Origin of the sequence: Proteiniclasticum ruminis DSM 24773, from assembly GCF_000701905.1 — a bacterium.
GTDB lineage: Bacteria > Bacillota > Clostridia > Clostridiales > Clostridiaceae > Proteiniclasticum > Proteiniclasticum ruminis.
Genome location: NZ_JNKC01000001.1, coordinates 634,230 through 691,900, shown reverse-complemented (window position 1 = coordinate 691,900; position 57,671 = coordinate 634,230). Strand labels below are relative to the sequence as shown.

55 protein-coding genes, 1 pseudogene and 1 riboswitch (2 of these 57 cut by a window edge) are annotated in these 57,671 nt (G+C 44.0%); of the genes and pseudogenes, 44 read left to right on the top strand and 12 right to left on the bottom strand.

Annotation, left to right across the window (positions count from 1 at the left end):
* The 5 genes in view from T487_RS0103350 to T487_RS0103330 are tightly spaced (at most 14 nt apart) and all read left to right on the top strand, a layout consistent with a single transcriptional unit that may run on beyond the window.
* Positions 1-309: the 3' portion of an acyl-CoA dehydrogenase family protein gene (locus tag T487_RS0103350; RefSeq protein WP_031574034.1), read on the top strand. The gene continues 831 nt to the left of window position 1, outside the view; 309 of the gene's 1,140 nt are visible here — the last part of the coding sequence; the start codon falls outside the window, past its left edge; its stop codon occupies positions 307-309.
* A 10-nt stretch (positions 310-319) separates the two neighbouring features.
* Positions 320-1,108, top strand: a complete 789-nt coding sequence (etfB, locus tag T487_RS0103345; RefSeq protein WP_031574031.1) for an electron transfer flavoprotein subunit beta — start codon at positions 320-322, stop codon at positions 1,106-1,108.
* Positions 1,109-1,122: 14 nt separating this feature from the next.
* Entirely contained in the window at positions 1,123-2,313 is a 1,191-nt protein-coding gene (locus T487_RS0103340; protein ID WP_031574030.1) for an electron transfer flavoprotein subunit alpha, read from the top strand.
* Between the two features lie 12 nt (positions 2,314-2,325).
* Positions 2,326-3,003, top strand: coding sequence for a YczE/YyaS/YitT family protein (locus tag T487_RS0103335; protein WP_051651461.1), 678 nt, complete (start codon positions 2,326-2,328; stop codon positions 3,001-3,003).
* Positions 2,996-4,243, top strand: a complete 1,248-nt coding sequence (locus tag T487_RS0103330; RefSeq protein ID WP_031574024.1) for a CaiB/BaiF CoA transferase family protein — start codon at positions 2,996-2,998, stop codon at positions 4,241-4,243. The genes T487_RS0103335 and T487_RS0103330 overlap by 8 nt, the downstream gene beginning before the upstream one ends.
* Before the next feature lie 279 nt (positions 4,244-4,522).
* Here T487_RS0103330 and T487_RS0103325 read toward each other — a convergent pair whose 3' ends face one another.
* Positions 4,523-5,194, bottom strand: coding sequence for a GntR family transcriptional regulator (locus tag T487_RS0103325; RefSeq protein WP_031574021.1), 672 nt, complete (start codon positions 5,192-5,194; stop codon positions 4,523-4,525).
* A gap of 175 nt (positions 5,195-5,369) precedes the next feature.
* Between T487_RS0103325 and yiaK the strand changes: the two genes are divergently transcribed.
* From yiaK to T487_RS0103310, 3 genes are all read left to right on the top strand, one after another.
* Positions 5,370-6,374: a 3-dehydro-L-gulonate 2-dehydrogenase gene (gene yiaK, locus T487_RS0103320; protein ID WP_031574018.1), complete on the top strand. Its 1,005-nt coding sequence runs from the start codon at positions 5,370-5,372 to the stop codon at positions 6,372-6,374.
* A 166-nt stretch (positions 6,375-6,540) separates the two neighbouring features.
* Entirely contained in the window at positions 6,541-7,332 is a 792-nt protein-coding gene (gene heR / locus T487_RS0103315) for a heliorhodopsin HeR (protein ID WP_031574015.1), read from the top strand.
* A 253-nt stretch (positions 7,333-7,585) separates the two neighbouring features.
* Positions 7,586-8,041: a nucleoside deaminase gene (locus T487_RS0103310; RefSeq protein ID WP_031574013.1), complete on the top strand. Its 456-nt coding sequence runs from the start codon at positions 7,586-7,588 to the stop codon at positions 8,039-8,041.
* Between the two features lie 311 nt (positions 8,042-8,352).
* On the opposite strand, the gene T487_RS0103305 is transcribed toward T487_RS0103310, so the two are convergent.
* Both T487_RS0103305 and T487_RS16790 read right to left on the bottom strand, forming a co-directional pair.
* Positions 8,353-10,008, bottom strand: a complete 1,656-nt coding sequence (locus tag T487_RS0103305; protein ID WP_242848005.1) for a LysR substrate-binding domain-containing protein — start codon at positions 10,006-10,008, stop codon at positions 8,353-8,355.
* A gap of 69 nt (positions 10,009-10,077) precedes the next feature.
* A pseudogene (locus tag T487_RS16790) lies at positions 10,078-10,251 on the bottom strand (LysR family transcriptional regulator); the annotation flags it as partial.
* Between the two features lie 187 nt (positions 10,252-10,438).
* Between T487_RS16790 and T487_RS0103300 the strand changes: the two are divergent.
* The 10 genes from T487_RS0103300 (at position 10,439) to T487_RS0103255 (ending at position 22,452) form a co-directional block, all read left to right on the top strand.
* Positions 10,439-11,497: a tripartite tricarboxylate transporter substrate binding protein gene (locus T487_RS0103300; RefSeq protein ID WP_031574007.1), complete on the top strand. Its 1,059-nt coding sequence runs from the start codon at positions 10,439-10,441 to the stop codon at positions 11,495-11,497.
* A 58-nt stretch (positions 11,498-11,555) separates the two neighbouring features.
* Positions 11,556-12,020 (top strand): tripartite tricarboxylate transporter TctB family protein, encoded by a 465-nt coding sequence (locus T487_RS0103295; protein ID WP_031574005.1) that lies wholly within the window; start codon positions 11,556-11,558, stop codon positions 12,018-12,020.
* 12 nt (positions 12,021-12,032) lie between these two features.
* Entirely contained in the window at positions 12,033-13,562 is a 1,530-nt protein-coding gene (locus T487_RS0103290) for a tripartite tricarboxylate transporter permease (protein WP_036909050.1), read from the top strand.
* Between the two features lie 172 nt (positions 13,563-13,734).
* Positions 13,735-15,783: a glycoside hydrolase family 28 protein gene (locus T487_RS15725; RefSeq protein WP_051651460.1), complete on the top strand. Its 2,049-nt coding sequence runs from the start codon at positions 13,735-13,737 to the stop codon at positions 15,781-15,783.
* Positions 15,784-15,805: 22 nt separating this feature from the next.
* On the top strand, positions 15,806-16,903 hold the full coding sequence (locus T487_RS0103280) for a glycoside hydrolase family 88 protein (RefSeq protein ID WP_031573998.1): 1,098 nt from the start codon (positions 15,806-15,808) through the stop codon (positions 16,901-16,903).
* An 11-nt stretch (positions 16,904-16,914) separates the two neighbouring features.
* Positions 16,915-17,760, top strand: a complete 846-nt coding sequence (locus tag T487_RS0103275; RefSeq protein WP_031573996.1) for a sugar phosphate isomerase/epimerase family protein — start codon at positions 16,915-16,917, stop codon at positions 17,758-17,760.
* A gap of 39 nt (positions 17,761-17,799) precedes the next feature.
* The gene (garR, locus tag T487_RS0103270; protein ID WP_031573993.1) at positions 17,800-18,684 is read left to right on the top strand and encodes a 2-hydroxy-3-oxopropionate reductase; all 885 of its coding nucleotides are present in this window, start codon (positions 17,800-17,802) and stop codon (positions 18,682-18,684) included.
* Positions 18,685-18,755: 71 nt separating this feature from the next.
* Complete coding sequence (gene garD / locus T487_RS0103265) at positions 18,756-20,273, top strand: galactarate dehydratase (protein ID WP_036909047.1); 1,518 nt, start codon at positions 18,756-18,758, stop codon at positions 20,271-20,273.
* Positions 20,274-20,299: 26 nt separating this feature from the next.
* Positions 20,300-21,196, top strand: coding sequence for a dihydrodipicolinate synthase family protein (locus tag T487_RS0103260; RefSeq protein WP_031573987.1), 897 nt, complete (start codon positions 20,300-20,302; stop codon positions 21,194-21,196).
* Between the two features lie 11 nt (positions 21,197-21,207).
* The gene (locus T487_RS0103255) at positions 21,208-22,452 is read left to right on the top strand and encodes a glycerate kinase type-2 family protein (RefSeq protein WP_031573985.1); all 1,245 of its coding nucleotides are present in this window, start codon (positions 21,208-21,210) and stop codon (positions 22,450-22,452) included.
* Between the two features lie 94 nt (positions 22,453-22,546).
* Here T487_RS0103255 and T487_RS0103250 read toward each other — a convergent pair whose 3' ends face one another.
* A complete protein-coding gene (locus T487_RS0103250) occupies positions 22,547-23,113 on the bottom strand; it encodes a GNAT family N-acetyltransferase (protein WP_031573983.1) in 567 nt (188 codons plus the stop codon).
* A gap of 4 nt (positions 23,114-23,117) precedes the next feature.
* Positions 23,118-24,101 carry an NADH:flavin oxidoreductase gene (locus T487_RS0103245; RefSeq protein ID WP_031573981.1) on the bottom strand — a complete coding sequence of 328 codons (984 nt, stop codon included), beginning with the start codon at positions 24,099-24,101 and terminating at the stop codon, positions 23,118-23,120.
* A gap of 259 nt (positions 24,102-24,360) precedes the next feature.
* Positions 24,361-24,511: riboswitch (Lysine riboswitch) on the top strand.
* A 72-nt stretch (positions 24,512-24,583) separates the two neighbouring features.
* Between T487_RS0103245 and lysA the strand changes: the two genes are divergently transcribed.
* The 19 genes from lysA (at position 24,584) to T487_RS0103145 (ending at position 44,473) form a co-directional block, all read left to right on the top strand.
* Positions 24,584-25,873 (top strand): diaminopimelate decarboxylase, encoded by a 1,290-nt coding sequence (lysA, locus tag T487_RS0103240; RefSeq protein ID WP_031573978.1) that lies wholly within the window; start codon positions 24,584-24,586, stop codon positions 25,871-25,873.
* A 10-nt stretch (positions 25,874-25,883) separates the two neighbouring features.
* A complete protein-coding gene (locus tag T487_RS0103235) occupies positions 25,884-27,086 on the top strand; it encodes an aspartate kinase (protein ID WP_031573974.1) in 1,203 nt (400 codons plus the stop codon).
* A gap of 12 nt (positions 27,087-27,098) precedes the next feature.
* Positions 27,099-27,908 (top strand): diaminopimelate epimerase, encoded by an 810-nt coding sequence (gene dapF, locus T487_RS0103230; RefSeq protein WP_031573971.1) that lies wholly within the window; start codon positions 27,099-27,101, stop codon positions 27,906-27,908.
* Positions 27,898-28,884: an aspartate-semialdehyde dehydrogenase gene (locus T487_RS0103225; protein WP_031573969.1), complete on the top strand. Its 987-nt coding sequence runs from the start codon at positions 27,898-27,900 to the stop codon at positions 28,882-28,884. The genes dapF and T487_RS0103225 overlap by 11 nt, the downstream gene beginning before the upstream one ends.
* On the top strand, positions 28,881-29,759 hold the full coding sequence (gene dapA, locus T487_RS0103220; protein WP_031573967.1) for a 4-hydroxy-tetrahydrodipicolinate synthase: 879 nt from the start codon (positions 28,881-28,883) through the stop codon (positions 29,757-29,759). Before T487_RS0103225 ends, dapA begins: the two co-directional genes overlap by 4 nt.
* Before the next feature lie 15 nt (positions 29,760-29,774).
* Entirely contained in the window at positions 29,775-30,497 is a 723-nt protein-coding gene (gene dapB / locus T487_RS0103215) for a 4-hydroxy-tetrahydrodipicolinate reductase (RefSeq protein ID WP_031573963.1), read from the top strand.
* A complete protein-coding gene (dapD, locus tag T487_RS0103210; RefSeq protein WP_031573960.1) occupies positions 30,494-31,204 on the top strand; it encodes a 2,3,4,5-tetrahydropyridine-2,6-dicarboxylate N-acetyltransferase in 711 nt (236 codons plus the stop codon). Before dapB ends, dapD begins: the two co-directional genes overlap by 4 nt.
* Before the next feature lie 4 nt (positions 31,205-31,208).
* Positions 31,209-32,411 (top strand): aspartate aminotransferase family protein, encoded by a 1,203-nt coding sequence (locus T487_RS0103205; protein WP_031573957.1) that lies wholly within the window; start codon positions 31,209-31,211, stop codon positions 32,409-32,411.
* The gene (locus T487_RS0103200; RefSeq protein ID WP_031573955.1) at positions 32,398-33,525 is read left to right on the top strand and encodes a M20 metallopeptidase family protein; all 1,128 of its coding nucleotides are present in this window, start codon (positions 32,398-32,400) and stop codon (positions 33,523-33,525) included. Before T487_RS0103205 ends, T487_RS0103200 begins: the two co-directional genes overlap by 14 nt.
* A gap of 474 nt (positions 33,526-33,999) precedes the next feature.
* Positions 34,000-36,276, top strand: coding sequence for a putative bifunctional diguanylate cyclase/phosphodiesterase (locus T487_RS0103190; RefSeq protein WP_031573952.1), 2,277 nt, complete (start codon positions 34,000-34,002; stop codon positions 36,274-36,276).
* 147 nt (positions 36,277-36,423) lie between these two features.
* Complete coding sequence (locus T487_RS0103185) at positions 36,424-37,125, top strand: Crp/Fnr family transcriptional regulator (protein WP_031573950.1); 702 nt, start codon at positions 36,424-36,426, stop codon at positions 37,123-37,125.
* Positions 37,126-37,259: 134 nt separating this feature from the next.
* Positions 37,260-38,582 (top strand): L-cysteine desulfidase family protein, encoded by a 1,323-nt coding sequence (locus tag T487_RS0103180; RefSeq protein ID WP_242848004.1) that lies wholly within the window; start codon positions 37,260-37,262, stop codon positions 38,580-38,582.
* Between the two features lie 142 nt (positions 38,583-38,724).
* On the top strand, positions 38,725-40,122 hold the full coding sequence (locus tag T487_RS0103175) for a hypothetical protein (RefSeq protein ID WP_031573945.1): 1,398 nt from the start codon (positions 38,725-38,727) through the stop codon (positions 40,120-40,122).
* A 96-nt stretch (positions 40,123-40,218) separates the two neighbouring features.
* A complete protein-coding gene (locus T487_RS0103170) occupies positions 40,219-40,704 on the top strand; it encodes an LURP-one-related/scramblase family protein (protein ID WP_031573942.1) in 486 nt (161 codons plus the stop codon).
* A gap of 25 nt (positions 40,705-40,729) precedes the next feature.
* Positions 40,730-41,233 carry an immunoglobulin-like domain-containing protein gene (locus T487_RS15720; RefSeq protein ID WP_051651459.1) on the top strand — a complete coding sequence of 168 codons (504 nt, stop codon included), beginning with the start codon at positions 40,730-40,732 and terminating at the stop codon, positions 41,231-41,233.
* Between the two features lie 210 nt (positions 41,234-41,443).
* Positions 41,444-41,899, top strand: a complete 456-nt coding sequence (locus T487_RS0103160; RefSeq protein WP_031573938.1) for a hypothetical protein — start codon at positions 41,444-41,446, stop codon at positions 41,897-41,899.
* 128 nt (positions 41,900-42,027) lie between these two features.
* Positions 42,028-42,264 (top strand): single-stranded DNA-binding protein, encoded by a 237-nt coding sequence (locus T487_RS0103155; protein WP_479725065.1) that lies wholly within the window; start codon positions 42,028-42,030, stop codon positions 42,262-42,264.
* A gap of 57 nt (positions 42,265-42,321) precedes the next feature.
* The gene (locus T487_RS0103150) at positions 42,322-43,821 is read left to right on the top strand and encodes a DUF1538 domain-containing protein (RefSeq protein ID WP_031573932.1); all 1,500 of its coding nucleotides are present in this window, start codon (positions 42,322-42,324) and stop codon (positions 43,819-43,821) included.
* Positions 43,808-44,473: a P-II family nitrogen regulator gene (locus tag T487_RS0103145; protein ID WP_031573929.1), complete on the top strand. Its 666-nt coding sequence runs from the start codon at positions 43,808-43,810 to the stop codon at positions 44,471-44,473. The genes T487_RS0103150 and T487_RS0103145 overlap by 14 nt, the downstream gene beginning before the upstream one ends.
* A gap of 114 nt (positions 44,474-44,587) precedes the next feature.
* Here T487_RS0103145 and T487_RS0103140 read toward each other — a convergent pair whose 3' ends face one another.
* Positions 44,588-45,613, bottom strand: a complete 1,026-nt coding sequence (locus T487_RS0103140; RefSeq protein ID WP_031573927.1) for a YeiH family protein — start codon at positions 45,611-45,613, stop codon at positions 44,588-44,590.
* A gap of 114 nt (positions 45,614-45,727) precedes the next feature.
* Here T487_RS0103140 and T487_RS0103135 point away from each other — a divergent pair, with 114 nt between their 5' ends.
* The gene (locus T487_RS0103135) at positions 45,728-46,618 is read left to right on the top strand and encodes a LysR family transcriptional regulator (RefSeq protein WP_051651458.1); all 891 of its coding nucleotides are present in this window, start codon (positions 45,728-45,730) and stop codon (positions 46,616-46,618) included.
* Between the two features lie 108 nt (positions 46,619-46,726).
* A complete protein-coding gene (gene mgtE, locus T487_RS0103130) occupies positions 46,727-48,067 on the top strand; it encodes a magnesium transporter (protein ID WP_031573922.1) in 1,341 nt (446 codons plus the stop codon).
* 249 nt (positions 48,068-48,316) lie between these two features.
* On the opposite strand, the gene T487_RS0103125 is transcribed toward mgtE, so the two are convergent.
* The 3 genes from T487_RS0103125 to T487_RS0103115 are packed head-to-tail and all read right to left on the bottom strand — an operon-like array spanning position 48,317 to position 50,027.
* The gene (locus tag T487_RS0103125) at positions 48,317-48,553 is read right to left on the bottom strand and encodes a thioredoxin family protein (protein ID WP_031573919.1); all 237 of its coding nucleotides are present in this window, start codon (positions 48,551-48,553) and stop codon (positions 48,317-48,319) included.
* Between the two features lie 53 nt (positions 48,554-48,606).
* Positions 48,607-49,611 carry a permease gene (locus T487_RS0103120; RefSeq protein WP_031573917.1) on the bottom strand — a complete coding sequence of 335 codons (1,005 nt, stop codon included), beginning with the start codon at positions 49,609-49,611 and terminating at the stop codon, positions 48,607-48,609.
* Between the two features lie 17 nt (positions 49,612-49,628).
* Positions 49,629-50,027, bottom strand: coding sequence for an ArsR/SmtB family transcription factor (locus T487_RS0103115; protein ID WP_242848002.1), 399 nt, complete (start codon positions 50,025-50,027; stop codon positions 49,629-49,631).
* A 189-nt stretch (positions 50,028-50,216) separates the two neighbouring features.
* Between T487_RS0103115 and T487_RS0103110 the strand changes: the two genes are divergently transcribed.
* Entirely contained in the window at positions 50,217-51,866 is a 1,650-nt protein-coding gene (locus T487_RS0103110) for an FAD-dependent oxidoreductase (RefSeq protein WP_031573915.1), read from the top strand.
* 125 nt (positions 51,867-51,991) lie between these two features.
* Here T487_RS0103110 and T487_RS0103105 read toward each other — a convergent pair whose 3' ends face one another.
* Genes T487_RS0103105 through T487_RS16785 form a run of 3 tightly spaced genes read right to left on the bottom strand, consistent with a single transcriptional unit; the run spans position 51,992 to position 52,790 of the window.
* Positions 51,992-52,234 carry a hypothetical protein gene (locus T487_RS0103105; RefSeq protein WP_031573913.1) on the bottom strand — a complete coding sequence of 81 codons (243 nt, stop codon included), beginning with the start codon at positions 52,232-52,234 and terminating at the stop codon, positions 51,992-51,994.
* A 32-nt stretch (positions 52,235-52,266) separates the two neighbouring features.
* Complete coding sequence (locus T487_RS0103100) at positions 52,267-52,542, bottom strand: GNAT family N-acetyltransferase (RefSeq protein ID WP_031573911.1); 276 nt, start codon at positions 52,540-52,542, stop codon at positions 52,267-52,269.
* Positions 52,458-52,790, bottom strand: coding sequence for a (4Fe-4S)-binding protein (locus tag T487_RS16785; RefSeq protein ID WP_081827546.1), 333 nt, complete (start codon positions 52,788-52,790; stop codon positions 52,458-52,460). Before T487_RS16785 ends, T487_RS0103100 begins: the two co-directional genes overlap by 85 nt.
* A 217-nt stretch (positions 52,791-53,007) precedes the next feature.
* On the opposite strand from T487_RS16785, the gene T487_RS0103095 reads away from it, so the two are divergent.
* From T487_RS0103095 to T487_RS0103080, 4 genes are all read left to right on the top strand, one after another.
* On the top strand, positions 53,008-53,946 hold the full coding sequence (locus T487_RS0103095; RefSeq protein ID WP_031573908.1) for a DUF4825 domain-containing protein: 939 nt from the start codon (positions 53,008-53,010) through the stop codon (positions 53,944-53,946).
* 281 nt (positions 53,947-54,227) lie between these two features.
* Positions 54,228-54,938 carry an ABC transporter ATP-binding protein gene (locus tag T487_RS0103090; protein WP_031573906.1) on the top strand — a complete coding sequence of 237 codons (711 nt, stop codon included), beginning with the start codon at positions 54,228-54,230 and terminating at the stop codon, positions 54,936-54,938.
* Entirely contained in the window at positions 54,928-56,517 is a 1,590-nt protein-coding gene (locus T487_RS0103085) for a hypothetical protein (protein WP_031573905.1), read from the top strand. Before T487_RS0103090 ends, T487_RS0103085 begins: the two co-directional genes overlap by 11 nt.
* A gap of 61 nt (positions 56,518-56,578) precedes the next feature.
* Positions 56,579-57,671, top strand: the 5' portion of a protein-coding gene (locus T487_RS0103080; RefSeq protein ID WP_031573901.1) for an alpha-amylase. 368 nt of this gene lie beyond the right edge of the window; the window shows 1,093 of its 1,461 coding nt (coding positions 1-1,093); its start codon is at positions 56,579-56,581; the stop codon falls past the right edge of the window.

Sequence of the window (57,671 nt, the reverse complement as noted above, 5' to 3'; positions counted from 1 at the left end):
CAGGCCATATCCTTTATGCTTGCGGAAATGGCGACAAAGCTTGAAGCGGCAAAGCTTCTAACTTATAAAGCTGCGTATCTGATGGATGAAAAGAAACCGGCATCCATGGCCGCATCCATGGCGAAGTTCTATGCGTCCGAAGTCTGTAATGAAATCTGTGCCAAAGCGCTGCAGATTCACGGTGGCTATGGGTACATAAAAGATTACAAGATTGAAAGAATGTATCGAGACTGTCGTGTATTCACCATTTATGAAGGAACTTCCCAAGTTCAGCAGATGGTAATCTCGAATCAGCTGTTAAAACATTAGGAGGGATAGTATGAGACTGATCGTTTGTGTAAAACAAGTGCCAGATACCAATGAAGTTAAAATTGATCCTAAAACAGGGACCATGATTCGAGAAGGAGTCCCAAGTATACTGAATCCAGATGATGTGAGTGCTTTGGAAGAAGCGCTTAGAATCAAAGAAGAACACCATGGATCTGAAGTTGTGGTTATAACCATGGGGCCTCCACAGGCAAAAAATATGTTAAGAGAATGCTTGGCCATGGGAGCAGACAGTGCTTATCTACTTAGTGATAGAGCTTTTGGAGGAGCAGATACCTGTGCCACCAGCACTACTCTTGCCGCCGGAATTAGGAAAATAGGCGGAGGAGATATCATTTTTGCAGGTCGCCAGGCCATCGATGGAGATACGGCACAGGTAGGTCCTCAAGTGGCCCAAAGACTGAATATTCCAGTGGTCACCTATGTGCAGAAGGTGACTGTGGAGGAGAAGCGCTGCATTGTTGAAAGACAGCTTGAAGATGGATATGAACTGATTGAAACAAAGATGCCTTGCTTGCTGACTTGTGTTCAAGAACTCAATAAGCCAAGATATATGAGCATCGGTGGCATTGTAGATGCTTTTGAGAAGGAGATTACGGTACTGACTCATAAAGAATTGAATCTTACTTCAGAAGACTGCGGGCTCTACGCATCCCCAACCAAAGTATATCGATCCTTTACTCCTGAAATGAAAGGAAAAGGAGAGATGATCGCTGGTGGAAGCGTATCTGAAATGTCGAAAATTCTTGTGAACAAATTACAGGAGAAGCATGTGCTTTAGGAGGAGGATTCAATATGGCTGTTAAAGTAATCAATGATCTGTGCAGAGGTTGCACGATCTGTGTGAAAAAATGTCCCTTTGATGCCATTGCTATGGAAGGAAAACTGGCGGTGATTGGTGAAGCTTGCACCAACTGTGGTGTGTGCGTCTCAGCGTGTCCTTTTAAAGCGATTATGCAAGAAGAGATGGAAAAGGAAAAAGAGGATCTGTCATTATATCAGGATGTATGGGTATTTGCAGAGCAAAGAGAGTCAAAGGTCATGCCTGTCGTATATGAACTTCTTGGCGAAGGAAGGAAACTGGCAGACCAGAGGCAATCAAAGCTTTGTGCACTTCTATGTGGATACCAGATGTCACATCAGATTGAGGATCTCATTGCTCATGGCGCAGATGTGGTTTATGTGGCAGATCATGAAGAGCTTAGAACCTATACTACTGACGGATATTCTAAGGTTTTTCATGAAGCCATTAAAAAGTATAAGCCTGAAATCGTACTTTTGGGAGCGACTCATATTGGCCGCGATCTAGGTCCAAGCATTGCAGTGAAATCCAGCACAGGATTAACCGCGGATTGCACAAGTCTTGAGATTGATCCGGAAGATGGAAAACTCAGACAAACAAGACCAGCCTTTGGTGGAAATCTCATGGCTACGATAATTTGCCCAGACACCAGACCCCAAATGTCCACAGTGAGACCCGGTGTGATGGATAAAGCTCTTTTTGATCCTGAGCACAAAGGGGAAGTCGTCCGTCTTGATGTTGCGTTTCAACCGGATGAAATCAGAACCAAGGTCCTTAAGACAGTGAAGAGCTTAGCAAAACAAGTATCTTTAAGTGATGCAGATATTATCGTTGCTGGTGGTATGGGCATAGGAAACAAGGACGGGTTTAAGCTCCTGGAAGAGCTTGCAGAAAAACTGGGAGGAACGGTTGCGGCTTCGAGAGCGTGTGTTGATGCAGGGTGGATTGAGCATCAGTATCAGGTCGGGCAGACCGGTACAACAGTAAAACCCACACTGTATTTTGCTTTTGGGATTTCAGGTGCGATTCAGCATATCGCAGGCATGAAAGATTCTGATTATATCATTGCGGTCAATAAGAACCAGGATGCACCAATTTTTGAAGTGGCTGATTACGGAATCGTTGGTGATCTGTACCAAGTAATCCCTGGATTGATAGATGAAATTGAAAGAATTGCTTTGTAAGGTAGCATGAATATGAGTTATGAAAGCTATTTGATCAGACTTTCACGATATACACTGGGCTTATTCTCACTGGCAATAGGGGTCACTTTATCGATCAAGTCCCAGCTGGGAGTATCCCCGGTAAATTCACTGCCTTATGTAGTCAGTCAAGTAATGAATTTGGAACTTGGACTGGTCACTACACTGGTTTTTACAGTGTACGTGCTGATGCAGATTCTTCTGCTCAGAAAAGACTTTAAAATCTATAATTTAGCACAGATTCTAGTTGCATCAGTCTTTGGCTATTTTGTTACGATTACCAATCACTTGTTTCAATGGATTTCAACTCCACAGTTTTTTCCAGGCAGAATCCTGCTGCTGGTGTTTAGTATTCTCATTGTTGCCTTTGGGCTCTTTCAGTACTTGAAGGCAGAGCTTATGGCGCAACCAGCAGAAGGACTGGTCCTAGGGATATCAAAAATCAGCAGGTATCCTGTTGCAACAGTCAAACTCTATTTTGACTGCACCATTGTACTGCTGTCTACTTTGATATCCTATCTAAGTTTTGGGAAGATTGTAGGAGTAGGGATAGGAACCGTAATTTCTGCATTTATGATAGGAAAGACGCTGCACTTGATGCATGAGCTCAGCGCTCAGTATGAAACAAGAAAACTAAAAACAGTAGAACTTAGGAGGAACAGCAATGGATGAAATGAACAAACCCCTTAAAGGTGTCAAGGTCGTTGAGCTGGCTAATTTTATTGCAGCTGCAACCGCTGGGAGATTTATGGCAGATTTAGGTGCGGATGTGATCAAGATCGAATCATCAAAGGGAGATCCGCTGAGATATACCGCACCATCGGAGGGAAGACCTCTTGATATGTATGAAAATACCACATGGGAACTGGAAAATGCGAATAAGAGATGTATTTCCATCAATATGAAGGACCCAGCAGGTAAAGAGGTGTTTTATAAACTGATGGATGATGCCGATGTTCTCATTACCAACTGGCGAGTTCAAGCGTTGGAAAGAGCCAATTTAGATTATGAAACACTTAAAAAGAAATATCCTAAACTGGTGTATGCCATTTGCACAGGCTATGGAGAGATGGGACCGGATAAGGATCTTCCTGGCTTTGACTTTACAGCATATTTTGCTCGTGGAGGATATCTGGATTCCTTGAGACAAAAGGGAACCATTCCCATGAATGTGGTCCCAGGAATTGGAGATCATAATGTGGGGATGAACTTGGCAGCGGGAATTTTAGCTGCGCTCTATAAGGCCAAGACCACGGGAAAAGGGGAGAAAGTATCCACAAGTCTTTTCCAAAGTGCGGTATTTAATATGGGCATGATGGTTCAGGCGGCTCAGTATAAAGAAATTGGCAAGCCTTATCCGATTTCTGTTAGAGAATCCGCTAACCCATTTAATGCTGCTTGGAGAACGAAAGATGACCGGTTTATCCAGACTTGTATGCCAGATTATAATACGTATTACAACCGATTTATGACGGCACTGGGCAGGGAAGATTTAGTGGATGAAGAAAAATACTATCCAGTTCAGAATCTACAGAGAAATGGCCTGGGTCATGAAGTCTACGATATCTGTATGAAAGCCATGGGAGAGCAGGATGTTCCCAAATGGCGAGAAGTATTGACTGAGGCGGATATTCCCTTCAGTGTCGCTCAGTCTTGGGAAGAAATTCTTGAGGACGAGCAAGCATGGGCGAATGACTGTTTTTATCGGATGAAGTATGAGAATGGAAATGAGCGTACACTGGTGAGACCGCCAGTGAATTTCCATGAAATGGGAAGTGCACCTTATAACAGAGGGCCACTCATTGGTGAGCATGGACACGAAATTCTGGAAGAACTTGGATATTCAGAAGAAGCGATTGCTGAAATGGAGAAAAATAACACACTCTTTGTTTGGCGCAAGAATAAAGCATAATCATAGGACTCTTTCTGTATGATGCAGGGGTTTCAGATAATTTAGAGCCAAGATTATGCAGCATGAAAAAGTCATAGAATATCAGCATAACAAATGCATGATCCCTATGACTTTTTTTGCTTTTCTATAATATATTATGGTTCAATCTTTCTTAACTTGTTGCATTTAATTTTACAATCGGCCAATATATTATTTTCATAGACTAATGTTTGATTCACAAGAATTAGAATAGAAGAGATTCTTAAGGTACAGGTTTATAAAATATAAAAAGTCGAAACCTTAAAAATACTCAGGATACTTCAGCTTCATTTCTTCGATGAACTCTGTCTTTTGTATGCTCATTAAGTGTGTTGTTACGATTTTTTTGCAGGCCGGAAAATCACCATCAAGCAGTGTCTGGAAAATTTCTTTATGCTGGTTCACGATCAGATTGATTTTACTGCAGGCAGTAACTTCGAAGTTACGCCAACGTTGCAAATGGATAGAATGATCTGACAGGACTTCTATTAATGTGCCAAGACCCACGCTGTTTAAAATAAGCTTATGAAAATCATCGTCAATTTTCCGGAAAGTATTCTCATATTCTTGAATATCTATATTCTTCTCTTGTTCTTTTATGTTGTTCTCCAGCTTTTGAATCAGTTCTTCAGATAAGCCCTTGTCGATAAGTTTTTCAAAGGCATCCAGTTCAATCAGGTATCGAATATACATGATCTGATTTATAAGTTCCAAGTTGAAAGGGCTAATAAAGGTTCCAATTTGTGGTAAGCGTGTTACAAGTTTCATCTGTTCAAGTTTAGAAAAGATGGTTCGTATGGTACTTCTTGAAACATTATAATATTCTGCCATTTCATTCTCACTGATCATTGAGCCGGGTTTTAAATCCAGAACTCGAATGCGTCTGCTCAGATCCTGAAGCAAATCTTCTGCTGATATGGATGAGTATCTCATATTAATAGTCTCCTAAAAGGAACCGGATAAGCAGTTCCTATATATATTATTATTGTAATGACAATTATATCATATTTTATGGGATAATGAAGAAGGAAGGGACTTGTAAAAGTTGAACAAGGTCTACAAGTAAGTTTCCTAGATTTAATCAAACATAGTCAGAAGGAGTATGAACATGAGGATTAACTATAACGATATGCTGGAAACCTTCAAGAAGATTTTATTGAAGAGAGGTTTCTCAGAGGAAAGAGCCTACGAAGCCGCAGAGAACTTTGCAAAAACAAGCCTCGATGGAGTCTACAGCCATGGAGTCAACCGTTTTCCAAGGATCATCAGCCAGATTGATGCCGGGATCATTGAGGTGGATAAAGAAGCCCTCTGCGAGATGTCCTTTGGGGCCATGGAGAGGTGGGATGGACAGCTTGGCATTGGAAATCTCAACGCCAAGAGAGCCATGAAAAGAGCCTGTGAACTGGCGGATCAGTTTGGCATTGGACTGGTGGCCTTAAGAAACACCAACCATTGGCTTCGGGGCGGCGCATTCGGATGGCAGGCGGCAGAGGAAGGGTATATCGGTATCTGCTGGACCAATACCATGCCTAATATGCCAGCTTATGGCGGGAAAGATCTGCGCATTGGAAACAATCCATTTATCATGGCAGTCCCTGGTAAAGAGGGCGCTCATATTGTTGTGGATATGGCACTCTCCCAGTTCTCCTACGGGAAGATGGAGACCTTAAAGCTTGCGGGAAAAGAGCTTCCGGTTCCAGGGGGGTATGATAAAGAGGGGAATCTCACAAAGGATCCAGGAAAGATCCTCGAAAGCTCCCAGGTTCTTCCCATAGGCTTCTGGAAAGGCAGCGGATTCTCGCTGGTTCTTGATATGATTGCGTCCATTTTAGCTGGAGGCGACAGTGTTTCTGAGATTCCCAGCGATTCGATGAAAGAAAAAGGACTGTCTCAGATTCTTCTGGCCATAGATCCCAGAAAGTTTTCCAGTGTGGAAGACATTGAAAAAATGACAGAACGTATTATTTCCTTCACCAAGGACTCTGAACCTCTGAAAGAAGGAGGGGCGGTATACTATCCAGGGGAGTCCACCATGAAGCGACGGGAGGAAAACCTCAGGATGGGGATTCCTGTGGAAGAAAAAATCTGGAGAATCATTGAGTCTCTATGATAGAAGGCCAGCTGTGCTTACAGCTGGTCTTTTTTACAGATATAAAAAATCACACAATGTGATTTAGTGGTAGCTAACAACAATAAATATTGCATAATGTGAACATTAGGATTAGGATGATATCAAAGAACACGAAACGTGAATATATCGAGAGGAGAGATTAATTATGAAACCCATCACTTTAAAGAAATTAAGAAATTTCAACCTGATCATGGGGGTGCTTCACTTTGTGCAGGGCGTGGCGATGCTTTTTCTGGCCACCACAGTGATTGAGAAGATTGCAGAGTTTTCACCGGTGATCACGCAGAATTTCCTGGCGTTCAATACAGAAACCATGAGCCTGGAGCTTCAGTCAAAAGAACTCTTCCAGCTGCCCTTCGGAATCCTTGTAGCTTCATTCCTTCTGATTTCTGCTGCTGCGCACTTCCTCATTTCTCTTCCAAAGAAGCTCAATGAGAAGTATGGAAAAGATCTGGAGATGGGCATCAACCAGTTCAGATGGTTTGAGTATTCCTTGAGTTCCTCTATTATGATTGTACTCATCGCAACACTTTTTGGCATTTATGACATTGCTTCCCTGGTGCTGATCTTTATTGTCAATGCATCCATGAACCTCTTTGGACTTGTCATGGAGCAGCTGAACGCAGGACGTAAAAAGGACAAGGTCATCTGGGGACCCTTTATCTGGGGATCCATTGCAGGTATCGCTCCATGGATCGCCATTCTTCTCTATATGTTTGGTACCGGTAACTTCAGCGATGTGCCATGGTTTGTATGGGCCATTATCGGAACCTACTTTGTAGCTTTCAATACATTCCCGGTAAACATGGTGCTTCAGTATAAAGGCATCGGTAAGTGGAAAGACTACATCTATGGAGAAAGAGTCTATATCATTTTAAGCCTGGTGGCAAAATCCATCCTGGCCTGGCTGGTTCTCTTCGGAGCCATGCAGCCATAACGTAATCATCACATCTCTCTCTTTATAGTCCCTGAGGTCAGTTTGACTTCAGGGATATTTTTTGTCATATTTCCAGCAATAACTGAAACGTTATGTTCATATAAACTTTAGAAATAATCAGGACAAAGTATCCCTTAGATAGGATAAACTGAGAGATAAGAAAAACGCTATGTGCCAACAAATATCCATAAGCATTTTGCCGCACAATGAGATGGCATCAAAGCCTAACTATATAAACGAAGGAGACGATATTATGTCAAATCATGAATACTTTATGAAAGAAGCCATAAAACTATCCGCATCGGCCATGGAGCACGGAAATGAGCCCTTTGGGGCAGTTCTTGTAAAAGATGGAGAGATTGTCTGCACCTATGAAAATCAGATCCACACCATGACGAATCCCACGCTCCATGGAGAAACAGGACTCATCAGCAAGTTCTGTCAGGAAACGGGAATCACGGACCTGTCTGAATATACCCTTTATTCCAGCTGCGAACCCTGTTTCATGTGCAGCGGAGCCATGGTTTGGGCAAAGCTCGGAGAACTCTACTATGCTGCCAGCAATATGGATTTAGAAGAAATCTTAGGCGGAGAAGGTTCCAAATGTTCGGAGATCGTCTTTCACCATTCCCACCAAAAACCAAAGGTGACAGCAGGTGTTTTGAGGGAAGAAAGTCTGGAGATACTGAGAGAGTACTTTGGGAAATAGCGGAATCTCTTGTTTTGAAGAAAGATGTTTATGTTAATTGTATAATATTCTCTGAGATTCCTTTCGATTTGAAAGGAATCTTTTTGCTGTTTACTTGTGGTATGCACGGAATGAGAGGTCGCTCGTGGAAAAACATAGTTTCTTGCTTAAGGATCATACTAATCGTATTCCTACTGATAATAGAACACCCTATTAATCTGTTGTTCATTAGAGGTCAATAGAGTTTCACAAGATAGGAATAAAGAATTATGGTAGAGATTGCTGCGTTTTTTCGAATTTATCTCAAAAGGTTGATATAGTAATCAGGTGGGTTAATAATTATTGTTGGAAAAATAAACTTTCAGATGTTGATTCAATTCATTTATGATGCTTTCTGAAACTTTCGGGAGTTTTTTGCCTGCTCTTGTTGCAATGGTGAGTTTATACTTCTGATGAGTTTCAAGTATGGAATGGTTGCAGGACTTCATTTCTGACTCTATAAGGCAGAGAGGAAGAATTGTTATCGCATCCGTCTTACCCAATAGGGTGTTCATGATAGGGATAGAAGCCTCACATATGATATGAGGGTTGGTTGTGAAGTCTGCTGAGATTATTTTTTCCTGATCGGAACGCAGACTTGTATGATGTGGAGCGACAATGAATTTTAGTTTCTCTGATGATTTTGCGCTATAAGTTAGATCTTCGCCCGTACTAAAGTATGCAAACCTGCTTTCAATAATAAGGTCGTAATTAAGTTGAGGGTGTGAAGAATCTGTGGTGAAGAAAACCCCAATTTCCGTGGATGCATTCAGCAAGGACTCATAGATGAAATCCCGATGAGCACCGATGAGGATGATCTCCAAATCAGGATACTTTATGCTCAAAGTGGTCTGTAAATTGGCGCAGATTAGTTCATATATGCTGGAGTCCACATAAATCTGATATTTCCCTGTGTATCCGGATTTGTAAGAGGATAGATGCTCAAACATCTCACTTTCTATATGCAGCATATTTCGGGTATGGTTTGCCAGTATCTTCCCGGCATTGGAGGGTTGAAGCTGATTATGGATTCTTGAAAAGAGTGTCAGGCCGATAGTATCCTCAATGTTCTTTAAATGTCGGGATAAGGCTGATTGCTCGATATATAGTCTTTCAGCTGCTGCTGACAAGCTTTTTTCGTCGATGATTGCAACCAGATATGACAGTATCTCTGTATCCAAATAAATATGACTGAAGCTATAGGAGGCTTCTTTCCCAATGCCTATCGAGGTAGCATCATCTGAATCAGATGAACGATAAAGATTCTGTTCAGTGAGTATTGAATCCAATTCAGGAGACTCGATTGCAGTATAGCGGGGGTCACCTAACCGTTCCTTTATCAGCAAATTGGCCAGATATTTCTCAGAAGGAGTAAGTATATGCCCTATGGGATATCTAATATGAAGCTGCTGATATACTGGAGGGGATAGTGGAATGTACGAAATATCATCTCTGGGAGTCACGTGTGACTGCGAGACCAATCCTACACCTACCGACTGATTTAGCATGGAGTCAATGAGAAGAACATCATCTGATTCGAAAGCTACGAGCGGATCAAAACCAGCTGTTTCAAATAACTTGTCTGCGATGACCCGGATACTGTGTCGCTTGCTTTGCAAAACGAAAGGTGTATCGATCAGCTGCTGGATTTCAATTTCGGGTTCTTGTGAAAGAGGGTGTGAAATAGGGATGGAAACCAATAATTCTTCATGTGCTATAGGGATATCCACTACCATATCTGACATCTCTCCAGAACCAAGAGCAAGATCAACTTGTCCGGAATAAACAGCCATAGGCTGATCACGGGCCAATAGTTCAACGAGTTCTAATGAAGTATCTGGAAATCGTCTTGAGAATTCATGATAGATCTTACTATAGATTATGGCAGCTCTATTGGGTGCTGTTGCTAATCGGATTCTGTTTTTATTGTTACCCGAAACCTTGTTCATAGTGAGTAACATTCTGTTTTTCTCATCCAGTATCTTATAGGCACACTGAATGATATACTGTCCGATTGTGGTAGGGATGAGTTCGCGATGGCTTCTGATGAAGATGGGAAACCCAAATGTCTTCTCACATTTTGAAAGGAATTTGCTGAGTGCCGGTTGTGAGATGTTCAGCGTTTTTGCAGCCGCGGACAGATTCTTGGAATGGCTGATTGTAACCAGATAATGATACTGACGAGTATTCATAGGAGCTCCTTTCATACGTAATAAATATAGAGTACCAGATAATACGAATTCCATCAATTAACTATAATCAATCTGTTATAAAGAATATGAATGTTTTAACATTGTAAAGGTTTTAATACATTCATATAATAAAACTGTAAATGAAAAAATCGTCTGAAAATCAATCAAATTAATTAGGGGGAAAAAAATGAGAAAAATTACAAAACTATTATCGAGCGCAATCATTTTAGCGTCCATGACTACGTTTGCTGCATGCTCAGCATCAGGTAATGCAAAAGATAATACTCCTGAAGGAAACAATGACAATACCGGTACAGAAACGGAAAGTATTGGTTTTCCGCAAGATGAAACTATAACCTTAGTTGTACCAGGAAAACCAGGTGGTGGTTCCGATTTAGCGATTCGGCATTATAGTGAAGCCCTGACTAGACTATTTGGATTGACTACTACGGTGACCAATTATGACAGCAACACCATAGGTCATCAGACTACTGCTACGTCAAAACCTGATGGAGCAACTATCACTCTAGCAACCTCCGCCTTGAATGTTCAGTATATTACAGGAAGCAGTGATATTGATCCGATGAAGGACTTCACGCTGATTGCAGCCCTTCAAGATAATGGATATTCTGCCATTGCAGTCCCTGCTGATGCCCCATACGATGATTTCAAGGGCTTTGTAGATTTTGCCAAAGCAAATCCTGGGAAGCTGAATGCTGGTCAACCTTCCAGTGGTAACAATACCTTGATGTTTGGTATGTTGGAAAGTGAGTTAGGAATTGACCTCAATGCTGTAGAGGCTGCATCTGAATCAGACCGTCTCGTCAGCTTATCCGGTGGATTCATTGATGTTGGATTTGTAGGAATCGGAAACGCTAGAGAATATGAAAAAGCGAATAAGCTTAAGGTTATTGCTACCATTGCCGCAGATGGAAAAGTAATCGCTGATTTTGATGATACACTTCCTGAGAACTACAAAACTACTCAGGAACAAGGATTTGAAGAAATATACTGGGGTGTTTACCACTACCTACTGGGACCTGCTGGCATGGATCAGAAGATGGTGGAAGAAATGAACAGTGCCATGAAGAAAGTTTATGAGGATGAAAAGACTTTTGAGTCCATCAAGAACATCGGTCATATTCCAGAATGGCATAATCTGGAGGATTCTAAGGTGATCCGTCAAAGTGAATATGATAAGATTTTTGAAATTGCAGATGTCATGGGTATCAACGTCAGAAAATAGGTATACATATGAAGCGTCCCAGGGCTATGCTCTGGGATGTTGATTGAAAGGAGTTTTCATGAGAAGAGATACAGTCACCGGGTTAACGGGCGTTGTTGTGTCAGTACTATTTCTGTTCTTAACCTTCACACAAGTTAAAGATATCCCGAATCTACTTGAGCCAGGTCCGAGATTAATGCCCATATTTGCCATTATCTTAATATGCGGAAGTTCTATCGGCTTGATCATCAGGGGCTATATGGACAGAAAGATAAAGGAGAAGCCATATTTCCCTAAGGGTGGAGTGAGAAAGATCACAGTGAGCTACCTGCTGCTTGTCATATTTGGCATAGCTATGGGGTTGTTCGGATTCTTACTCACTGCGCCGGTGGCAACCTATACGTTTATCTATAATCTGAAAGGGGAGAACAAAGTCAGCAGACTCTCCGCCGTCATTATTTCTCTACTCGTCACGTTCGGATTATATGCGATGTTCATTTATGGTTTCAAAATTAAACTGCCTGAAGGCATTATCTTTGGATAAGGAGGAGGAATAATGGAATATTTTTTATCAGCTCTGCTTTTATGTCTACAGCCAATTAATTTGATTTTGATCATTGGTGTTGTGACCTTAGGAATCATCTTTGGTGCAATTCCCGGATTATCAGCTACACTTGGAATTGCATTACTGTTACCAATAACATTTGGATTGTCAACAGAAACCTCCTTTATCATTCTGTTGGCTATGTGGATTGGTGGTGTATCGGGAACGTTTATATCTGCAGTTCTTATCGGTATACCAGGATCATCTTCTGCCATTGCCACCTGCTTTGACGGTTTCCCCATGACCCAGCAGGGCAAGGCTGGAAAAGCGCTGGCCATTGGTATTGTAGCTTCCTTCATAGGAACTTTGGGTTCTGTAATCATTGCGACTTTTCTTTCCCCGATCATAGCTGAATTTGCCCTGCACTTGGGACCCTGGGAATACTTCTCGCTTTGTCTTTGTGCCATCACATTGATCGCATCTTTGTCCAAAGGGATCATTTTCAAAGGAATCATGGCAGCTGGAATCGGCTTGCTTATCGGCAGCATTGGCATGGATCCCATTAACGGTGCAACAAGGTTCACTTTTGGGAATCCATACTTCGGAGCAGGCATAAGCACTGTTGCCCAGATGCTTGGAATGTTTGCCATGTGCCAGATCATCCGTGATGCAGCCAAAGGGCAGGCGAAGATGCCTGAAATTGATGCGGGTGAAATTAAAGGCTGGGGGATCTCATTCAAGGATATCTTCACCAATATAAAGACAATCATAATCTCATTTTTATCCGGACTCTGGATAGGCTTTCTACCAGGTATGGGATCGGGTATTTCAAATATGGTTGCCTACGGTTACGCCAAGAGCTCCAGTAAGGACCCTGACAGCTTCGGTAAAGGTAATCCTGCGGGTGTCTGGGCATCTGAAACAGCCAATAATGCATCTATTGGTGGTGCGTTAATCCCGATGATGGCGCTGGGTATTCCTGGTGATGGAATCACTGCGATGCTGATCTCAGGACTCACCATCCATGGATTACAGGCAGGGCCGCTGTTTATGTCTGAAAAACCAGAACTGACCATGCTGATCTTTGTATGTGTAATTGTCTCAGCGATTATTACCTTTGCGATACAGATGATCTTCAAGAGATGGTTTCCATATATCCTCAAGATTCCCTATCATTACCTCTACTCCGTAATCCTTGTTATCTGCTATATCGGTGGGTTTGGAATTTCCAATACGATGTTTAATGTGTATGTGATGCTGGGGCTTTGCTTGCTGGCGATCTTTATGAATGTTGCAGGTCTTCCGCTTTCGCCGTTTGTCCTTGCGTTCATTCTATCTGGAAAACTAGAGCGGTATTTCAGACAAGGAATCAGTTATTCACATGGTAGCTATTCAGATTTCTTCACAAGACCTATCTCATTGATCCTACTTCTTCTAGCGGTTTTCTCCGTGGTCTGGCCGCTTATATCCAATCATCTAAAGAAGAGTAAAATCGCCAAAGCCGTTTCCGTAGGAGAATCTGAAGATATCAATGATGATTAAAGACACTATTTAGTATTATTAATATCAACTGAAAATAGATTATATCTTACAAAGTGGTCTTTCGGGTTTTTGCCGTCCAGTCATGTATGGTGCTGAATGAATGGTGATTCATCAGTTAAGTCTATGTTGATTCCGGTGGTATATCGGATTTGCTTTCAAGGGAGGAGTATAGATGGATAAGTTTTTTTTACGCAATAAAATTCTGGAAACTATAGCACACCCTGAAATTCCAACCTGTGTGTATGAAGCGTCAGATTTCGCCATATATCCAAGTGAAGCGGAGATTCAGACCGTCAAACTGCAGAGTGCCATGGAGTCTATTTCAGAACGGGGAGGAGGCCAGCTGGTATTACCGTCCGGTGTGTTTTACACTGGTGCGCTAAGTATGAAGAGCAAGGTTGAACTGTGCCTTTCCAGTGAAGATACGGTTTTGAGGTTTACGACAGCGGATATTGAGAGAAACTATCCTTTGGTCTATTCTCACTGGGAGGCTACACCTTGCATGAATTTCAGCCCCCTAATCTATGCAGATTCTGTTCATGACATTTCAATTTCTGGCCATGGAATCATCGATGGTGGCGCTGACAGCGGCCATTGGTGGAACTGGCATCATCAGGTTGAGAACACCTGGTCTCTGGATAAAGCGGATCTTCAGCGTGAGGACCGGAATGCTCTGAGGCTGATGAATGAGATGGGTGTATCTGTCCGAGATAGAGTCTTTGGAGCTGGACATTATCTGAGACCAAGCTTTATCCAAGTCATCCGAAGTGAAAGAATTCTTATCGAGGGTGTTCGCATAATAAACAGCCCCATGTGGGTGATCAATCCTGTTCTATGTAGGAGTGTAATTATTGATGGAGTGCGAATTGAATCCTTTGGACCCAACAATGACGGATGCGATCCTGAAAGTTGTAATGGTGTTTGGATCAAGAATTGTACGTTTGATACCGGTGATGACTGCATCAGTCTGAAGTCTGGAAGAGATAGAGATGGTCGGGAGATTAATGTGCCCTGCGAGAATGTGCTGATTGAGCATAATCTCTTTTCAAATGGCCATGGTGGCATTGCCCTGGGTAGTGAGATGAGCGGAGGCATCCGCAAGGTGCTTGCTATTGGCAATGAGTTTACAAGTCCTAACCTTACCTATGCACTGCGTCTCAAGACCAATGCTAAGAGAGGCGGATTCGTTGAGGAAATCATCTTTGCTGATACTACCATCAAAACTGTATCTGGTGCGGCGATACATGGAACAATGCTTTATGAAGATGGCCACAAAGGTAGCTTCTATCCTGTTTTCCGGAATATATCCATTGAAAACCTGACATCTTCAGGTGGTGACTATGGCATTTTTTTGGAAGCCTTCGAAGAAGTTCCCATTGTAGGCCTAGTGCTTAAGAATATTCACATCACTGGTGCAAAACAGAGTATATATAGCAGAAACTGGAAAAACCCCCATATTGAGAATTTGAGCATTAATGGCACAATGTACCCCAGACCTGAATATGTCTGGATCCAAGGTGTTCCAATTGCTGGAGATGAGGTTCGTGCTGGAGTGAAACACACGAAAGAAAGTCAGAATTTTCAATTTATATGGGAGTCCTCTAATGATGGGATTCATTGGCAGTATTTTTCTGATCATCAGGAGGTGATAGTACCACATGATATCAGATTTCTGAAGGTAACCGTAAAAGATGACTTTGGTTATTTGGAGTCGAGTATCCCATACATAGTGCTGGACCAAGGAGGGGAAACACTGACAATTGCCAGAGTGAGGTGCCGTGGAGGACTGGAAAGAACTGAGATCACTGATTTCCAGAAGTTAATCACAAAGGATCAACTCATGAGGATTCTTTATGGCCTGTTTTCTGATAGACGTACTCAGCCAGTACAGGGCGAGGAGATTTATTCATTTGCAAAGTCAAGGGGGTTTTTGCCAAGCGATGAGGACTGTCAGTATGCCAGGGGACAGTTCATTACCAGGCAGGAATTGGCCTCAATAGCAATGCAGGCTTGTGGAGCCAGCTATAAAAATGCCTCGAGTACAATGCCGGTTTGTGGAGATATAGATAGAATAAAGCCGAATTTCGGAACAAACATTTATAGAGCATTATATTTTGGCTTTATGCAGCTGGAGGATGGAAAGTTCTATCCGGAAAAATACGTGACGGTTCATGATGCAATTGACACAATTTCTTTAGTTGCGGATTTTGCGGGATTATAGATATAGATTGAAGGAGATAATTATGTGGTTAGAGTACTTTGAACAATATGCGGAAAATAAACTGTCGCTTTTTCTGAAAGCGAAACCTTGGAACTATAAAAATGATATCTGTATGATAGGGTTTAAGAAACTTGCAGATGCCACTGGGGAAACCAAGTGGAATGATTATATTCTCAAATCAGGTTCTTACTTACTTAAAGAAGATGGTACCATAGACAACTGGTACAACGGGGAGAAGAACTCAGACAAGGTGAGCTTTGGAAAGACTTTTAGGATTCTACATGAGATAACAAAAGATTCCAGATATCTGTTAGGAATAGAGGAAGCATACAGAATGCTGGAAGGATACCCAAGAACAGAGACAGGGAACTTCTGGCATAAGGATATTTATCCTCATCAGGTTTGGCTGGATGGCTTATACATGATTATGCCGTTTTATGCCCAATCACTCATCGAGTTCCATGAGAATACCTGGGACGATATTTTTGATCAGTTCCAAAATGCGCATAAATTATTATGGAACAATGAGTTGAAGCTATATACCCATGCCAATGACTGTTCCAGACTCTCGGATTGGTCCGATGAAACTACAGGGCAAAGTCAGGTAGTATGGCTAAGAGCAGTGGGGTGGTTCTTCATGGCCTTGGTAGACACTTATGAGATTTCATGCAAAGAAAGCGACAGAGCAGAAGAACTGAAATTGATTCTGGGAGATGCTTCTCGGTATATGCTGAACTACTTGGATACAGATGTAAATATGTTTCATCAGATCGTTGACAGGAAAGACCTTCAGGACAATTATCATGAAACTTCAGGTAGTGCCATGATGGCCTATGCTTTCATGAAGGCCTCAAGGTTGGGACTTCTTGAAGGGAAGTATGGACAAATCGGCAGCAGCATTCTGGATGGCATTAAGAACAGATATCTGACCCGTGAAGAAGGAGTACTTACCTTAAAGGGGATCTGTGCCAGTGCCGGATTGGGACCTGGACCGGACAACCGGGAAGACAGGGACGGGACGCCTGAGTATTACTTGAGAGAAAAACAGATGGATGATAATCAGCATGGTACTGCTGCATGTATGATGGCTGTCAGTGAACAGCTGCTAAGAGTGAACTGATGGAGACGGGAATGATTCAACTGGGATTAAGACTGCACGATTCACACAAATTACCCATAGAGAATCTGCTGCCCAGAGTGAAAGAAAGTGGATTTTCCTGCGTCCATCTGGCTCTTAGAAAAGTGCTTGAGAATTTGCCTTGCACCCCCTCATCTTTGACACCAGGTTATGCAAGTTATCTAAAAAAACTATTTGAACGAAACGGATTGGATATCGCGGTATTGGGGAACTACCTGAATCTTGCACATCCAAGTGATGAAGTCATTAGGAATTCCATTGAAAGCTACTACGCACATATCCGATTTGCATCCCTTCTAGGGTGTGGTATAGTCGGCACGGAAACTGGAGCACCCAATATAGAGTATAAGTTTTCGGAAGAATGCAGAACCGACAAGGCGTTCTCCACTTTCCTCAAAAATTTCAGACCCATCGTCAAATGTGCGGAGCAGTATGGAGTGACTATTGCGATCGAACCAGTCGTCAGGCACATTGTGTGGAGTTCAAAACGCTGCAGACAGGTGTTGGATGAAATTGGCTCTCATAATCTGAAAGTCATATTTGATCCGGTGAACTTACTGGAGCTTGATAATGTGGACAGAAGAGATGAAGTGATCCATGAAGCCATTGAACTGCTGGCACCAGATATTGCCATGATTCACCTGAAGGATTATATCAGGGTGAATGAAGGACATGGGCTGAAGTCCGTAGGTGCAGGTACGGGTGAGATGGACTACGCGAGGATCATGAGCTTCATCAAGAAGGAGAAGCCGTATATCTATGCTACGCTGGAGAATACGACTGTAGAGAATGAGATTTATTGTAGAGATACTATTTTACGTGCCTATGCCGATGCATAAAGGCAGTTGTAGAAGTCTGAATGAAGGAGAAGTATATTTATGAAAATTGGATTTATTGGTCTAGGAATCATGGGGAAACCCATGAGTAAGAATCTTGTAAAGGCAGGGTATGATCTTGTAGTCTACGACTTCAATCAGGCAGCACTGGATGAGTTGGCAGAACTTGGTGCCAAAGCCGCCTACAATACTAAAGAAGTAGCAGAGGAATGCAGTGTGATTATAACCATGTTACCCAATTCACCGCATGTCAGAGCGGTTGCCCTTGGGGAAAATGGAATCATTGAGGCTGCAAAATCAGGATCGATCCTGATAGACATGAGTTCTATTGACCCGACAGAAAGCAAGGCCATTGGGGCTTCACTTCTTGAAAAGGGCATCAGGATGATGGATGCGCCAGTCAGCGGTGGAGAGCCGAAAGCAATCGATGGAACTCTATCAGTGATGGTAGGTGGAAATAGAGAAGATTTTGATGCGTATTATGGTATGTTGATGACCATGGCTGGATCTGTAACCTACGTTGGTGAACTTGGCGCAGGAAATATCGCAAAGCTGGCAAATCAGATTGTGGTAGCCTTGAACATTTCTGCAGTTGCTGAAGCTTTGATCTTTGCACAGAAAGCAGGTGCAAATCCGGAGAGAGTCTATGAGGCCATCAGGGGAGGTCTTGCGGGATCCACTGTAATGGATGCTAAAGCACCACTTATGCTGGCCAGGAAATTTGATCCTGGATTTAGAATAGAACTTCATATCAAAGACCTGAATAATGCCATCAATGCTGCACAATCGGTGAGTTCTCCAGTTCCTATGACCATCCAAGCCATGGGGATTCTGCAGAACTTGAAAGAAGATGGATTCGAGAAAGATGATCACGGTGCGATTGTGAAGTATTACGAAAAGCTTGCCAATACGATACTGAGAAAGTAATACAAATGTGAAGAGCTATCCGATGGTGAATATACCATTGGATAGCTTATCTTAAAAGGATGGTGAATATCATGAAAGAAATCTCTAACAAAAGTCTTGTAAAAGTACACCCCCAGGACAATGTTATGATTGTTGTATCTTCAGAGGGGCTAAATAAGGGTGATATCATTGAAGGAATAGAAGTGCAAGAAGATATCCCTCAGAGTCACAAAATGAATCTAAATGATTTAAAAGCAGGTGATCCAGTCATTCGTTATAACGAAATCATCGGATATGCGAATATGGACATCGATAAAGGCAGCTGGATTACAGAACACAGACTGAATCTTCCTACGCCACCGAGGCTTGAAGATTTAAAGCTTGCAACAGCTGTGCCTGAAAAGCTTCCACCACTGGAAGGGTACACATTTCTTGGATACAGAAATCCAAATGGCAGTGTAGGGACTAAAAATATGCTTGGAATCACTACTAGTGTGCAATGCGTTGAAGGAGTTCTGAATATCGCTGTGAAAGAACTGGAGAAGAAACTCGCAGACTATCCGAATGTTGATGGTATTATGCCAATCAATCATAACTATGGCTGTGGAGTGGCGATATCCGCAAAAAATGCAGAGATACCCATAAGGACAATCAAGAATCTGTCCGAGCATCCCAACTTCGGTGGTGAGATGCTGTATGTTGGGCTTGGTTGTGAGAAGATGATTCCTGAAAGAGTATTTATGGATCTCAAGGACAATAATTACGTCATGCTTCAGGAACTTCATGGTTTCCATGCAATGGTGAGAGAAATTGTTGATAAAGGTGAAGAGATCCTAAAAAGACTTAATAGCAGAAAAAGAGAAGTCTGTGATGCGAAGGAGCTGGTCATTGGTCTGCAATGTGGAGGAAGTGATGCGTTTTCGGGTGTTACAGCAAATCCTGCAGTAGGTTATGCATCAGATCTTCTTGTGCGTTGCGGTGCAACAGTTCTTTTCTCTGAAGTCACGGAAGTCAGAGATGGAGTACATCTTCTGACACCTAGAGCAGAAACTGTAGAAATTGCTGAACAGATTCGAGAAGAAATGGCCTGGTATGATGAATATCTCGACCTAGGACATGTGGATCGGGATGCAAATCCGACACCGGGCAATAAGAAGGGCGGGCTTGCTAATATTGTGGAGAAGTCACTGGGTTCTATTGCGAAATCGGGCAATAGTGCTATTTCGGATGTGCTTGGTCCAGGACAGAAGGTAAGAAAAAATGGTTTGATTTTTGCTGCAACACCTGCCAGCGACTTTGTTTGTGGAACGCTTCAGATGGCATCAGGCATAACTCTTCAGGTATTTACAACTGGACGAGGAACACCTTATGGACTCAAAATGGTTCCGGTGATAAAGGTCTCCACTAGAAATGAGCTGAAGGAAAAGTGGTTTGATCTGATTGATGTTAATGCTGGCACTATTGCCACAGGAGAGTCGACAATTGAAGATAAGGGTTGGGAAATATTCCGTCTGATATTGGATATAGCATCTGGCAGAGAAAAATGTTGTGCAGACAAGCTGGGCATTGAAAATGCCATCTGTCTCTTTAATCCTGCGCCAATTACATAAGATAAAAAGATTTAGGGGGAAATATTTTGGATATTAATGATTTAAAAGGTGTAATTCCACCAATTGTGACACCAATTGATGAAGATGAGAATATAGACGAGCAAGGGCTGATCAGAGTGATAGACCATGTTCTTGCTGGGGGTGTCCATGGTATATTCGTAATGGGCAGCAATGGTGAGTTTTATGCCATGGATGAAGAGAATCAGAGAAAGGCAATTGAAATTACGGTCAGACATGTTAATGGTAGAGTTCCGGTCTATGCAGGTGTAGGTGAGATTACAACAAAGGCTTGTATCAGACTCGTTAAGCAGGCGGAAGAAGCAGGAGCTGATGCTGTAACATTGCTTACCCCAATGTTTATAAAACTCTCCGATCAGGAACTATATGACCATTTCAGAGAAATCGCAGAGAGCACTAAACTGCCTGTCCTTCTCTATAATAATCCAGGAAAAACAGCAAACAATATTTCGGTAAAACTCGTTAGAAGACTTGCTCAAATTGATAATATTATAGGAATAAAGAACACATCACTGGATTTTGCGCAAACAATCAAATTTATTGATGCGACAAAAGACATAGAGAACTTTAAAGTGCTTGCAGGTTCAGATTACTATATCTATGCAACCCTTGCATACGGTGGTGCTGGGTGTGTGGCTGGAACTGCAAATGTAGCGCCTGCACTTGTATCTGATATTTATGAGAAGTTTGCATCTGGAGATCTGGAAGGATCACTCAAGGCTCAATATGATTTGATCCCTTTAAGAGATACTTATGATTATGGCAGTTTTCCAGTAGTTATGAAAGACTGTCTAAATCTAATGGGGCTTAATATCGGTCATCCAGTCAAACCAATTCAGCACTGTACTGAAGATAAAATGGACGAGATTAAGGAGATTCTCCTGAATCTAGGTCTTATTTCCTAAGGAGAAAAGAGATGAATATAAGCAAAGATGCAAGAAGCATCATTGATCAGTCGATTCAAAGTGTGAAACCTGATGAGGCAGTAATCAGTGCACTTGAGGGTAGAGTTTTTGGTGGGAAAGTCGTAATCATTGCTATTGGTAAAGCGGCATTCAATATGGCCGAAGCAGCTTATGGAATTCTTGAAGAACAGGTAACCGGCGGGGTGGTCATTACAAAATATGGACATGCCAAAGGAACTATTGGAAATCTTGAAATTGTGGAAGCTGGACATCCCATCGTAGATCATAATTCGGTCATAGGGACGAAAAAAGTTCTTGAAGTCACTGAGAAACTGGGTGAGGAAGACCATGTAGTTTTCCTTGTCTCAGGAGGAGGATCTGCACTTTTTGAGCTTCCGATGGAGGGTGTGGAACTGGAAGAAATCATGGATATCACCGATCAGCTTTTGAAAAGCGGAGCGGATATCGTAGAAATAAACACAGTTCGTAAGCACCTTTCAAAAGTTAAAGGCGGAAAGTTTGCTGAGCACTGCAGTAATACCAATATATTGTCTATTGTACTTTCAGATGTTATCGGAGATCGACTAGACGCAATCGCTTCTGGTCCTGCGTATAAAGACTCTTCGACAAGTGCTGAATCATTGGAAATTATCAAGCGGTATCAGATCATGGTTGAGCCACACATAATTGATGTCTTAAAAATTGAGACACCAAAAGATATCAGAAACTGTGAAACGGTCATTGCTGGAAGTGTCACAGCTCTTTGCAGAGCTGCTGAAGAAGCAGCATCCAAAAAGGGCTATACTCCATACCTTCTTTCATCTACTATTGATTGCGAAGCGAGAGAGGTGGGGCGATTTTTCAGTGCAATGGCGAGAGAAATCAGAAATGGATCATCTTCCTTTAAAGCACCATGCGCCATCATTGCGGGTGGAGAGACCATTGTTAAAGTCAAAGGGAATGGGCTTGGAGGAAGAAATCAGGAGCTTGCTCTTTCATGTGCACAAGGAATCGAAGGGCTGAAAGATACACTGTTCTTCTCTGTTGGTTCTGATGGAACGGACGGTCCTACTGATGCAGCTGGAGGCATGGTGGATGGAGAAACCACAGGAAAAATTAGAGATTCAGGGATACCACTTGAAATCTTTCTAGATAATAACGACAGTTACCACGCTCTGGAAAGGGCAGGTGGACTCATTAAAACTGGTCCAACTGGCACTAATGTCAATGATCTTATGGTTTTGATTGTTAAATAGATTTATTTAACGGATTGGTCATCATAAGAAAGAAGCTTATCCAAGTGAGATGGATAAGCTTCTTTCTTTTCAATCATTTAGCGCTTTTTTTCCACTACTCCGAAATGCGAAGATCCATGAGCAGTTCATCGAAGTATTCACCCCGTATGAGGAAATAGTCTTTATGGACACCGATCTTCTCAAACCCCAGCTTCTCATAAAGACGAATGGCGGTTTCGTTGTCTGCTTTGACGCCAAGGCTCACAGTGCGGATGGTGCCTGAGTTTTTTGCAAAGGTGAGAAGCTCTTCCATCACATGACGGCCTATACCTTTCTGCCAATGGGCTTTTTTCACAGAGAGGGCAATCTCGGCATTATGAGCAATTCTTTTTCTTGGTAAGCTGCTGATCTGTGCCACGGAAACAATCTCAGAATCCAAAAGGCCCAGGAGCATCAGTGTACCGGACTGGCTTTCAAGGCTCTTGAGATAGGAAGTTTCCTGCTCCACCGTCAGTGGAAACTCATTTTCGCCAAAAAGCAGATTGTCGCTTTCTCCCCCCACTTGGTTCAGGTAGGAGATCATACTCTTTGCATCTTGTGCTTCAGGTGTTCGGATGGTCAGGAGTTCTCCGTTTTTTAGAAGACGTTCCTTTGGTTTATATAGATTTTTACCCTCAGTCAATTCATCAGCTCCTTAAACGTTCCAGCTCTTTTCTTAAGAACCCAGAATCCTTGTAGATGGCTCTACCGATACCGATGAGATCGGATTCTCCTTTTAAAAGGAGTTCTTCAGCAGCATAAAGATCGGTGATCCCTCCCGTCAGAAGTACAGGAATTCGGATATGCTTTTTCAGCTCTCCGGTAAGGTCACGGAAATAACCTTGTGTGTTTTCATGGGGATTGGTGTATCCTGCAAACCCTCCAGAGACATCCAGAAGATCCAGTCCCTCTGCTTCCAGAATCTTCGCGGTTTCCACAGAGTCTAGGAGTGTTGTGCCACCTTCCTGATAATCAGAAGCCCCCAGCCTTAGAAAGACGGGGTAGGATTCTCCAACAGCCTCGCGGACAGCCCTCAGCACTTCCCGGTGGATCCTTCTCCTGTTTTCAAGAGATCCGCCAAAGGCATCGGTTCTTTTATTGGTCAGAGGAGAGTAGAACTGATTGAGAAGATATCCGTGGGCGGAATGGATTTCCACTGCATCAAATCCGGCTTCTTTTGCTCTTCTGGCAGCAGCACTGAAATCTGAAATCACTTTCTTTATGTCTTCATCCGTCATCACCCGCACTTCCTTCTCCGGATGACTGGATACCCCAAAGGGCACCACAGATGCGTCGCTGGGTCTTGCATACATCCCGGCATGATTGATCTGAAGGCAGGAGAAAGCTCCATTTTTTCTAAGAAGATCCGAAAGTGCTCTTAGACCTTCCACATGATGGTCCTTGGAGGCGGAAAGCTGATTTTTATTGGCACGGCCTTCTTCAGAAATGAAGCTGTGCTCCACGATCACAAGCCCCAGGTTCTGATCTTGTGTTTTTTCGTCATAATAGGCAAGAATCTCTTCACTCATGGAACCATCGGCCTTCGCCTTGGCCGTGGCCATGGGCGGCAGTGTCAGCCTGTTCTTCAGGGTGAATTTTAGAGTGGGGAGGGGCGTGAGGAGTAGACTCATAGGGCATCATCCTTTCAATCTTTATGTTCAGAATCCACATTTCTGCAAATAGGCCACGAGGGAATAGTACATAACAACAGTATACGGAATTCATGTACACTTGTATTGTATTTTCTGAAAGTTTTTCACGCATATAATTGTTTACATGGCTACACATTGAAAGACAATTTAGCAAATTCATAATTATGCAGAAAAAAGTGCATTTTTCTTTGACAGTTTGCATAAATACAGGTAAGATAACAATAATTTAATTTAGAAGCTCTGTGAATTGAGGCTGCGTCATGTCAAGAGTACCGGAAGATCCGGGAAAGGGGCTGACGCCGAAGTACACTGTACTGGGTCCATGCTGAAGAAGTATGGGACTGTTTCCCTACCGTTGCCCAATGGTTTGGAAGTGCGCATTCACAAGGCAGGGCGATTGCAGGTTTTTTCGTGACCGTGAGCATTCGCTCACGGTCATTTTATTTTTAGGAGGAAAAACGATGCAGCTTTTTGGTACACAGGAAATCAGAAATAACCAGTTCTATATGGGTGGCGTATCCATGGAGGAGCTGAAAGAAACCTACGGGACCCCCCTCTATGTCATGGATGAACAAGCGCTGACAGAAAATATGCGCCTTTTTCAGGAGTCTTTTCGGCATGAGAGGCTGGACACAGAGGTAATCTATGCCTCGAAAGCCTTTATGAACCGTGCCATGGTGCGGCTTCTCAAAGACTCAGGTCTTTCATTGGATGTGGTGTCAGGAGGAGAACTCTATACGGCTGCAAAGGAGGATTTTCCAAGGGAGAGGATCTATTTCCATGGAAACAACAAATCTCCGGAGGAAATTGCCTATGCCCTGAAGGAAGGCATCGGCACCTTCATTGTGGACCATGAGCTGGAGTTTCAGAGAATCGCACTGCTCCTAAAAGGAGATAGAAGACCTCAAAGAATCCTGCTTCGTGTAAATCCGGGGATTGAAGCGCATACCCACGAATACATCAGCACCACAAAAAACGACAGCAAGTTTGGTCTCAGTATTTTTGATGAAGCAACCGCAGATTTCATAAAGAAGATGGCATCTGATCGTCGTTTTGATTTTCGGGGTCTCCACTGTCATATCGGTTCTCAGATCTTTGAAGAAGAGTCTTTTCTGAAAGCTGCAAAGACCATGGTGGAGTACATGAGAACTCTTTCGGAAAAAGGCGTTCAGGTGAGAGAGCTGAATCTTGGTGGAGGATTTGGCGTACATTATGTGCAGGGAGATGAGCCTCTTAATCTGAATAAGCTGTTTGAAAAGCTTTTGGCGCAGCTGTATACCTTGCTGGAGAAAGAAAATCTTCTGCCGGTGAAGATTATGATTGAACCGGGAAGAGCCATCACAGCCACTGCAGGGATTACACTCTATGAGGTGGGCAGTGTGAAGAAAACCTTTGGCGGGATGCACTATGTGTTTGTGGACGGCAGCATGGCAGACCATATCCGCACGGCTCTCTATGATGCCAGATACACCGCAAAGCTCACGGGGCGCATGATGGATCCGCAATCTGATACTTTCCGTGTCACAGGGAAGGCCTGCGAGTCCGGAGATATTCTCGTGAAGGAGGTTCGGCTCCCTCTTCCAAGGCCTGGAGAACTCCTGGCGGTGTTCTCCACAGGGGCTTATCACTACTCCATGGCTTCAAACTACAACAGGCTGACAAAGCCTCCAGTGGTATTTGTCAAAGATGGAGGCTCCAGGCTTGTGGTCCGGCGGGAAACCTATGAAGACCTCATTAGAAATGATCTGTAGGAGGCATGGTATGCGATCTGTTGTTAAATTTGGCGGCTCTTCTGTAGCCGATATAGAAAAAATGAAAACCATTGCCAGATATCTTCGTAATCGAAGTATTTCTGGGGAAGAGCTTGTGGTGGTGGTGTCCGCCATGGGCAAAACCACCAATGCACTGCTGTCCATGGCCCGGGAAGCTGCACAGAATCCATCCAAAAGAGAAATGGATATGATGCTCTCCACAGGGGAGCAGGTCTCCATCGCCCTGCTCACCATGATTCTTGAAGCAGAAGGACAAGAAGCGGTATCTCTTACGGGATACCAGGCTGGAATTCTGACGGAGGGTCTTCATACAAGAAACAAGATCAAAGACATAGACATAGGAGTCATTGAAAAGCACCTGTCTCAAGGAAAGGTAGTAGTGGTGGCAGGGTTTCAGGGATATAACCGGGAAGGCGAAATCACCACCCTCGGGCGAGGAGGATCGGATACCACGGCGGTGGCCCTGGCAGCCAAGCTCTCCTGTCCCTGTGAAATATATACAGATGTGGATGGCATCTATGGTGTGGATCCCAGAATCTATCCCAAGGCCAGAAGGCTTGCCAGCATCACCTATGAGGAAATGAAAGAAATGGCTTTTCTCGGGGCCAAGGTCATGGAACCAAGGTCTGTGGATATTGCTCATCATTATGGCGTCAGGCTTTATGTGGGAAGCTCTTCCGAAGGAAAGCCCGGAACAGTGATACAAGAAGGAGAGAATAGTGTGGAAGAACGAAGCATCACCGGAGTATCGGTGCTGGAAAATATCATGATGGTGACCATCCATCCATTAAAAAATGTCAGTGAAAATACTGCAAAGATTTTCAGTAAACTGGCCAAGGAGGAGATCAATGTGGATATGATCTCTCAGAGTCCTTTACCTGATGGGAGCGTTTCGGTGTCCTTTACGGCATCAGCGGAAGAAGAGCCCGTGGTCAGAACCCTTCTGACAGAACTTCTCTCCTCCATGGAGGGGGTGGAGCTCTCCATTCGGGCGGATATCCTGAAGCTCTCGGTGGTGGGTTCCGGCATGAGAACTCAGAGTGGTGTGGCGGCAAGGCTCTTTGAACTGTTCTCGGAAAATGCCATCACTTTTCTTCAGGTCACCACTTCAGAGATCTCCATCTCCTACACTTTGGAAAAGAAGTACAAAGACCAGGCGGTTCAGCTCATCGCGGATGCCTTTCATCTATAGGGGGATTTTATTATGAGATTTGTCAAATATCACGGTACAGGTAATGATTTCATCCTTCTGAAGGAGGAAGACACCTATGGGGAAGACTATAGTGCCCTGGCTAGGAAGATGTGTCACAGAAACTATGGGATTGGCGCAGATGGGCTCATTGTAGCCAGTTATTCCAAGACCCAGGACATGAGAATGCAGTACTACAATCAGGATGGAAGCGAAGCGCCTATGTGCGGCAATGGATTACGGTGCTTTGCGCGATTTGTTCACGAGGAGGGGCTGGAAAGGAAAAGATCCTTCACCGTGGAAACCCTCGGTGGAGAAATGTCAGTCCAAATGGGGAGTTCCTATGAGAATATAACAGTTTCCATGGAACTGCCATTAGAAAGGCTCTTCTATCCTCATGCCGTCGAGAAAATCAGACTTGGTGAGGCAAGGTCCTTAACAGTTCGCGGAAACGACTATGAGCTCTATGCACTTTTTCTGGGCACGCTCCATGGAGTGGTCTTTACAGACAAAGAGGTGTCAGAAGAAGAGGCCAAAGAGCTTTGCCATCATGAACTTTTCCCGGAAAGAATCAACGTGAATTTTGTGAAGAGCACAGGAGAGGCAGGTCTCCATGTGAGAACCTATGAGCGGGGTGTGGGGTTCACTTTATCCTGCGGTACCGGGGCCATGGCTTCCGCCTACATGGCAAACCTTGTGGAGGGCTTTCCAAAGAATATTTCAATAAGGGTGCCAGGTGGAGACCTTTGGGTGAGCCTGGATGAGAAAGTGCATCTCACTGGTCCCTCAGTGAAGATCGCCGAAGGAGTGATGTATGTTGAGTAAGCTTAATATTGCCATTGTTGGTGCCACGGGAAGGGTGGGAAGGACATTTCTTCAGGTGCTTCCTTCCATGGGGCTGCCTCTGGGAGAAGTGGTTTTATTTTCTTCCCATGCTTCTAAAGGAAAAAAGCTTCCATGTGGGGAGAGGATCCTTGTAGTGGAGGAACTCACAGAGGAAGCCATCGATGAGAAGAGATTTCAGTACGCACTGTTTTCCGCAGGAGGAGATATCAGTAAAGCCTTTGCCCCGCTGTTTAGAGACAGGGGGATCCAGGTCATCGACAACTCCAGCGCATTCCGTATGGAAAAGGATGTGCCCCTGGTAGTACCTGAAGTGAATCCGAAGGAGGCCATGGGACAACTTCTCATCGCCAATCCCAACTGCAGCACCATTCAGTCGGTTCTGCCTCTGAAAGTAGTGAAAGATCTCTTTGGACTGAGGAGAGTCTCCTACACCACCTACCAGGCAGTATCCGGTTCGGGGCAGAAGGGTGTGGAAGATCTGAAAAGAACTCTGAAGGGGGAAGCACCTTCTTTCTATCCAAGAAGCATTGCGGGAAACTGCATTCCTCAAATTGATGAGTTCCTTGCAGATGGGTATACCAAAGAAGAAGTGAAGATGATAGAAGAAACAAGAAAGATACTGGAGCTGCCAAAGCTTCCGGTTACAGCGACCTGTGTCCGGGTGCCTGTGGAAAATGGGCATAGCGTAGCGGTGAATGTTACTTGTGAAAAAGATCTGGATCTTGAGGTTTTAAAAAGAGCTTTTCAAAGAGCAGATGGGATAATTTTCTATGAAGATGGATATCCTGTGGCGGAAGACGCCAATGGAGGAGACGAGGTTCTGGTGGGACGGCTCAGGCAGGATGAAAGCATGGGAAAAAGTCTCCATTTCTGGTGTGTGGCGGACAATGTGAGAAAAGGCGCTGCCACCAACGCGCTGCAGATACTGAAGATAGTATGGGAGGAGAGATCATGAGTTTATTTATTGGAGCAGGAACAGCCCTTATTACTCCTTTTTCAGGAGGAGAGATCGATTATGTGACCTTGGAGAGGCTCATAAACTGGCAGATTGAAGAGAGCATAGATGCGATCATCATCTCAGGCACCACAGGAGAGTCTCCGACATTGTCCAGAGAGGAGAAAAAGAGTCTGCTGGATTTTGCCCTAACGACGGTGAAGGGCAGAGTGCCTGTCATTGCGGGTACAGGAACAAACAGCACCAGTGACAGCATTCTATTATCAAAGGATGCGGAAGCCCTTGGTGCCGACGGACTTCTTGTGGTGACACCATATTACAATAAACCCAGTCAAAGAGGACTGTATGCCCATTATGAGGCCATTGCAGAAGCAGTGTCTCTTCCAGTGATCCTCTATAACGTTCCAGGAAGAACGTCCGTGGACCTTTTGCCGGAAACCGTCATCGCACTTTCTAAGATCCCAAATATCACAGGACTGAAAGAAGCATCGGGAATGCCTCAACGAGTGGAGATGCTGAAAGGAAATGTGCCCGAAGGATTTAGAATCTACACGGGCAATGATCCGGAGATTGCTGAGTTCATGGAGAGAGGTGCCCATGGAGTCATTTCAGTGCTCTCCAATGTGATGCCTCGCCTTACACATACTCTGGTATCTGGATCTCTAGAGGGTAAAAAAGAGGAAGCAAGGACTCTTCAGAAAAAAGCAGAGAGACTCATCGAGGCTCTCTTCATGGAAACAAACCCCGTACCTGTGAAGGAAGCTCTGGCATTCATGGGATTTGGCAATCCAGAGTTTAGACTTCCTCTGGTAGGGCTGGAAACACATCATAGGGAAGAGCTTTATGAGGTTTTGAAGCAGTATGAAGTAGTGTAGAAGGAGGGGAGACAGATGAAAATTGCACTATTTGGCGCCAGTGGACAGATGGGTAAAGTACTGACAGAGCTGCTTTTAGAACTTCATCCCAAATGGGAGATCCTTCCGGTGACGAAGGGGGAAAGCGTTGAAGATCTATCGGCAGCGGATGGAGCCCTGGATTTTTCAAAAGCAGAAGCCCTGCCGGAGGTTCTTTCGTACTGTATCTGTCATGAGATTCCTCTTGTCATGGGGACCACAGGCCAAAATGAGGAAGAACACCTTGCCATCATGGAAGCGTCAAAAAAGATTCCTCTGTTCTATAGTGGAAATTTTAGTGTGGGCGTCTATGTCATGGGTATTCTTTTGGAGAAAGCTGCAGAGCTTTTGGGGAAGGATGCCGATGTGGAACTTGTGGAAAGTCATCACAGGAAGAAAATGGATGCGCCCAGCGGTACAGCGAGGATGCTTCTTCAGTCCATTGAAACAGGTAGGGGAGCGTCACCTCTTATTTATGGCAGGTCCGGTTCAAGTCCTAGAAAAAGTGGAGAGATTGGTGTCCATGCCCTCCGTGGCGGCACCATCGTCGGAGAACATGAAGTGATGTTTGCACTGGAGAGTGAGGTGCTTACGATAAAGCATCATGGAGAGTCAAGAAAATTGTTTGCAAAAGGAGCTGTTCAGGCTTTAGAGTTTATGCTGAATCGGTCTCCAGGGTATTACACCATGGAGGATCTGATGAAAGGAAGAGTAAGATGAATGAATTGATACTAACAGATGCCTATGCCATTGCGGCCTATATAAAAAATGCAGTGAAAAGTACTCCGGTAAAGCTGTATGTGAAAGGAGATTTTGAGGACAGCGACTTTACGGGATTGAAAGTCTTTGGTGAAGGAAGAAGCAGAACTCTATTCGGAGAGAGCAGGGACATGGATGTGTTTCTTCAGAACTGTCAGGACAGAATCGAAGAGATGGTGCTGGAGAATGACAGAAGAAACTCAGCCATTCCGCTTCTGGACCTGAGGAAAGTGGATGCCAGAGTGGAACCAGGAGCGTATATCCGGGAACATGCTGTCATTGGAAAAGGGGCGGTGATTATGATGGGGGCGGTGATCAACATCGGCGCAGTCATAGGAGAAGGAACCATGGTGGATATGAATGCAGTGGTGGGAGCTCGGGGAACCATAGGGAAAAATTGTCACATCGGTGCTGGTGCTGTGGTGGCGGGCGTCCTGGAACCTCCTTCAAAAACGCCAGTAATCATAGAAGACGGCGTTCTTGTGGGAGCCAATGCAGTAATTCTTGAGGGGGTCAGGATCGGCAAAAATGCAGTGGTCGCAGCGGGGGCCATTGTCACGGAGGATGTGCCGGAAGAGAGTGTTGTGGCGGGGTCTCCTGCAAGGATCATCAAACAGAAGGATGAAAAAACCAAGGAGAAGACAAAAATTCTTGATGATTTGAGGTGATGGTATGAATCTTCTAGACCAGGACCGGAAATATATTCTGCCCATTTATAAAAGACTCCCCCTTGAGATTGTGAAGGCTGAAGGGATGATCCTGACGGATCAGGAAGGCAAAGAATATCTGGATTTTTATTCCGGCATCGCAGTGCATACCCTGGGGCATAGAAATGAAAAAGTGCTGGAGGCCATGAGAGTGCAGATGGAGAATTTTCTTCATCTTTCCAATTACTTTGCTGCCCCATCTGCAGTGACACTTGCGAAACTTCTTGTAGAAAACAGTTTTGCAAGCAAAGTGTTTTTTGCGAATTCAGGAGCGGAAGCCAATGAGGCCATGCTGAAACTTGCCAGAAAATACGGCAGAAGCATTCGGAAGGATAAAGTGAAGTTTGTGGCGCTGGAGAAAGGATTTCATGGCAGAACCTACGGGGCCATGAATCTCACAGGGACCCCAGCGTATCGGGAGCCCTTCGGAGAAGCTCTGGAAGGCATTACCCATGTAAGGATCAATGATGTGGATGGGCTGAGAAGCGCTGTGGATCAGAATACCTGTGGTATTTTTTTCGAAGTGATTCAAGGGGAAGGTGGCCTTCGTGAAATGGAGGAGCCTTTTGCTCTGGAGCTGAAGAGACTCAGTGAGAAATTTGATGCACTTCTTCTTGCAGATGAAGTACAGACAGGGCTTTATCGTACAGGAACACTGTTTGCATATGAGACTTTGCCTCTTACACCCCACGCCATGACTCTGGCAAAGGGATTGGGGGGAGGTCTGCCATTGGGTGCGCTACTTCTTTCAAAAAAAGTAGAGCATGTGCTTCGTCCGGGAGACCACGGATCCACCTTTGGCGGCAATCCTCTCGCCTGTGCAGCAGGTGCTGCGGTTCTAGAGGAAATCCTGGAGAAGGAGTTTCAAGAAAAGCTGAAGGTTAAAATGGACTTGTTTCTGGAAAAGCTCAAAGCGCTTCAGACAAGGTATCCGGAGGTAATCAAAGAAATCCGGGGAAGAGGATATATGGTGGGGCTTGATGTCGGTGAGGCTTCGGAGACCATCCGGGAGGAGGCAATGAAAAGGCAGCTTCTTCTAAATATTACAGGGGGAACGGTTCTTCGCCTTCTTCCGGCTTTAACTATGGAGAAGAAGGAAATGGATCGGTTCTTCTTAGTGATGGAAGAGATTTTGAGTACTTGGGAGGGACGATATGGATCAGAATGAACTGCTGATTTTTGTGAAAAAAATACGCCGGAATCTTCATGAGATTCCGGAATTGGGCTTTGACCTGCCAAAGACCTCCCGCTACGTGAAAGAGGTTCTGGTGTCTCTCTCCTATGATCCCATCCCGGTGGCTCAGACTGGGTGGGTAGTCCATATAGAGGGAGAAGTGGAAGAGGCGGTGGCTTTTCGGGCGGATATGGATGGTCTGCCGGTCCATGAAGAGACCAATGTGGACTATCTGTCCAAGCATCCAGGAAGGATGCATGCCTGCGGTCATGACGGCCATATGGCCATGCTCTTGGGTTTTGCAAAGCTTCTAAAGGAGAAGGAAAAGCCTTACTATAGTGTGGTGCTGCTTTTTCAGCCAGCAGAAGAAGGTCCTGGGGGTGCGAAGGTGGTGCTGGAAGAAGGGATCCTTCAGAGACTTAAGGTGAAGCGGATTTATGGGTTCCATCTTTATCCGGGTCTTTCGGAAGGAATCTTTGGTCTATGCAGCGGACCCTTTATGGCAAGAAATGGAGAGTTTGATGTGGAGATTCTCGGAAAGAGTGCCCATGCAGGACTTCCTCAGGAGGGGCTGGATGCCTTAGTGGCTGGCAGCGCCATTTTAAATGGTGTTTCAGAGATAAGGACCAAAAGAATCGCGCCCTTGTCCCCTGGAATCATTCATATCGGAAAGTTCACGGGAGGCACCGCGAGGAATATCGTTGCCGGTAGTGCTCTTCTTGAAGGAACCATCAGGGCTTTTGATAAAGGGGCCTATGAGGAGATGAAACAAGGGATTAGAAGGCTGGTGGACGGGATCGCGTATATCTCTTCCTGTAAGATCACACTGACCATCCGTGACTTCTATCCAGAGGTCAGAAATTCACCCCGCCTTGTGAAAGAAGTTTGTAAGCTGCTGAAAGAGGAGGAATACAGCATCCTCTCCCCGCTGTTGCTGGCAGAGGATTTTTCTTTTTATCAGGAAGAAATGGACGGTGTCTTTATGTTTCTAGGAACGGGGAACGATGCTCTAGGATACAGCCATTCTCTTCATCATGAATCCTTCAACTTTCGAGAAGAGGTACTGCTAAAGGGGATTGCCCTGTATGAGAAAATTCTATTTAGATAGAGAATGGCAGAAGGAACCGTCTGATATGTCGGTTCTTTTTTTATGACCCGGAGTTCGAGAGACAAAGAGTATCTTTAAGTGAGGATACTCTTTTATATTGCATCAGAGTTGGCATGCTTTGGAGCCTTGTCGAATAGAGAAGATACATGACACAGTTTAAACTATATAAATATAGTTTTAAAAAAATTAAAATAAAACTGAAAAAAATAGTCGATGAAATTGAAATTTAGTCTGGAGTTTTTATTCATATATGTATAATATGCAGGAAAGCTTTAGAAAATCAACCATTTTCGTGATTAAATGAAGCATATTCTGGGGGTGATTTCTTTATTCACAGAATAATATGTTAAATTTTCATATTTGATTATTTTGTTTCTTGAAACAGAACATTCATAATATTCATTGACAACCCAGTGCTCTGTTGATAAATTTAAATTAATATTTAATTAATTTAAAAAAGAAGTTGGTGAATATATGAGGAAGAATAGAAAAAAGAAACTGCATTTTCTATATTTTCTGGTGCCTTGTCTGCTGCTGTTTGTTCTATTCACTTCCGCCACGTACCTGATTGTGGAGAATCGCGTCAAGAATCAGTATGAGACCTTTGAGACCTCCTCGGAAAATCTTGCCAGAAGCTATAAGACGACCATAGAAACCTATTCAGAAGCTTACCTTATGTTCAAAGAAATTCTCGGTCAAAAAATGAGAGCTGCTGCGGAGTCAGTGCTGTTTTACGATGGAGTCATGGATGAAGAGAATCTGAAGGTTCTCGGAGAAAAACTGCAGCTGGATGCCATCTATCTATATGATTTAGAAGGAACTCTTGTGAGCAGTATGGACGGACAGTTTGTAGGCTGGAGTCCTTCGCCGGGGCATCCAGTGGAGAGATATCAAAAAAGTGGAGACTACTACATGGAGGAGAACATCCGCCAGGATACAGAATCAAAACTTCACTATAAATATGTGTATATCAGAAGAGCAGATGGATACTTTTATCAGCTAGGGGTACTTGCAGAAAATATCAATGGTTTCATGGCCCAGTTTGAGTCTCAAGCCCTTTTGGACGAGATTTATAAAGAACATGAACCTTATCTAGTGCTTCTATTAAACCGGGACGAGACCGTCCAGGCCTCCAGTGAGCTTTCCTATATAGGAAAGAAGTATGGCGATCTTTCTCTTCAGACAAATCGGGCAGAAGCCTACAGAACGGGAAGAACAGATATAAAGGGCATACCTGTTTTTCTCACAGTGACTCCGGTGGCGGCCAAGGAGGAGGAAGGTCTTCTTCTACTGGCCTGGGATCTTCGAGGGATGGATCTTGAAGTGGAAAAGATCATCTTTTACGGGGTTCTCATTTTCATTGTGATCTTTCTTATTGTCACTGGGACACTGTACTATGCATTCAAGAAGAGAGGAAAGCTTTACGAGATTGCATATTATGAGGAAAGAACAGGGCTTCCCAATGAGCAGTTCTTCAGAGAGTATGTGAATAAAGAAATCCACAATCATCGGCTACAGGGGAAAGATTTCATTCTGCTTCATCTGGAAAACCTTGCCATTCTTAGCCATACCTATGGGCATGAATATGGGGAGCTTCTTCTAAAGGAAGTTTCAGAGAGGATCCGGACACAAATGGGCATAGACCAGGAGCTGTTCTTCCTGGATGGAGAATATCTGGGTATATTCTGTGAAACCACCAGCCGTGAAGGCAATCGAGATTTTCTCAGAAATCTCCAGGAACTGTTTTCACGGGATTTCTCCGCCGAAGATGAAAGAGACAGATTGCAGGTGAAGATTGGCGTTGTGCCTGATATCGGACACTTCAGAACCTCAGCGGCGCTCCTAAAAGCAGCGACCATTGCCGCAGGAAAAAATACGCACCATGATGCGGAGAGCATTCCTTATTTTGATGAGAAAATGGAGGAACATGCGGAAAGGGAAAGAAGTATCTTGAGAAATCTCAGGCTGCTTCTGGAGGGAAAAGACCACAGCAGAGACAGGCTTTTCCTGCACTTTCAACCTAAAATCAGTCTGGATACCGAAGAAATCATTGGATTTGAGGCGTTGGCAAGATTCAGGATTCCTGACTATGGCATGATCCCGCCTTTGGAGTTTATTGAAATCGCAGAAAGAAATCATCTCATCTATGACTTGGGACTTCTCATTTTACGTGAAGCTTGTGCGTTCTTAAGGGAACTGGATGATGCGGGAATGAAAAGAAGGACTGTTGCTGTGAATATTTCAGTGCTGCAGCTTTTGAGAAAAGAGTTCACCGCCCACGTAGAAGAAGTGCTGAAAGAGTATGAGATTGATCCGGAGATGCTGGAATTTGAAATCACAGAGTCCATCCTTTCTGACAACTTTGATCTCATCAACCTGAAGTTGAGGCAGATCAGGAAAAAGGGCATAAAGGTGTCCATGGATGATTTTGGCACAGGCTTCTCCTCCCTGGCGAGGCTTCGGGAGCTATCCATAGATGCCGTGAAGCTGGACAGGCATTTCATCAGCAGAATCAAGGAAAATGAGAAACCTTCTTACATTTCCATAGATATCATTTCCATGGCCCATCGTGAAGGACTGAAGGTGGTGGCAGAAGGTGTGGAAACAGAGGAGCAGCTGGACTTTTTAAAGAAGTATCAGTGCGATTATGCCCAGGGATACTATATCAGTATGCCATTGGAGAAGGATAAAGCTCTGGAGATGCTCATAAATGAAAAGCGAGGCAATGGGTTCAGAGAACTGTCCTCTTAGAATAGAGAAATATATGGTAAACCCCGGTGGAATCCGGGGTTTATTCAAATTTTCCTGAGATATGGAGCTCTCACTTAAGGAACAATATCTGATTGGATTTGGAGTATAATAGGTAGAGATAGAATAAAATGGATGGAGGTAATTTGTATGACGGAAGTAACCTGTGGTCATGGCTGCAGCCATGGACTCAGCGAAAAAAGCTGCATCAGCAGGGTGCCGATCTTCAATCACCTGGAGGAAGACAAAATGGAAGAAATCTCTGCGCTCATTGAAAGCCTGTCTTACCGTAAAGGGGAGCTGGTGTATCAGGCGGGAGAGACTTCTGATGCCCTTTATATCATCAGCCAGGGCAGAGTGAAGATCTACAGGCTTTCAGAACAGGGGAAAGAACAGCTCTTAAGGATTCTTCAGCCAGGAGACTTTACAGGGGAACTGGCACTCTTTAATGAGAAAGTCCATGACTCCTATGGAGAAGCTCTGGAAGATACCCGAATCTGCAGCATCCGGAGGGAAGATCTTCAGAAACTTCTTCTGAAGTATCCAACCATCTCCATGGAGATCCTCAGTGAGTTCTCGAAGCGTTTGGATGCCCAGGAAAAGCAGACAGCAGCCATTGGCACAGAAAAAGTAGAAACAAGGATTGCACTGTACCTTCTAGATCTCATGGAGAAAAATCAGGAGGAGATCATCACACTTCCCATGATGAAAAAGGATTTGGCCTCCCTTCTTGGCACAACCCCTGAAACCATCAGCAGGAAATTTTTAGAGTTCGAAGAGAAAGGGCTCATGGCATCTCTTCCGCAAAACCGTATCCGGATTCTCCAAAAAGAGGCCCTGAGAAACCTCTGATGTGTGCAGGATGACGACTGATGTTCTAGCTGTGAGAATGACTGGAAGGTGATGATGAAAAAGTTCGGGATTCTCTTGATTTACATTCTGTTTCAAGGGAAATCCGGTGGAACTTTCCGTGCTTCACCGTTATAATGGGAAGTAACAAAGGGGAATTATCGGGGGATTGTGATATGTATGAACATGCTTTTCTGGAAGTGCTCGATCGGGAGCTTGTTGTTGCTTTAGGGTGTACAGAGCCCATTGCCATTGCGCTGGCTTCTGCCGTTGCCAGCAATCATCTGAAAGAACCGCTGGAGTTTCTTGAGGTCTATGCCAGTGGAAACATCATCAAGAACGCCATGGGTGTCTCCATTCCAGGCACAGGGAAAACCGGGATGAACCTTGCGGCAGCGCTGGGGTCTTTGGGGGATGCGGACAGAAAACTTGAAGTTCTGTCTGGCATCAGCGAGGACAATATTCTGGAAGCCACCCAAATGATCTCTGCAGGCAGAATTAGAATCAATAAGGCAGATATACTGAAAAAGCTCTATATTGAGGTCCATGCAACGTCATTACATGGGTACTCAAAAGTCATCATCGAAGACAGGCATACCAACATCACGCATATTGAAGCTGATGGTGAGGTGCTTTTTGATCTCAAGGAACAGGTTCTCCAGAAAGAGGAAGAATACAGCTTCATGAATATGGAGACGATTTTGGAGTTCATCGAGAGTGTCCCAGTGGAGAAACTGGGCAAAGTGGAAGAAAGCATCCGGATCAACAAGAAAATCGGAGAAGAGGGAATCCGGAAAGACTACGGACTGAAGGTCGGAAAAACACTCTTTGAAGCCATGGAGAAGGGTCACCAGTCCAATGACCCCATCAATTATGCCATGGCTCTGACTTCAGGAGGCTCTGATGCAAGAATGGCCGGTTCTTCGCTCAGCGTCATGAGCAACTCCGGAAGCGGAAATCAGGGAATTACAGCGACTCTTCCGGTCATTGCTTTCTGGGAGAAAATGAATCTTTCAGAAGAGCTTCTTCTGCGCTCCGTGGCTCTCAGCCATCTCATCACCATCTACATGAAAACCAAGTTCGGCAGGCTCTCCGCTCTATGTGGAGCAACCATTGCCGCCACAGGAGCCAGCTGCGGAATTACGTATCTTCTGGGTGGGAAGAAAAAGGAGATCCATGGCGCCATCCAAAATATGCTGGGAAACGTCACAGGAATGATCTGTGATGGAGCCAAAGGCGGATGCGCCTTAAAAGTGGCTACCTGCACCAGTGCAGCTTGCATGTCTTCCACCTTGGCCTTAAGCGGCATCGCCATTGGGTGCCAGGAAGGAATCATCGAGGAAGATGCGGAGAAAACCATTGAGAATCTGGGGATTCTCAGCTGTGAAGGCGGAAAAGAAGCGGACCGGATCATTCTTGGTATCATGCTGGATAAGGAAAATAAACGAAAAACCACATAAGAACACATAGGCTGAAGCTTTTTTCATGAGAGCTTCGGCCATTTTTTCGGGAAATCATCAGAGAAAGTCTGATAACTTCATTATTTTGTTAAGACTTACGCAAAGAGTATGATAAAATGATAGAAAGAGGTGAAGAGACTATATGCGTAAAAAAGCTTTTGTGATTGTTTTGATTCTGTTTTTTTCCTTCGGCAGCATACATGTATGGGCGAATTCAGCTCCGGTCTACTGGGAATCATCACCATCTTCCAATGTGATGATTGTGGAGGAAGATTCTCCCATCTCGGTCCTGAAAGAGAATCTGACCTTTGATTTCAGAGAGAACTTGTTAGAAGATTATTCCATCGTAGCCAAAGCGAACGCAGAGTACACCATGAAGAATACGTCAGAGAAGGAGATCACATCGGCCATGGTTTTTCCCTACTTCGGAAATTTTTCAGGAAGCAGAAAACCTGGGGGAGAAGTGCTTGTGGATGGAAGTCCCGTGCCATATACCCTTTATTATGGAGACGCTTATCGGAAGGAAAATCTGGAAGAGGAGAAGCTTGATCTGAAAGGTGCGTTGAATGAGATGGAGACAGGCAGCTATGAGCCTGTGAATTTCAGCTTGGATGAACCTGGTGTCCTCTATCAGGTAACCTTCAAAAACCTAAAGAAAGATCATTTTACAGGAAAGGTGTCTTTCTCCTTGGAAGGATCAGAAAAGGTATTTGCAAAGAATCTCAACAGTTATGGATATTCGGCGGACCAATATGATATTGGCACTTCGGTCCGATATCAGGATACCATTGAAGTATTTCTGCTGGGAGATGCACTGGATCTCATACCGGAAGCCCACACCTTTGAAGGCGTAAGGCTCACAGAGAATGAGGATTATACGGTGGAGATTACGAAGAAAAGCATGCTCTTTCAGGATTATTATGAAGAGATGATTGCAGATAGTGAGTATCTGGGATATTTTGTCATAAACAATCAGACGGAGAGGAATTTTTTCCTGAAGAATCTCGATGATGCCTTTGGTTCAGCAAGACTTGTGACGGAGGATGATCTGGCACAGTTTCTGCACGAGGAGCGGCTTATTTTCCTTTACTACGAAACACCTTTTCAGGCGGGGGAAGAAAAGACCATCTCCATCTCTTATGAGGCTGGTGGAGCCATGGACCGCCGCAGTTCAAAAGATCCTACCTACACTTTTGAATACCTCTTGAGTCCTGCAGGATATTTCAAGGATTTCACGAACCTAACCCTTCGTGTGCTTCCTTCTGAAGGATACCCTTATGTGATTTCTTCTAGTTTGCCTTTGGACAAAAAAGAGAATGGTGAATATGTTGGCGTCTTTGACACCCTTCCAGAGAAGGAGCTCACTTTTACGATGTATCGGGAAGAGAAAATCACCTTGGTGGACCGCACCGAAGGATTTCTTTCAAGAAACTTCTATTCTTTTCTGTTTTCTGGTGGAGTCCTTCTGGTGTTCCTGGCCGCTTTAATCGTAGGGCTTGGGATTCGGGGGCTTATCCGGTTCAAGCGTCACAGCAGGTAAGACGGTAAAGAATCACTACCCAGGAAGAAACCAGCCAGGTGAAGCGATACAAGAGCTCATAGTAATAAAAACTGAGAAAACATAAAGGAGAAAACAATGAAGCTATATATGAAACAGAAGGTATTTTCCTTCGCAGACAGGTTCTACATCAAAGATGAGGAAGGAAGAGACCGCTACTACGTGGAAGGAGAGCTTTTCTCCTGGGGGAAAAAGCTTCATGTCTATGATGAGAGTGGCCAGGAGGCTGCTTATATCCAGCAGAAAGTATGGAGTTTTCTGCCAAGATTTTATGTGTACATAGATGGGCAGGAAGTGGCTGAAATCGTCAAGGAACTGACATTTTTCAAACCTTCCTACAGCATTGAGGGACTCAACTGGCGGGTATCCGGTGATTTTTGGGATCATGAGTATGAGATTTACGAAGGAAATGATTTTGTGGTATCTATTTCTAAAGAATGGTTCACTTGGGGAGACAGTTATGTGATTGATATTGCGGACCATGTGGATGAAAGGTATGCATTGGCGGTGGTATTGGCCATCGATGCGGTGATTGCGCAAGCCAGTGCAGCAGCTTCCAGCTGATAAGTAACTTAAGGAGTGAATCCAAATGAAGAAAAAAAGGATCGTAGAATGTCTCTGCCTTTTGACGTTGCTGCTCTTTACCGGATGCAGTGGTCCAAACCAGACGGAATCATCTGGTGAAACACCCAAACCTCCTTCTTCACTTCCACTGGAGAAAGAGGGAGAAGAGATTGTAGAGGGCATCACCATGAAGCTTGTGGAAGGTACGGTATCCCCTAAAGGCCTGGAACTGGAATTTCTGAACATAACAGACAGAGAAGCTCTTTTTGGGGAGGATTTCATACTTCGAAAGCTTGTTCAGAATCAGTATGAGGATCTTCCGGTGGTCATTGAAGGGGACTATGGGTTTGAAGATATCGGATATGGGCTTCCCAAGGGAGAAAAGGTCCTTCATGAGGTGGAATGGGTCTGGCTGTATGGAGAGCTTGAAGAAGGAACCTATCAGCTGGAGAAAAAGATCATTCTACGAAAAGAGGACAACGGCATTGAACTTGTTCCGTACTTTGTTGTATTTCAAATCCTTCAGTAGATACAGGCTAGACATGCGCATGGAAGATGAAACTGGATCATTTTAGCAGTGACGTATCTTCTCAAGTAGTTCTTCCCAAATGGGTAGAGAAGAGAAGAAATTGGGGTATCACTTCTGAGTGTAATTGTGGAATAATATTCAGATACCTCATACAAGAGCATGAAGCTCGGGTTCCGGTCCCAAAATGAAGAGATAAAAGGAGAAGAAGAGATGTCTGAAAACAGAAAAAGAGCTTATTTATCGATGTTTTTTGGAACAGTCAGCCTTGTTGCATTGGTACAAGCTTACTATGATGAATGGATCCCTGTAATCATCCTGTTTGCCCTTTCTGCAGCAGTTGGTTTATTTGATGGGATCAACAGACTTATGATTGAAAAAAAGTTCAGAAAGCTTGAGATGATCGAAGATGTGGAAGAGCATTCCGTATTCTATACGTTGTGTCCAGAAAAACTCTCGCTCTGTAGATGGTTCATCCTAGGAGCGGCAGTTCTTAATGTGGTAGCCTGTGTTCAGAGTTTCTGGATACTGAAATTTCACTACGTGTCCTTTTTTCTCTTGTACTATACGCTGTATACTTGCTACTGTTATCATGATATTCGAAAGACCATAAAAGAGAAGAAATGGCAAAGGTTCCTTGAAGAGTATAAAGTACGGGGATTTGAATGAGGAATAGGAGATGCAAAGGCTTCAGTTGATCTGGAGTCTTATTTTTATAAATTTGGACAGGAACCTCATCTGTGGTATACAATAGATACAACAACATTGTTAAGAATATTTAAGGTAAGGTGCGTATAATGAATGTGGATGTTCTTTTAGAAAGAGCACTTTCTGAAGTCAAGTTATTGAAAGAAGAGGAGATTTTTCTTGTGAAAGATCTCTTCAAAGGATATGAATGGAACAGGATTCCTGTAAAGGACAGACTCCTTCTGGGGACGCTTTTTCTTCATGAAGTTCATAAAGAAAAAGTTCCAGTCATTGCGGTGGAGAAGACTTCTTCTCATCAGCAGAGATACCAGAGAATATCCGGCTGAATGTAACTTGGCCAGCTGCCTGAAAAGGCAAATCTGACTAGAGAAAGGATGACGGTTTTGTATGTAATTAAATCTAAATTCATGGAGGTGCTGACCTCTGTGCTTCCCATCACAGTGATGGTACTGCTGCTTCACTTTACACTGACCCCCATGGAGGGACCCATGATCGGGCGGTTTCTTTTTGGCGCAGCGCTCATCATGGTGGGGCTTACTCTGTTTCTCATTGGTGTCGATATTGGGGTAACCCCCCTTGGAGATTATACTGGAACAGCACTGGCCAAATCCAATAAATTATGGATTGTGCTTATTGCCGGTGCCGTACTTGGTTTTTTCATATCCATTGCAGAGCCAGGGCTTCTGGTTCTAGCCAATCAGGTGGGGTTTGTCACCTCAGGACAGATCAGCTCCATGAGTATTCTGATGATTGTTTCCATCGGACTTGCTCTTATGCTGGCGCTTGGTTTTCTTCGTATTTTTTACAATTATCCGCTCTATAAGATGCTGATGATATTATACGTTCTTATTTTTGGTCTTTCAATTTTTACCTCCAGAGAGTTTCTTGCCATCTCTTTTGATGCTTCTGGCGCAACCACGGGAATACTGGCGGTGCCATTTATACTCTCCCTTTCCTTGGGTATTTCTAAAATGAAAAAAGACAGCAAGGCGTCTGAAAAAGACAGTTTCGGACTGGTAGCCATCGCTTCCACCGGTGCAATTCTTGGTGTGATGCTTCTGGACCTGTTTACGAAGAATACATCCTTTAATGCAGATATTGAGTCTGTAGTTACTGTTTCGGATTCTATTCTGAAGCCTTTCATTGCACTGATACCGGATATGCTGTTTGAAAGCATCATTGCCATGTCACCACTGGTGGTTATACTTCTCGTACTTCAGAAAGCAGTGCTTAAACTGCAAAAGAGAGAGTTCCGGAAGATGGTCACTGGGTTTATTTATGGATTCATTGGGCTCGTGATTTTTCTCATTGGTGTCAATGGCGGGTTCATGGATGTGGGTACTTTCATAGGAACAGCACTGGCGTTACTCGATAACAAGATACCCATTGTGGTCATCGGATTCATCATTGGACTGGTGACGATTCTAGCAGAACCTGCGGTTCACGTTTTAACACATCAGATTGAAGAAGTCACCAGCGGGTATGTCAAAAGAATTGCGGTTCTTGTGCCTCTTTCTCTTGGTGTTGGGCTCGCAGTGGCACTTTCTGTCATCAGAATCCTTATTCCTGAAATTCAGCTGATGCACTACCTTGTGCCAGGGTACATCATTTCACTTGGGCTCATGTTCGTAGTTCCCAAACTTTTTGTGGGTATTGCATTTGATGCTGGTGGCGTAGCCACGGGACCCATGACAGCCACATTTATCCTAGCTTTTGTCCAAGGAGCGGCACATGCCTATGAAGGAGCCGATATGCTGGTAGATGGGTTTGGGATGATCGCCATGGTGGCCATGGCACCCATTATTACACTGCAGCTTCTGGGACTGGTATTCCAGAGTAAAGCAAAGAAGAAAGGAGCGGTGAAGGAACATGAAATCCATTAAAGATATTCTTGGTTTTCAACTGATTTACGTCATTGTCGATTATGGTTTAGGGAGTAAAGTGCTCCAAAGCGCAAAAAAAATGGGCGTATCTGGTGGAACGGTTTTCCATGGGAAGGGTACTGCAAACAGTTCTCTTTTGAAGTTTCTTTCACTTTATGAAGAGAGAAAAGAGATCATTCTATTGGGTGCAGAAGAAACCCTTGCAAAAGAAGTCATGCAGAAGCTAGATCAAAAGTTCCATTTTGAGAAACCGAATCATGGAATTATGTTCTCCATACCTGCATATGATGTCTATGGGTCCAGCTGCAACGTGCGCCATGATGGGATAGAAAGAGAGGTTGAAAAGTTTATGTATCAGATAATCATTACGGTGGTAAACCGTGGTCTGGCAGAGGATGTCATAGATGCAGCCAAGGAAAAAGGCTCCAAGGGCGGAACGATCATCAACGCAAGAGGGTCTGGTATCCATGAAACCATGAAGCTGTTCAATATGGATATTGAACCAGAAAAAGAAATGGTGATCATCTTATCAGAGAAGGAAGATATGAGAGGAATCGTGGATAATATACGGAAGAAGCTTTCCATAGATGAGCCTGGAAATGGCATCATCTTTGTACAGGATGTAGCCGAAACCTATGGTATATATCAGTAGACACAGAATATTGAATTCGCATTAACAAGCATAGAAAAAAGGGATTCGCTGAGAATCCCTTTTTTGATGAGGCAGACGCTCTAAGAAGAGAATCAGCTCTGTATTTCCATAGCATCAGATCTGGCCCATCATCAGCTGAACCAGGAAGGAGACCACCACCACCAGAAGCGAGATGAGGAAACCGTGAACCATGGGTTTAAAGCCTGACTTGGTGACCTCGCTGAAGTTGGTTTTAAGACCGATGGCGCCTAAAGACATAACCATCAGAAGCTTGCTGAAAGAGGTAATCTGGCTGCTCACCGCATCAGGCACAATCCCCGTGCTCTTGATGCCCACCATGAGCAGGAAAAATAGGATGAAAAATGGGAAGATGCTTTTGAGATCCACTTTATTCCGCGCATGTACAGGACCTTGTGATGCAGTTTTTCTGCTTTCCACCCTTGCGTGGATATAAGAGAAAATCAGCACCACTGGCACAATGGAGAGAGTACGGGTGAGCTTCACAATGACAGCGTACTGTCCTGCAGCATCAGAGAATGCATAGGCTGCAGCCACCACAGAAGAGGTATCATTGACAGCGGTACCGGACCAGAGTCCAAATCCAAGATCACTCATCTGGAAAAATCTGCCCATGATGGGGAAGAGAATTACCATGAGAATATCAAAAAGAAAGGTTGCAGAAATACCGTAGGCAATGTGGGCGTCCTCCGCTTCAATGACAGGCGCGATGGCAGCAATTGCAGAGCCACCGCAGATGCCTGTGCCTGCTGAGATGAGGCTGGAGAGTTTCCAGGGAAGACCCATGACTTTACCAAGGAGATATCCACCAAGGAAGGCAGAAGCTAGAGTGAAGGTCATGACCACCAAAGAAAACTTTCCAACAGAGAAGATCTGGGAAAAACTTAGCCCGAGACCCATGAGAACGATGGAGAATTTCAGGATTTTCTTGGAGGTGAACTGAACACCTCCAGAAAAGTTCTTGTTTCCTGAGATGAACGGGTTAATGACCATACCCAATAGGAGAGCAAAGACACCCGCACTGATGAGATGTCCGGGGATGATCTTCTGAAGCTGATTTGCTGTCAGCGCTAGTAATAATGACAATAGAATTCCGGGAAGCAGTTTTTGTATGTTTTTCATTGTATGTCCTCACTATTTCATATGATGTCTTGATTTTAACATGTTTAAACTATAAAATATAATTATATATATTTATTAATCCATTCATAAAATTTATAGATGAGGAGCAAAACAATGCTGGATCCAAGACTGCTTACTTTTATTGCCATCGTGGAAGAAGAAAGCTACACAAAAGCCGCCGCAAGACTTTCCATGACACAGCCCGGACTGAGCCACCAAATGAAACAGCTGGAAGAGATGTATGATGTGAAGCTGTTCCATTATGAGAACAGAAGAATCAGTTTGACGGAAGAAGGTATGGTCTTCAGAAAGTATGCGGAGTTTCTTCTTTATCAGGAAAAAATGATGAAAAAGGAACTGGAAAACCTGAAAAAGAAGAGAAAGAAGTACTATATCGGTGCAACGATGACCTTGGGCGAATATACACTGGCGCCTCATCTGAAGCTGTTTTATGACACCTTTAAAGAGGAGGAGTTCTCCCTGATGGTGGACAACACCAAGGTGCTGCTTTCCCATCTTCAGGCGGGACATCTGGACTTTGCCCTCATTGAAGGGATTGTGGATAAAGCGCTCTATCAGGTGACACTTCTCAAAGAAGTGCCGTTTATATTAGTGGTGGGTCAGGAGCACCGGCTCAGCGGAAGAAAAGAGGTCTCCATGGAAGAACTCCTTCCTGAAACTCTCCTGGTGAGAGAAGAAGGATCCGGTTCCCGAAAGGTTCTGGAAACAGGGCTGTCCACCATCAACTTCTCGATCAGAGGCTTTGAGCGGGTCATTGACATCGGAAACATTGGTCTTTTAAAGAAGCTTACAGAGCAAGGGGCTGGCATCAGCTTTATGTACAAGGATGCGGTGCTTTCGGAACTTTCTTCTGGTACACTGAAAGAAATTTCAGTGAAAAACCTCTGGATGGTCCGGGAGTTCAACTTTGTGACCCAACCGGGAAATCTGCAGAATAAGGAGTTTCAAAGGTTCTACAGTTTTTTGAAGTCCGTCTTGTCCTAACAGAGGTCTTTGGAGAGAAAAATCTGAAGTATTCACGTCGTAAGGATGAAAATAAAAATCAGATGATTTATACTGATAGATGATAAATGGAAAGGAGAGGTGATTGTATTGGAAAAACTAGAACACCTCCAAATACTTTTAAAAAACAAAGAATTCATGAAGCTCAGAAAGGAACTGGAGCAAGAGAATCCAGTGGATCTGGCTGAACTGATAGAGAAAATGACGAAGGATGAGAGAATTCTCACCATGAGGCTGTTGCCTAAAGATCTTGCGGTAGATGTTTTTTCTGAAATGGATCCGGATCTTCAGGAAACTCTTCTTTCTGAAATCACAACAGAAGAGATTGATCATCTGGTGAAGGAAATGTTTGTGGATGACCTGGTGGATCTTCTGGAAGAACTTCCAGCCTCTTTGGTGGCAGAAATTCTCGACCGGGTACATCCAGAGGACCGGGCTACGCTGAACCGGTTTCTGCAGTATAAGGTAGATACAGCTGGAAGCATCATGACTTCAGAATATACCAGCTTAAAGAAAAGTCTCAAGGTATCAGAAGCTATTGATTATCTCCGACAGAACGGCCAGGACAGCGAGACGCTGTACAGCTGTTTTGTGGTCAGTGATACGAGAGTATTGCTGGGGGTGGTCACTTTAAGAACGCTTCTTCTTTCTGAAGACCATCTCACAGTGGAAGACCTCATGGAAGAAAAAGTAGTTCGTGTGCAGACAGAAGATGACGTAGAAGATGTGGCAGAGATTTTCAGCCGGTATGATTTTATGACACTTCCTGTGGTGGACAAGGAAAACCGACTTGTGGGCATTATCACGGTGGATGATATCATGGATGTTATCCTGGAAGAGGATACAGAAGACTTTGAGAAGATGGCAGGTACTGTGCCATCAGACAAGCCTTATCTGAAGACTTCTGTATGGGAATTGGCGAAGAACAGAATGGGATGGCTTACGTTTCTTATGCTTTCTGGTATTTTGACCGGTGCCATTCTGACATCCTTTGAAGATGCATTTCTTGTGATTCCAGTTCTTGTGACGTTCATCCCTATGCTCACAGACACTGGAGGAAATTCAGGTTCCCAGTCCAGTACGCTCATCATCCGTGGATTGGTCCTGGGAGAAATTGAAATGAAGGACATTGTGAAGGTGTTTATCAAGGAGTTTGAGGTATCTCTCATGACTGGTACGGTCTTGGCACTCCTCACCTATATCAGGCTCCGGTTACTATATCCGGATAAACCGCTTATCGTTCTCGTGGTTTCTTTAGCAATCCTTGCCACAGTAATTATGGCAAAGCTCATGGGAGCACTGCTTCCTTTTTTTGCAAAGAAAATCAAAGCGGACCCGGCCATCATGGCAGCGCCTATGATTACAACCATCGTGGATGCTTCCTCTCTACTTGTTTACTTCTACCTGGCCAGGTGGATCCTCCATATCTGATGGAGCTGTATTGTGACACTGCCAGAATCTGAACGAAATTATGCTTGGTTACAGCAAAAAATCCGGCTTCCTATAAGGAGACCGGATTTTTTGCGTTTTCAGCCAGCGGAAGTTCAGAGGACTGAGTCATGCGGATAACGACTTTTTCGTTTTACAGAGCTTCGTTCATTCTGAACCCTTTACTGGAATTTGTTATTTTACAAATGTGATGTGGTTTGGACATCACTGGATGCTCAAACCACAATAAGATTATCTTTTTTCAAGAATCTCTTTGATGGCGCTTGGTTTCAGCACTTTCCCATAAGAAACCACTTCTTCATCAATGACCAGCCCAGGGGTGGACATGATGCCATAGGAAGCGATGTCTTTGAAGTCTGTTACTTTGATAATCTCCGCTTCTATGCCGAGTTCTTTCAGGGCCTCTTCCGTGTTCTTTGCAAGATTTACACAGTTTTTGCAGCCGGATCCTAATACTTTAATTTTCATGATGAACTCTCCTTGTTTTACTATATTTTTTATATATGAATAAATATGGATAACTAAATGAACAAGTAACTGAACGCGTTAAAACTGTAGCCGATGAGGACAATACCTACAGCGACGATGCCAAAGAAAATGGCCAGAAGTTTTGGCTTCACCACCTTGGACAGCATGACCAGAGAAGGCAGAGATAAGGCGGTGACGCCCATCATGAAGGCTAAAGCGGTTCCTAAACCTACTCCTTTTGCAATTAATGCTTCGGCGATGGGAAGGGTTCCGAAGATATCCGCATACATGGGAATACCAACGATGGTTGCCACAAGGACAGACCACCATTTGTCTGCACCTAAGATGGAGGTGATGAAGGTTTCTGGGATGTAGTTATGGATTGCAGCACCGATACCGACACCAATGAGCACATAAATCCAAACTTTCCTGATGATATCGAGAACTTGATCCTTCGCAAACTCTAATCTTTCTTTTATAGATAATGGATCTTCTTCCCCCATCTTTAAATTGTTCTGGAATACAAAGGACTCCACATGTGATTCAAGCTTCAGATGGCCGATGACTGTTCCGCCAATGACGGCAAGAACCAAGCCAACGATGACATAGGCAATGGCGATTTTCCAGTTGAAAATTCCTGCCAAAAGAATGACTGAGGCAAGATCCACCAAAGGGGAGGATATCAGGAAGGAAAAGGTTGTTCCGATGGGCAGCCCTGCACTGGTAAACCCAATGAAAAGTGGGATAGAAGAGCAGGAACAGAAGGGAGTGATGGTCCCCAAAAGAGCGGCAAGAATATTGGCTGTGATTCCATTGAAGTTTCCGAGGATCCGCTTTGTCCTTTCTGGCGGGAAGAAGCTCTGCACATAGGAAATCACAAAAATAAGTGCGGAAAGCAGTATAAAAATTTTAATAACATCGTAGATGAAAAAGTGAACACTGGCGCCAAGCCGGCTGTCCATGCTGAGTCCAAATACTTTTACAACCAGACCTTCGACCAGCTCAAACAGCCAGTTCATCTTCAGCAGCTGATTGTTGATCCATTGAAAAATTACCATGATGATCTCCTTCTATATTACAGTGTAAAATTCTTGCTGATGAGGGTCTGAGATTCGCTGTACTGCCATTTGGTGGCGATATTTTTCTGATCTTCCTGAAGCTGTGGATACTGACCAATGCTTTTCAGGATGTCTGAAAGAATACTGTTCAGAAGATCATGGTCAGCTCTCAGTTTATAATAAACAAATTTCTCTTTTCTGGTATCTACCACAAGATACAGGTCTCTAAGTTTGGAAAGCCCTTTTGAGACCGTCGGTTGGGGCACATTGAGAATTCCACTGATTTCACATACGCAGAGCTCATCTTGGTATAGAAGCATCATAATTCTCAGTCTGGTCTCATCTGAGAGGGTTTTAAAAATATTGGTCAGCTCATTCATGGTGTCACGTCCTTTCACAAATGCACATATTCTCATATGGGAATATGATTATATTACTCTTGGGATTTGTTCCTGTCAATGATTGATAAAAAATAACTTTACGCAGGTTCACATGATTGATATAAAAATGTTTATCAGGTTATCTGTGCTGCATTAACATGGTGTTAACAAGAATTTAGTACAATGGAAGTGTTTTAAACTTAATAAATGGAAGAGGAGAGTTTTATGAAAATACGGATCATTGGTGCCGTGGCGGCAGGAACTTCAGCGGCTGCAAAAGCAAGAAGAAACAGCGAAGAAGCAGAAATCATCATTTATGAGAAAGATACCTATATTTCCTATTCTGGATGCGGGATGCCCTATTACATCGGCGGAGAAGTGGAAAATGGGGAAGAGCTAACACCAAGAGACCCTAAGTTCTTTAAATCAAAATATAATGTGGACATTAAGACTGGATATGAGGTTTTACATGTCGATGCAGCAAGAAAAATACTGAAGGTTCAGAATCTGGAAACATCAGAGGTTTTTGAAGACACCTATGATAAGCTGATTTTAGCCACAGGAGCACGGTCTGTTGTACCGCCTATTCCAGGTGTGGAGAACAAGCACGTTTTCAGTTTACGAAACATAAATGACATGTATAGAATCAAGGAGTATATCGAGAACAACAGTCCCAAACAAGCAGTAACCATCGGTACAGGTTTCATCGGACTGGAGATGGCTGAGAATCTGAAGCATCTTAGCATGGATGTCACCATGGTGGAGCTTCTGCCACAGGTATCCCCAGGACTGGATGAAGATATGGCCATTCTGGTAGAAGAACATCTAATCACAAAAGGTGTGCGGGTCATAACAGGCAAATCAGCAAAGGAAATCACTGAGAATGAGGTGATTCTTTCTGATGATGACAAGCTCCCAGGTGATCTTGTCATTATAGCCACTGGTGTACGCCCTCATGTGGAGCTTGCAAAGGATGCGGGCATTGAGCTTGGCGTTACAGGCGCTATAAAGGTGAATCCGTTCACGGAAACGTCAGTAGCAGATATCTATGCTGCAGGAGACTGCATGGAGCAGTATCATAGCATTACAGGAAAACCTGTGTACAGACCGCTGGGTTCCACAGCCAACAAGACCGGAAGAATAGCTGGAAACAATGCCACGGGTGGGAACCTTGAATTTAGAGGCGTTCTAGGGACAGGAATCTATAAGATTTTTGATCTTGCCGTGGCACAAACAGGGCTTACAGAAAGAGAAGCGCTGAAAGAAGGGTATGAAATTTCAGTCAGTCACAACATTAAGCCAAACCGTCCGGAATATATGGGCGGCAAAGAAATGGTCATCAAGTCCGTAGCAGATAAAAAAGACGGACGGCTACTTGGGGTACAAATCATTGGACCAGAAGGAGTGGACAAGAGGGTGGATGTCTTCGCAGCACTGATCACCTTTGGTGCGAAGGTTCAGGATCTTGTTCATCTGGATCTTGCCTATGCACCACCTTTTTCGACAACAAAAGATCCTGTGATGTATACCGGGATGATCCAGGAAAATGCCATTTATGGCAATCGACCTGTCATGACAAACAAAGAGCTGGATGAGCTTGTTGCTTCAGGGAAAAAGGTGAGGATCGTGGACGCCAGAGTGATAAAGCAGTATGAAGCCAGTCATGTGGAGAATGCCATAAATGTGCCGCATAGCGCTGCAAGGGACTTTGCGAAAGATCTGGAGAAGGATACCATCACCGTGACTTACTGCAATAAAGGCACCACGGGTAATGCGGTGCAGAATATCTTTCTCAACAGTGGGGTGGAGCACGTCTACAACCTATCCGGCGGCCACAAAACCTATCTCCGGTACTTGAAAATGAAAAAGAAATAGAATCGAAATAGATAAAGGGCGATGAGCCATCCTTCAAGGAATCGGGTGACATAAGATCTCTTAAGGATCAACAGATGAAAAAAACCAGGTAATCATGCGAAGTGCATCAGATTACCTGGTTTTTTTCATCTCATTTCATAAAATCCTTCTGGATTCTCTTTCAGAGCGGACTCTATGAGAGCGAGCTCTTCCATCAGCCGCTCTTCTGTGGGATAGATTCCGAGGGTAGTTTTATTTTCACCAAAAAGGTTGGTGCCGGAAAACTGTCCCCAAAGAATGTACTTTCCTTTTTTGTCGCCGAAAATCCGGGAAGTATAGACTCTTATGACTTTTACGAGTTCTTTCTTGTCCTGTGATCTAATCCACATGGTCTTCTCCTTTGCTGTCCTCTTGTTGATTCTTATTTTTCCAGCACATCATGGTAAACTTCATTTTTTTCCATGACAGCTTTAGCGAATTCGCAGATGGGACGGATTTTTTTCCCTTCTGTTCTGGCTTTATCCGCCATACCGTTCAGGAGCTTCTTTCCCACTCCTTGTCCCTGGAATCCATCGTGGGTATAGGTGTGCTTGATGATGAGAAGCTCATTTCCTAACTCCTCATAAATGATTTCACCTGCTTCCATACCCTCTTCATTAAGAAGATAAAGCCTGTCTTCTCCTTGTTTGAGTTCCATTTTTCTTCCTCCTTGTGTGTGATATACCGCAGTGCTTTGGTTGGACAGGCGTCCAGCACCGCAATGAGTTTTTTGAGATCCGGTTCTTCTCTTTGGTCAATCCAAGGGCGGTTTCTCACGTTGAACACCTTTGGACTGCCCTTCAGGCAAACCCTGGAGTGTGTGCATAGGGAGCGCTTGAAATAGATATCGAGTTTGTCACCATAGTATTTTCGGTATCCCGTTTCCAGTAGTTCCTGTTCAGTCATAGCCACTTGATCTCCTTTTTGAAAGTTACATCCATTTTATCATAGGAAACAGGGGAAACCGTAAACAAGACGTAAATTTTGCCCTAAGCAGAAGAAGTTCTGAAAATGGTATGAAGTCGGCGCTCCATAGGTTTAGAAAATCTTAAGGGTTTTCTTTGGTCCACTTCATTCTTTACAGATATACTTAGAATAGGACAGAAGACAGGAGGATGGCTTTATGAGAGGAAATAGAAGAGGTATTGTATATATGGCCCTGATTGTAGCAGTACTGGGAGGGATTTATCTTTATACAGAGCTGCAAAGCCAGATAATGACAAAGCCACCGGAGCTCAAGGCGTTTCTCAGTGATGAGATTCAGAAAGAAGCACAGATGGGCACCTATGAATGGAGATTTTTAGGACGCAGTGTCATCGCAGACAGCGATCATCCAGCGAATTTTACCTATACAGAAGAAAGCAGGATTGCAGCAAGCAGCGGACAAAGACTCTATCTGACACCGCTGGTGCAAAGTGAGAAAGTACCCTATGAAATCATCTCCGCTGCAGTCAGTGAGAAGGGGAAACCGGAAACTGAAGTTAAGCTCGATTTCACCATCAATGGAGATGCAGCAGTGATCTCTATACCAGAAGGCAGCGGCACTTTTGTGTACAGTCTCCAGGTAGACTATCGGGAGAAGGGGGATGCGGTGTATGGCCTGGAAGTGCTGGTGGACGTGGTTGAATATGATGTGGAGAAACTGCGTGCATTAAAAACTCCCTATGTGGGCAATGCGAGCAAAGTTTCAGAAGCAGTTTCAGCTCTTCCGCTTCCAGGCAGTGGCTACGTACAAAGATATATCTCCTTGGAGACAGAAATAGAACCCTATGGCATTACAGTGTACTATGAGCCAAAAGAAGAACTGACGAATCTTCTTCAGTATCCTGAAGCTGAGCCCGTGAATGAAATCCATCGGGTCATGGAGAAAAATGCTCTGGTGCTGCTCTCTTTGGTGGAGAATGCTGATAAAATCACATTCAAGGTGAAGAATGAGCCATCAGAGGGAATGCTGGAGAAGAGTTCTTATGATGGGAGTCTGAAGTTCACGAGAGAAGAACTGACTGAAAAGTATGGTCCTCTAGACCATATCCTGTCCAGGGAAGATCTTTTCCGCCAGTGAAGTTCAGGAGATATTCTAAGATGATATAATGGAAAAGAAAAAGTGGAAGGGTCTCTATGTAGATTCTTCCACTTTTTATATCGGACATGAATAGAGATGGCAGATGTTTATCGCAATGATATTGAAACATCCGCTGCAACAAAGTATGATTAATGTGGATTGATTTCAAAATATCAATGAAAGAATCCTAAAAAATAACAAAAAGATGTTTAAATTATCATCTTATGTGGTATAATATACCACATAGTAGTTATATTTTATGATGAAAGGATGTAGACAAAATGGAACTGAGACTAGCAGGTATTAAAAAATCCTTTGAAGGGAAAGAGGTGCTGAAAGGGCTGGATTTCACCTTTGAAAAAGGGAAAATCTATGGACTGTTAGGCAGAAACGGCGCAGGAAAAACGACGCTCTTCAATATTTTGGCAGATGAAATCAAAGCAGAAGAGGGAAAAGCATATTTGACTGTACAGGAGGAGGAAAGACCCATCAGACCTAAGGATCTCTCCTATGTGTACTCTACCCCTGTACTCCCGGATTTTCTCACAGGTTACGAGTTCATCAAGTTTTTTGTGGATCTTCATAAAAATGATATTGACAATCTTCAGCAGATTGACGCATATTTTGATCTCATCCAGTTTGAGAAGGAAGACCGTCACAGACTTATGAAGGGATATTCCCATGGCATGAAGAACAAGATTCAGATGCTTCTGTTTCTCATTGCAAAACCCATGGTGATTCTTCTGGATGAACCCCTGACTTCCTTGGATGTGGTGGTGGCACTGGAAATGAAGAAGCTTCTGAAAAGTATCAGAGAAGACCATATCATCATTTTCTCCACCCATATTCTTCAGCTCGCCACGGATCTTTGTGATGAGATTGCCATTCTTCATGATGGAAAGATGTCCATGCTGGATCATGATAGACTGGGAGATGAGACCTTCGAGGAAGAGATCATCCGTCTGCTGAAGGAGGAGAGCCATGGGGCATAAGATTCTTCTCATGATGAAGCTGGAGACCTCTATCTTCATCAACGGACTTGTTTATTTTATCCGGAAGCTGCCCCTCGTGAGAAAAATGGCCAATAGAGGTCATTACGGATTTTTCACCCTGAAGGAAGGGTTGGGTGTGCTTGCCTTTCTTTATCAGCTTATATGGAGCAGCCTGAAAGGAGCACTTCTGGCAGTGGGGGCGCTTCTGGTTCCCGGACTGTTTTTGGACGGTCTGGATGCAAAGCCCCTGACGCTGGTTCTTCTTCTTTATTTCCTCATGAGGCTTTTGCTTCCCTACCTCCTGGAACTGACCCAGACGAAGTTCATTCTTCTGAAAGAGCTGAAGATGGATCCTCGAGAGTATGCCTTGGCATATCTCGTGAAAAAAGAAGGTTTCAAACTGGCGGGGCGAAGCATAGGATTTCTGTTTCTTACTGGAAGTGTGTTCCGAAGTCCTCTGGAGGCACTGTATCTTTCAGGGGCAGCTACCCTCATGGGATTCACAGCAGAGGCACTGCATCTTTATCTCTTCAGAAAAAGGCGGTTCCTTTTAGAAGATCATAACATGGTGCTCATTGGCCTTATTCTCATAGTGATGGCGGGCGCATATCTTTTGTATTTCTTCCTTCCTGGATTTGATGGTGGACTTATTCTTAAGCATCCACTCTTTGCGGCTACACTCTTTATGATGGCGATATTTTGCCTTCGGTATATTGTCCGCTATGACTACTACATCGAAGCCATGAACCATGTGACAAGCTATGAGAAGATGAATAAGCTTCAGAATGCTATGAAGGAAGCCATGGTGGCAGATGTGAAGATGCGGGACAAGGATTTTAAGGAAGAGGATCTTCTACCCGTGGAAGGTGTAGAAAAGGAAGGCTTTGCTTACCTCAATGCGCTTTTTTTCAAAAGACACCGGCGCTTTTTCAGAAAGCCCATTCTTGTGAAGTCCATCCTGGTTGCCACGGTCTTTGTTGGCCTGTTCCTTCTGTATCTGTTTGTGGATCCGGATCTTATGAACAGTATGGGACCAGAACTTTCGAAAAACTACACCATGATGATCTTTGTCATGTATATGCTGACAAATTCCAACCGGGAGACCAAAGCCATGTTCTACAACTGTGATCTCTTTATGCTCCGGTATGGATTTTATAGAGAGCCCAAGGCGCTCCTAAGTATGTTCTCCTTGCGGCTGAAGAGGATTGTGCTGGGTAATCTGATTCCCACAGGAATTCTTCTTTTTGGACTCTTTCTTTTCACTGCCCTCTCAGAACATAGAAATTACGGAGAGATTCTACCTCTGATGGCCATGGTACTGACACTTTCTGTATTCTTCTCCGTGCACTACCTTTTTATGTACTATGTTTTTCAGCCCTACACCTCTTCCATGGAGGTGAAGAGCCCCATGTTCAGCATCATCAACGGTCTGGTCTATCTCTTGTCTTATATGGCCATTCAAATTGATGCCCCAGCCCAGTGGATGCTTCCAGTGATCATTCTGGTGTCCATTTTCTATGTGGCCGTGGCGGTGCTGTTTGTTTACAAAAAAGCTCCAACTACGTTCAGAATTAAATAACAATTAGCTTGTATAATGAATCAGTATTGATTAAAAATAAGATGAATAGAGGTGCTTAATTATGGTGAATGGACTTCTGTTTCAAGGGTTTGAATGGTATCTGCCCGCAGATGGGAATTACTATAAGGATTTAAAAAAGAAACTGGTGGACCTGAAGAGAATTGGCGTCACCGCCATCTGGCTTCCGCCAGTGTGCAAAGCCACAAGCCCGGAAGATACGGGCTATGGCATTTATGATCTGTATGATTTGGGTGAATTTGACCAGAAAGGTTCTGTTCGGACCAAGTATGGAACCAAAGAAGAACTGTTGGATCTCATCGAAGCCATTCATGCAGAGGGCATGCAGGTCTATGCGGATGTGGTGCTGAATCATAAGGCGGCAGCAGACTTCGAAGAGGAGTTTCAAGCAGTAAAAGTAGATCAGAACGACCGCAGGAAGGACATAGAGGAGCCCAGGACCATCAAAGCATGGACAGGATTTGATTTTCCTGGAAGAAAGGGCATGTACTCGGACTTCACCTGGCATCATCATCATTTCAGCGGAGTGGATCTGGATACCCTCACGGGAGAAAAAGGCATCTTCAGGATCTTAGGGGAGAACAAAGGGTGGAACTGGGGCGTGTCCCATGACAATGGAAATTACGACTACCTGATGTTTGCGGACATCGACCACGCTCATCCTGAGGTGAAAGAAGAGCTCCTAAACTGGATCTACTGGTTCATCGACGAACTGAACATTGACGGAATCCGTTTTGATGCCGTAAAGCACATCGACGATGAATTTCTGGAGATGTTCGCTGAAAAAATCCATGAGAGAAAAGGAAAAGACTTCTATCTTTTGGGAGAGTACTGGGATTACAGTATTGAGAACAAAGAAAAATTCATGGAGAACACCCGATTTCAGATGGACCTTTTTGATGTGGGCCTCCACTTCAATCTGTTCTCTCTATCCAAGAACCCAGAAGACTTTGATCTTCGCAAAGTCTTCGACGGCACCGTGACCAAGGTGAACCCGCCCATGAGTGTCACCTTTGTGGACAATCACGACTCAGAACCTGGCCAGGCGCTGGAGTCTTATGTGGAGCCCTGGTTCAAGGAGATGGCTTATGGTCTCATTCTATTGAGACGGGATGGGTATCCGACTGTATTTTACG

Coding starts and splice junctions, on each gene's coding strand:
- T487_RS0103095 (WP_031573908.1), top strand. CDS start 53,008: ATGAGAGGAAATAGAAGAGGTATTGTATATATGGCCCTGATTGTAGCA.
- T487_RS0103330 (WP_031574024.1), top strand. CDS start 2,996: ATGGATGAAATGAACAAACCCCTTAAAGGTGTCAAGGTCGTTGAGCTG.
- T487_RS0103225 (WP_031573969.1), top strand. CDS start 27,898: ATGTTGAGTAAGCTTAATATTGCCATTGTTGGTGCCACGGGAAGGGTG.
- T487_RS0103275 (WP_031573996.1), top strand. CDS start 16,915: ATGATTCAACTGGGATTAAGACTGCACGATTCACACAAATTACCCATA.
- dapF (WP_031573971.1), top strand. CDS start 27,099: ATGAGATTTGTCAAATATCACGGTACAGGTAATGATTTCATCCTTCTG.
- T487_RS0103105 (WP_031573913.1), bottom strand. CDS start 52,234: ATGTGGATTAGATCACAGGACAAGAAAGAACTCGTAAAAGTCATAAGA.
- T487_RS0103100 (WP_031573911.1), bottom strand. CDS start 52,542: ATGGAACTCAAACAAGGAGAAGACAGGCTTTATCTTCTTAATGAAGAG.
- T487_RS0103300 (WP_031574007.1), top strand. CDS start 10,439: ATGAGAAAAATTACAAAACTATTATCGAGCGCAATCATTTTAGCGTCC.
- T487_RS15720 (WP_051651459.1), top strand. CDS start 40,730: ATGAAGAAAAAAAGGATCGTAGAATGTCTCTGCCTTTTGACGTTGCTG.
- T487_RS0103335 (WP_051651461.1), top strand. CDS start 2,326: ATGAGTTATGAAAGCTATTTGATCAGACTTTCACGATATACACTGGGC.
- heR (WP_031574015.1), top strand. CDS start 6,541: ATGAAACCCATCACTTTAAAGAAATTAAGAAATTTCAACCTGATCATG.
- T487_RS0103110 (WP_031573915.1), top strand. CDS start 50,217: ATGAAAATACGGATCATTGGTGCCGTGGCGGCAGGAACTTCAGCGGCT.
- T487_RS0103160 (WP_031573938.1), top strand. CDS start 41,444: ATGTCTGAAAACAGAAAAAGAGCTTATTTATCGATGTTTTTTGGAACA.
- T487_RS0103255 (WP_031573985.1), top strand. CDS start 21,208: ATGAATATAAGCAAAGATGCAAGAAGCATCATTGATCAGTCGATTCAA.
- T487_RS0103235 (WP_031573974.1), top strand. CDS start 25,884: ATGCGATCTGTTGTTAAATTTGGCGGCTCTTCTGTAGCCGATATAGAA.
- yiaK (WP_031574018.1), top strand. CDS start 5,370: ATGAGGATTAACTATAACGATATGCTGGAAACCTTCAAGAAGATTTTA.
- T487_RS0103185 (WP_031573950.1), top strand. CDS start 36,424: ATGACGGAAGTAACCTGTGGTCATGGCTGCAGCCATGGACTCAGCGAA.
- dapD (WP_031573960.1), top strand. CDS start 30,494: ATGAATGAATTGATACTAACAGATGCCTATGCCATTGCGGCCTATATA.
- T487_RS0103170 (WP_031573942.1), top strand. CDS start 40,219: ATGAAGCTATATATGAAACAGAAGGTATTTTCCTTCGCAGACAGGTTC.
- T487_RS0103310 (WP_031574013.1), top strand. CDS start 7,586: ATGTCAAATCATGAATACTTTATGAAAGAAGCCATAAAACTATCCGCA.
- T487_RS0103280 (WP_031573998.1), top strand. CDS start 15,806: ATGTGGTTAGAGTACTTTGAACAATATGCGGAAAATAAACTGTCGCTT.
- etfB (WP_031574031.1), top strand. CDS start 320: ATGAGACTGATCGTTTGTGTAAAACAAGTGCCAGATACCAATGAAGTT.
- dapA (WP_031573967.1), top strand. CDS start 28,881: ATGAGTTTATTTATTGGAGCAGGAACAGCCCTTATTACTCCTTTTTCA.
- T487_RS0103145 (WP_031573929.1), top strand. CDS start 43,808: ATGAAATCCATTAAAGATATTCTTGGTTTTCAACTGATTTACGTCATT.
- T487_RS0103190 (WP_031573952.1), top strand. CDS start 34,000: ATGAGGAAGAATAGAAAAAAGAAACTGCATTTTCTATATTTTCTGGTG.
- T487_RS0103200 (WP_031573955.1), top strand. CDS start 32,398: ATGGATCAGAATGAACTGCTGATTTTTGTGAAAAAAATACGCCGGAAT.
- T487_RS0103290 (WP_036909050.1), top strand. CDS start 12,033: ATGGAATATTTTTTATCAGCTCTGCTTTTATGTCTACAGCCAATTAAT.
- T487_RS0103325 (WP_031574021.1), bottom strand. CDS start 5,194: ATGAGATACTCATCCATATCAGCAGAAGATTTGCTTCAGGATCTGAGC.
- T487_RS15725 (WP_051651460.1), top strand. CDS start 13,735: ATGGATAAGTTTTTTTTACGCAATAAAATTCTGGAAACTATAGCACAC.
- T487_RS0103305 (WP_242848005.1), bottom strand. CDS start 10,008: ATGAACAAGGTTTCGGGTAACAATAAAAACAGAATCCGATTAGCAACA.
- garD (WP_036909047.1), top strand. CDS start 18,756: ATGAAAGAAATCTCTAACAAAAGTCTTGTAAAAGTACACCCCCAGGAC.
- T487_RS0103115 (WP_242848002.1), bottom strand. CDS start 50,027: ATGAGAATATGTGCATTTGTGAAAGGACGTGACACCATGAATGAGCTG.
- lysA (WP_031573978.1), top strand. CDS start 24,584: ATGCAGCTTTTTGGTACACAGGAAATCAGAAATAACCAGTTCTATATG.
- T487_RS0103135 (WP_051651458.1), top strand. CDS start 45,728: ATGCTGGATCCAAGACTGCTTACTTTTATTGCCATCGTGGAAGAAGAA.
- garR (WP_031573993.1), top strand. CDS start 17,800: ATGAAAATTGGATTTATTGGTCTAGGAATCATGGGGAAACCCATGAGT.
- T487_RS0103125 (WP_031573919.1), bottom strand. CDS start 48,553: ATGAAAATTAAAGTATTAGGATCCGGCTGCAAAAACTGTGTAAATCTT.
- T487_RS16785 (WP_081827546.1), bottom strand. CDS start 52,790: ATGACTGAACAGGAACTACTGGAAACGGGATACCGAAAATACTATGGT.
- T487_RS0103205 (WP_031573957.1), top strand. CDS start 31,209: ATGAATCTTCTAGACCAGGACCGGAAATATATTCTGCCCATTTATAAA.
- T487_RS0103140 (WP_031573927.1), bottom strand. CDS start 45,613: ATGAAAAACATACAAAAACTGCTTCCCGGAATTCTATTGTCATTATTA.
- dapB (WP_031573963.1), top strand. CDS start 29,775: ATGAAAATTGCACTATTTGGCGCCAGTGGACAGATGGGTAAAGTACTG.
- T487_RS0103245 (WP_031573981.1), bottom strand. CDS start 24,101: ATGAGTCTACTCCTCACGCCCCTCCCCACTCTAAAATTCACCCTGAAG.
- T487_RS0103085 (WP_031573905.1), top strand. CDS start 54,928: ATGGGGCATAAGATTCTTCTCATGATGAAGCTGGAGACCTCTATCTTC.
- T487_RS0103175 (WP_031573945.1), top strand. CDS start 38,725: ATGCGTAAAAAAGCTTTTGTGATTGTTTTGATTCTGTTTTTTTCCTTC.
- T487_RS0103340 (WP_031574030.1), top strand. CDS start 1,123: ATGGCTGTTAAAGTAATCAATGATCTGTGCAGAGGTTGCACGATCTGT.
- T487_RS0103295 (WP_031574005.1), top strand. CDS start 11,556: ATGAGAAGAGATACAGTCACCGGGTTAACGGGCGTTGTTGTGTCAGTA.
- T487_RS0103090 (WP_031573906.1), top strand. CDS start 54,228: ATGGAACTGAGACTAGCAGGTATTAAAAAATCCTTTGAAGGGAAAGAG.
- T487_RS0103155 (WP_479725065.1), top strand. CDS start 42,028: ATGAATGTGGATGTTCTTTTAGAAAGAGCACTTTCTGAAGTCAAGTTA.
- T487_RS0103180 (WP_242848004.1), top strand. CDS start 37,260: ATGGGAAGTAACAAAGGGGAATTATCGGGGGATTGTGATATGTATGAA.
- T487_RS0103120 (WP_031573917.1), bottom strand. CDS start 49,611: ATGGTAATTTTTCAATGGATCAACAATCAGCTGCTGAAGATGAACTGG.